At 65.7% G+C, this 56537-nt stretch carries 59 protein-coding genes and 1 pseudogene (1 of these 60 running past the window's edge); 32 read left to right on the top strand and 28 right to left on the bottom strand.

The window, feature by feature from the left end:
* The 4 genes in view from P3H15_RS34230 to P3H15_RS34215 are tightly spaced (at most 29 nt apart) and all read left to right on the top strand, a layout consistent with a single transcriptional unit that may run on beyond the window.
* On the top strand, positions 1 to 1378 hold the 3' portion of the coding sequence (locus P3H15_RS34230; RefSeq protein ID WP_276141310.1) for a class I adenylate-forming enzyme family protein. It extends 134 nt beyond the left edge of the window; only the last 1378 of its 1512 coding nucleotides appear in the window; its start codon lies off the left edge, out of view; the stop codon is at positions 1376 to 1378.
* Between the two features lie 29 nt (positions 1379 to 1407).
* Complete coding sequence (locus P3H15_RS34225) at positions 1408 to 2211, top strand: SDR family NAD(P)-dependent oxidoreductase (protein WP_276141309.1); 804 nt, start codon at positions 1408 to 1410, stop codon at positions 2209 to 2211.
* On the top strand, positions 2208 to 2675 hold the full coding sequence (locus P3H15_RS34220; protein WP_276141308.1) for a MaoC family dehydratase N-terminal domain-containing protein: 468 nt from the start codon (positions 2208 to 2210) through the stop codon (positions 2673 to 2675). The genes P3H15_RS34225 and P3H15_RS34220 overlap by 4 nt, the downstream gene beginning before the upstream one ends.
* On the top strand, positions 2672 to 3103 hold the full coding sequence (locus P3H15_RS34215; protein ID WP_276141306.1) for a MaoC family dehydratase: 432 nt from the start codon (positions 2672 to 2674) through the stop codon (positions 3101 to 3103). Before P3H15_RS34220 ends, P3H15_RS34215 begins: the two co-directional genes overlap by 4 nt.
* A gap of 447 nt (positions 3104 to 3550) precedes the next feature.
* On the opposite strand, the gene P3H15_RS34210 is transcribed toward P3H15_RS34215, so the two are convergent.
* Entirely contained in the window at positions 3551 to 4567 is a 1017-nt protein-coding gene (locus tag P3H15_RS34210) for a phosphotransferase family protein (protein WP_276141305.1), read from the bottom strand.
* 70 nt (positions 4568 to 4637) lie between these two features.
* A complete protein-coding gene (locus P3H15_RS34205) occupies positions 4638 to 5471 on the bottom strand; it encodes an NAD(P)-dependent oxidoreductase (protein WP_276141304.1) in 834 nt (277 codons plus the stop codon).
* Between the two features lie 102 nt (positions 5472 to 5573).
* On the opposite strand from P3H15_RS34205, the gene P3H15_RS34200 reads away from it, so the two are divergent.
* From P3H15_RS34200 to P3H15_RS34190, 3 genes are read left to right on the top strand one after another with little or no spacing between them, the layout of a single operon-like run.
* Positions 5574 to 6305 (top strand): enoyl-CoA hydratase/isomerase family protein, encoded by a 732-nt coding sequence (locus tag P3H15_RS34200; protein ID WP_276141303.1) that lies wholly within the window; start codon positions 5574 to 5576, stop codon positions 6303 to 6305.
* On the top strand, positions 6305 to 7576 hold the full coding sequence (locus tag P3H15_RS34195; RefSeq protein WP_276141302.1) for an acyl-CoA dehydrogenase family protein: 1272 nt from the start codon (positions 6305 to 6307) through the stop codon (positions 7574 to 7576). The genes P3H15_RS34200 and P3H15_RS34195 overlap by 1 nt, the downstream gene beginning before the upstream one ends.
* A gap of 14 nt (positions 7577 to 7590) precedes the next feature.
* On the top strand, positions 7591 to 8442 hold the full coding sequence (locus P3H15_RS34190) for an enoyl-CoA hydratase/isomerase family protein (RefSeq protein ID WP_276141301.1): 852 nt from the start codon (positions 7591 to 7593) through the stop codon (positions 8440 to 8442).
* A gap of 770 nt (positions 8443 to 9212) precedes the next feature.
* Here P3H15_RS34190 and P3H15_RS34185 read toward each other — a convergent pair.
* The 3 genes from P3H15_RS34185 to P3H15_RS34175 all read right to left on the bottom strand — a co-directional run bounded on the left by P3H15_RS34185 (position 9213) and on the right by P3H15_RS34175 (position 13943).
* A complete protein-coding gene (locus P3H15_RS34185; RefSeq protein ID WP_276141300.1) occupies positions 9213 to 10358 on the bottom strand; it encodes an acyl-CoA dehydrogenase family protein in 1146 nt (381 codons plus the stop codon).
* A gap of 22 nt (positions 10359 to 10380) precedes the next feature.
* A complete protein-coding gene (locus P3H15_RS34180) occupies positions 10381 to 11904 on the bottom strand; it encodes a class I adenylate-forming enzyme family protein (protein WP_276141299.1) in 1524 nt (507 codons plus the stop codon).
* Positions 11905 to 12473: 569 nt separating this feature from the next.
* Positions 12474 to 13943 (bottom strand): MFS transporter, encoded by a 1470-nt coding sequence (locus P3H15_RS34175; protein WP_276141298.1) that lies wholly within the window; start codon positions 13941 to 13943, stop codon positions 12474 to 12476.
* A gap of 228 nt (positions 13944 to 14171) precedes the next feature.
* On the opposite strand from P3H15_RS34175, the gene P3H15_RS34170 reads away from it, so the two are divergent.
* From P3H15_RS34170 to P3H15_RS34150, 5 genes are all read left to right on the top strand, one after another.
* Complete coding sequence (locus P3H15_RS34170) at positions 14172 to 15050, top strand: SDR family NAD(P)-dependent oxidoreductase (protein ID WP_276141297.1); 879 nt, start codon at positions 14172 to 14174, stop codon at positions 15048 to 15050.
* Positions 15051 to 15069: 19 nt separating this feature from the next.
* The gene (locus tag P3H15_RS34165; protein WP_276141296.1) at positions 15070 to 16248 is read left to right on the top strand and encodes a thiolase family protein; all 1179 of its coding nucleotides are present in this window, start codon (positions 15070 to 15072) and stop codon (positions 16246 to 16248) included.
* Between the two features lie 29 nt (positions 16249 to 16277).
* Positions 16278 to 17048, top strand: a complete 771-nt coding sequence (locus P3H15_RS34160) for an enoyl-CoA hydratase-related protein (RefSeq protein WP_276141295.1) — start codon at positions 16278 to 16280, stop codon at positions 17046 to 17048.
* A gap of 1569 nt (positions 17049 to 18617) precedes the next feature.
* Complete coding sequence (locus tag P3H15_RS34155) at positions 18618 to 19349, top strand: FadR/GntR family transcriptional regulator (RefSeq protein WP_276141294.1); 732 nt, start codon at positions 18618 to 18620, stop codon at positions 19347 to 19349.
* 257 nt (positions 19350 to 19606) lie between these two features.
* Positions 19607 to 19834 carry a hypothetical protein gene (locus P3H15_RS34150; RefSeq protein ID WP_276141293.1) on the top strand — a complete coding sequence of 76 codons (228 nt, stop codon included), beginning with the start codon at positions 19607 to 19609 and terminating at the stop codon, positions 19832 to 19834.
* Between the two features lie 39 nt (positions 19835 to 19873).
* On the opposite strand, the gene P3H15_RS34145 is transcribed toward P3H15_RS34150, so the two are convergent.
* Positions 19874 to 21268, bottom strand: coding sequence for an amidohydrolase (locus P3H15_RS34145; protein WP_276141292.1), 1395 nt, complete (start codon positions 21266 to 21268; stop codon positions 19874 to 19876).
* Positions 21265 to 22497, bottom strand: a complete 1233-nt coding sequence (locus P3H15_RS34140; protein ID WP_276141291.1) for a CoA transferase — start codon at positions 22495 to 22497, stop codon at positions 21265 to 21267. The genes P3H15_RS34145 and P3H15_RS34140 overlap by 4 nt, the downstream gene beginning before the upstream one ends.
* 45 nt (positions 22498 to 22542) lie before the next feature.
* Here P3H15_RS34140 and P3H15_RS34135 point away from each other — a divergent pair, with 45 nt between their 5' ends.
* Entirely contained in the window at positions 22543 to 23607 is a 1065-nt protein-coding gene (locus P3H15_RS34135; protein ID WP_276141290.1) for an enoyl-CoA hydratase/isomerase family protein, read from the top strand.
* A 220-nt stretch (positions 23608 to 23827) separates the two neighbouring features.
* On the opposite strand, the gene P3H15_RS34130 is transcribed toward P3H15_RS34135, so the two are convergent.
* The 3 genes from P3H15_RS34130 to P3H15_RS34120 all read right to left on the bottom strand — a co-directional run bounded on the left by P3H15_RS34130 (position 23828) and on the right by P3H15_RS34120 (position 25664).
* Entirely contained in the window at positions 23828 to 24145 is a 318-nt protein-coding gene (locus tag P3H15_RS34130; RefSeq protein ID WP_276141289.1) for a hypothetical protein, read from the bottom strand.
* A gap of 877 nt (positions 24146 to 25022) precedes the next feature.
* A complete protein-coding gene (locus tag P3H15_RS34125; protein WP_276141288.1) occupies positions 25023 to 25337 on the bottom strand; it encodes a hypothetical protein in 315 nt (104 codons plus the stop codon).
* Positions 25338 to 25463: 126 nt separating this feature from the next.
* Positions 25464 to 25664 carry a hypothetical protein gene (locus tag P3H15_RS34120; RefSeq protein ID WP_276141287.1) on the bottom strand — a complete coding sequence of 67 codons (201 nt, stop codon included), beginning with the start codon at positions 25662 to 25664 and terminating at the stop codon, positions 25464 to 25466.
* Positions 25665 to 26274: 610 nt separating this feature from the next.
* Between P3H15_RS34120 and P3H15_RS34115 the strand changes: the two genes are divergently transcribed.
* From P3H15_RS34115 to P3H15_RS34075, 9 genes are all read left to right on the top strand, one after another.
* Complete coding sequence (locus tag P3H15_RS34115; protein WP_276141286.1) at positions 26275 to 26415, top strand: hypothetical protein; 141 nt, start codon at positions 26275 to 26277, stop codon at positions 26413 to 26415.
* Positions 26416 to 26579: 164 nt separating this feature from the next.
* Positions 26580 to 26858 (top strand): hypothetical protein, encoded by a 279-nt coding sequence (locus tag P3H15_RS34110; RefSeq protein WP_276141320.1) that lies wholly within the window; start codon positions 26580 to 26582, stop codon positions 26856 to 26858.
* Positions 26859 to 27555: 697 nt separating this feature from the next.
* A complete protein-coding gene (locus tag P3H15_RS34105) occupies positions 27556 to 27732 on the top strand; it encodes a hypothetical protein (protein WP_276141285.1) in 177 nt (58 codons plus the stop codon).
* Between the two features lie 225 nt (positions 27733 to 27957).
* Positions 27958 to 28623 (top strand): ScbR family autoregulator-binding transcription factor, encoded by a 666-nt coding sequence (locus P3H15_RS34100; RefSeq protein ID WP_276141284.1) that lies wholly within the window; start codon positions 27958 to 27960, stop codon positions 28621 to 28623.
* Between the two features lie 446 nt (positions 28624 to 29069).
* Complete coding sequence (locus tag P3H15_RS34095; protein ID WP_276141321.1) at positions 29070 to 29363, top strand: hypothetical protein; 294 nt, start codon at positions 29070 to 29072, stop codon at positions 29361 to 29363.
* Positions 29364 to 29366: 3 nt separating this feature from the next.
* On the top strand, positions 29367 to 29753 hold the full coding sequence (locus P3H15_RS34090; protein ID WP_276141283.1) for a hypothetical protein: 387 nt from the start codon (positions 29367 to 29369) through the stop codon (positions 29751 to 29753).
* Between the two features lie 529 nt (positions 29754 to 30282).
* Positions 30283 to 30747: a helix-turn-helix domain-containing protein gene (locus P3H15_RS34085; RefSeq protein WP_276141282.1), complete on the top strand. Its 465-nt coding sequence runs from the start codon at positions 30283 to 30285 to the stop codon at positions 30745 to 30747.
* Positions 30744 to 30905: a hypothetical protein gene (locus tag P3H15_RS34080; RefSeq protein WP_276141281.1), complete on the top strand. Its 162-nt coding sequence runs from the start codon at positions 30744 to 30746 to the stop codon at positions 30903 to 30905. The genes P3H15_RS34085 and P3H15_RS34080 overlap by 4 nt, the downstream gene beginning before the upstream one ends.
* Positions 30906 to 31172: 267 nt before the next feature.
* Entirely contained in the window at positions 31173 to 31586 is a 414-nt protein-coding gene (locus P3H15_RS34075) for a DUF4333 domain-containing protein (protein WP_276141280.1), read from the top strand.
* 179 nt (positions 31587 to 31765) lie between these two features.
* On the opposite strand, the gene P3H15_RS34070 is transcribed toward P3H15_RS34075, so the two are convergent.
* Positions 31766 to 32731: a GIY-YIG nuclease family protein gene (locus P3H15_RS34070; RefSeq protein ID WP_276141279.1), complete on the bottom strand. Its 966-nt coding sequence runs from the start codon at positions 32729 to 32731 to the stop codon at positions 31766 to 31768.
* A gap of 352 nt (positions 32732 to 33083) precedes the next feature.
* Here P3H15_RS34070 and P3H15_RS34065 point away from each other — a divergent pair, with 352 nt between their 5' ends.
* Together P3H15_RS34065 and P3H15_RS34060 are read left to right on the top strand one after the other, a co-directional pair.
* Entirely contained in the window at positions 33084 to 33683 is a 600-nt protein-coding gene (locus P3H15_RS34065) for a hypothetical protein (RefSeq protein ID WP_276141278.1), read from the top strand.
* 40 nt (positions 33684 to 33723) lie between these two features.
* Positions 33724 to 33924 (top strand): hypothetical protein, encoded by a 201-nt coding sequence (locus P3H15_RS34060; protein ID WP_276141277.1) that lies wholly within the window; start codon positions 33724 to 33726, stop codon positions 33922 to 33924.
* A gap of 251 nt (positions 33925 to 34175) precedes the next feature.
* Here P3H15_RS34060 and P3H15_RS34055 read toward each other — a convergent pair whose 3' ends face one another.
* From P3H15_RS34055 to P3H15_RS34030, 6 genes are read right to left on the bottom strand one after another with little or no spacing between them, the layout of a single operon-like run.
* A complete protein-coding gene (locus P3H15_RS34055; RefSeq protein WP_276141276.1) occupies positions 34176 to 35639 on the bottom strand; it encodes a hypothetical protein in 1464 nt (487 codons plus the stop codon).
* A gap of 33 nt (positions 35640 to 35672) precedes the next feature.
* Positions 35673 to 36269, bottom strand: a complete 597-nt coding sequence (locus P3H15_RS34050) for a hypothetical protein (RefSeq protein WP_276141275.1) — start codon at positions 36267 to 36269, stop codon at positions 35673 to 35675.
* A gap of 17 nt (positions 36270 to 36286) precedes the next feature.
* The gene (locus P3H15_RS34045; protein ID WP_276141274.1) at positions 36287 to 37918 is read right to left on the bottom strand and encodes a DUF4407 domain-containing protein; all 1632 of its coding nucleotides are present in this window, start codon (positions 37916 to 37918) and stop codon (positions 36287 to 36289) included.
* A gap of 50 nt (positions 37919 to 37968) precedes the next feature.
* On the bottom strand, positions 37969 to 38559 hold the full coding sequence (locus tag P3H15_RS34040) for a hypothetical protein (RefSeq protein ID WP_276141273.1): 591 nt from the start codon (positions 38557 to 38559) through the stop codon (positions 37969 to 37971).
* A 34-nt stretch (positions 38560 to 38593) separates the two neighbouring features.
* Complete coding sequence (locus tag P3H15_RS34035) at positions 38594 to 39526, bottom strand: protein phosphatase 2C domain-containing protein (RefSeq protein ID WP_276141272.1); 933 nt, start codon at positions 39524 to 39526, stop codon at positions 38594 to 38596.
* Complete coding sequence (locus P3H15_RS34030; RefSeq protein WP_276141271.1) at positions 39511 to 40479, bottom strand: VWA domain-containing protein; 969 nt, start codon at positions 40477 to 40479, stop codon at positions 39511 to 39513. The genes P3H15_RS34035 and P3H15_RS34030 overlap by 16 nt, the downstream gene beginning before the upstream one ends.
* A 587-nt stretch (positions 40480 to 41066) precedes the next feature.
* On the opposite strand from P3H15_RS34030, the gene P3H15_RS34025 reads away from it, so the two are divergent.
* Positions 41067 to 41726 (top strand): HNH endonuclease, encoded by a 660-nt coding sequence (locus P3H15_RS34025; protein WP_276141270.1) that lies wholly within the window; start codon positions 41067 to 41069, stop codon positions 41724 to 41726.
* A gap of 305 nt (positions 41727 to 42031) precedes the next feature.
* Here P3H15_RS34025 and P3H15_RS34020 read toward each other — a convergent pair whose 3' ends face one another.
* From P3H15_RS34020 to P3H15_RS33995, 7 genes and pseudogenes are all read right to left on the bottom strand, one after another.
* The gene (locus P3H15_RS34020) at positions 42032 to 42421 is read right to left on the bottom strand and encodes a hypothetical protein (protein ID WP_276141269.1); all 390 of its coding nucleotides are present in this window, start codon (positions 42419 to 42421) and stop codon (positions 42032 to 42034) included.
* Positions 42422 to 42665: 244 nt separating this feature from the next.
* Complete coding sequence (locus P3H15_RS34015) at positions 42666 to 43307, bottom strand: hypothetical protein (protein ID WP_276141268.1); 642 nt, start codon at positions 43305 to 43307, stop codon at positions 42666 to 42668.
* A 119-nt stretch (positions 43308 to 43426) separates the two neighbouring features.
* Positions 43427 to 43498, bottom strand: a pseudogene (locus P3H15_RS55850) (DUF2510 domain-containing protein); the annotation flags it as partial.
* Positions 43499 to 43504: 6 nt separating this feature from the next.
* Positions 43505 to 43654, bottom strand: a complete 150-nt coding sequence (locus P3H15_RS34010; RefSeq protein WP_276141267.1) for a hypothetical protein — start codon at positions 43652 to 43654, stop codon at positions 43505 to 43507.
* A gap of 308 nt (positions 43655 to 43962) precedes the next feature.
* Positions 43963 to 44220: a hypothetical protein gene (locus P3H15_RS34005; RefSeq protein WP_276141266.1), complete on the bottom strand. Its 258-nt coding sequence runs from the start codon at positions 44218 to 44220 to the stop codon at positions 43963 to 43965.
* Positions 44221 to 44343: 123 nt separating this feature from the next.
* Positions 44344 to 44523 (bottom strand): hypothetical protein, encoded by a 180-nt coding sequence (locus P3H15_RS34000; protein WP_276141265.1) that lies wholly within the window; start codon positions 44521 to 44523, stop codon positions 44344 to 44346.
* Between the two features lie 849 nt (positions 44524 to 45372).
* The gene (locus tag P3H15_RS33995; protein WP_276141264.1) at positions 45373 to 46107 is read right to left on the bottom strand and encodes a thermonuclease family protein; all 735 of its coding nucleotides are present in this window, start codon (positions 46105 to 46107) and stop codon (positions 45373 to 45375) included.
* Positions 46108 to 47201: 1094 nt separating this feature from the next.
* Here P3H15_RS33995 and P3H15_RS33990 point away from each other — a divergent pair.
* Genes P3H15_RS33990 through P3H15_RS33975 form a run of 4 tightly spaced genes read left to right on the top strand, consistent with a single transcriptional unit; the run spans position 47202 to position 50122 of the window.
* Positions 47202 to 47447, top strand: coding sequence for a hypothetical protein (locus P3H15_RS33990; RefSeq protein WP_276141263.1), 246 nt, complete (start codon positions 47202 to 47204; stop codon positions 47445 to 47447).
* A 27-nt stretch (positions 47448 to 47474) separates the two neighbouring features.
* Positions 47475 to 48683: a PfkB family carbohydrate kinase gene (locus tag P3H15_RS33985; RefSeq protein ID WP_276141262.1), complete on the top strand. Its 1209-nt coding sequence runs from the start codon at positions 47475 to 47477 to the stop codon at positions 48681 to 48683.
* A gap of 3 nt (positions 48684 to 48686) precedes the next feature.
* Positions 48687 to 49328 carry a 7-cyano-7-deazaguanine synthase gene (locus P3H15_RS33980; protein WP_276141261.1) on the top strand — a complete coding sequence of 214 codons (642 nt, stop codon included), beginning with the start codon at positions 48687 to 48689 and terminating at the stop codon, positions 49326 to 49328.
* A 41-nt stretch (positions 49329 to 49369) separates the two neighbouring features.
* Positions 49370 to 50122 (top strand): SagB family peptide dehydrogenase, encoded by a 753-nt coding sequence (locus P3H15_RS33975; protein WP_276141260.1) that lies wholly within the window; start codon positions 49370 to 49372, stop codon positions 50120 to 50122.
* A gap of 142 nt (positions 50123 to 50264) precedes the next feature.
* On the opposite strand, the gene P3H15_RS33970 is transcribed toward P3H15_RS33975, so the two are convergent.
* Complete coding sequence (locus P3H15_RS33970) at positions 50265 to 50741, bottom strand: hypothetical protein (RefSeq protein WP_276141259.1); 477 nt, start codon at positions 50739 to 50741, stop codon at positions 50265 to 50267.
* Positions 50742 to 51210: 469 nt separating this feature from the next.
* On the opposite strand from P3H15_RS33970, the gene queD reads away from it, so the two are divergent.
* Positions 51211 to 51618, top strand: coding sequence for a 6-carboxytetrahydropterin synthase QueD (gene queD, locus P3H15_RS33965; RefSeq protein WP_276141258.1), 408 nt, complete (start codon positions 51211 to 51213; stop codon positions 51616 to 51618).
* Positions 51615 to 52376 carry a 7-carboxy-7-deazaguanine synthase QueE gene (locus P3H15_RS33960; RefSeq protein WP_276141257.1) on the top strand — a complete coding sequence of 254 codons (762 nt, stop codon included), beginning with the start codon at positions 51615 to 51617 and terminating at the stop codon, positions 52374 to 52376. Before queD ends, P3H15_RS33960 begins: the two co-directional genes overlap by 4 nt.
* A 497-nt stretch (positions 52377 to 52873) precedes the next feature.
* On the opposite strand, the gene P3H15_RS33955 is transcribed toward P3H15_RS33960, so the two are convergent.
* The 3 genes from P3H15_RS33955 to P3H15_RS33945 all read right to left on the bottom strand — a co-directional run bounded on the left by P3H15_RS33955 (position 52874) and on the right by P3H15_RS33945 (position 55863).
* Positions 52874 to 53701 (bottom strand): hypothetical protein, encoded by an 828-nt coding sequence (locus P3H15_RS33955; protein ID WP_276141256.1) that lies wholly within the window; start codon positions 53699 to 53701, stop codon positions 52874 to 52876.
* Positions 53679 to 54791 carry a helix-turn-helix domain-containing protein gene (locus tag P3H15_RS33950; protein ID WP_276141255.1) on the bottom strand — a complete coding sequence of 371 codons (1113 nt, stop codon included), beginning with the start codon at positions 54789 to 54791 and terminating at the stop codon, positions 53679 to 53681. The genes P3H15_RS33955 and P3H15_RS33950 overlap by 23 nt, the downstream gene beginning before the upstream one ends.
* Before the next feature lie 391 nt (positions 54792 to 55182).
* Positions 55183 to 55863 carry a hypothetical protein gene (locus P3H15_RS33945; protein ID WP_276141254.1) on the bottom strand — a complete coding sequence of 227 codons (681 nt, stop codon included), beginning with the start codon at positions 55861 to 55863 and terminating at the stop codon, positions 55183 to 55185.
* Between the two features lie 376 nt (positions 55864 to 56239).
* Here P3H15_RS33945 and P3H15_RS33940 point away from each other — a divergent pair, with 376 nt between their 5' ends.
* Complete coding sequence (locus tag P3H15_RS33940) at positions 56240 to 56527, top strand: hypothetical protein (RefSeq protein WP_276141253.1); 288 nt, start codon at positions 56240 to 56242, stop codon at positions 56525 to 56527.
* Positions 56528 to 56537: the final 10 nt, after the last annotated feature.

Below are 56537 nucleotides of genomic sequence, written 5' to 3'. Positions count from 1 at the left end.
GTCCGGGGCCGATGCCATCGTCTACGTAGCGGGCAACGGCCCCGAGTTCGTCACCTCGCTGTTCTCCGCGGCGTACGCCGGCGTTCCGCTCGTCCCGCTGAACTACCGTCTCGGCAGCGACCAACTCGACGGCCTGCTGAGCCGCCACCCCGACGCGTACCTCGTCGTCGACCGTGCGTCGGTGGCAGCCGACGCACGGATCCCCGAGCGAGCGGTGTCATTGACGGACTGGTGGGCCCTGCTGGACGGGCCCGCGCCGGCCGAGGCCGTAGTACCCACGGGCGACGACTCGGCTCCGGCGGTGTACATCTACACCAGCGGAACGACGTCGGCCCCGAAAGGCGTTGTGCTGCGCCACCGGAACCTGGTCAGTTACGTGCTGGGCTCCACGGAGTTCGCCTCGGCCGCCGAGCACGATGCGGCGTTGATGAGCGTCCCGCCGTACCACATTGCTGCGGTCGCGAACGTGCTCACCAACCTCTACACGGGCCGTCGACTCGTGTCGCTTGAACGTTTCGATGCTGACGGTTGGATCGAGACTGTACGCGCGGAGGCCATCACGAGCGCCTTCGTCGTGCCCACGATGCTCGCGCGCGTCGTCAGCGCACAGGGCGACAAGCACCTGCCGAGCCTGCGCAGCCTTTCCTACGGCGGCGCCCCGATGCCGGCGCCCGTCATCACCAAGGCACTGCAACTGTGGCCCGACGTCGACTTCGTCAACGCCTACGGGCTCACCGAGACCAGCTCGACTGTCTCGCTGCTGGGTCCCGAAGACCACCGTCTGGCGCTGTCCAGCGCCGACGACGTTGTGCGGGCGCGCCTGTCGTCGGTCGGCCAGCCGCTGCCGGGCATCCTGCTGGAGATCCGCGACGAGTCCGGACAGGTCGTGGGCACGGGTGAGGTCGGCCGCATCCACCTCTCGGGCGCACAGGTCTCCGGCGAGTACGCCGGTACGGGCAGCGTCACCGACGAGCGGTCCTTCTTCGACACCCGCGACCTCGGTTATCTCGACCGCGACGGCTACCTGTTCATCCTGGGCCGCGCGGACGACACGATCATCCGTGGAGCGGAGAACATCGCGCCGACCGAGATCGAGGAGGTGATGATCGCTCACCCGTCCATCCAGGACGTCGCGGTCGTCGGCTTGCCCGACGAGGAGTGGGGTCAGCGCATCGTCGCTGTCGCCATCCTCGACCCGAACGAGCCGGCCATCGTGCCCGCGGATCTTCGCACCTTCGTCGCATCGCGTCTGCGCAGCAGCAAGACGCCCGACGAGATCGAGTTCTGGAATGAGCTGCCCCGCACCGAGACCGGCAAGTTGGTCCGGCGGGTGGTCACCGCCCGGCTGCTCGATCGCTCCGGCGCCGACAGCGCCTGATCGCATCTCGCGGCGGGCGAGGTCCGATCGTGAGCCAGTATTTCGCACAACAGGAGGTAGTACACGTGGAGGGTGACCCGAGGTCGCTGTTCAGTCTCGAAGGCAAGGTCGCACTCATCACCGGAGGAAGCCGTGGTCTCGGCCGCGAGATGGCGATCGCCTTCGCGCAGGCCGGTGCCGATCTGGTGATCGCCAGCCGCAAGCAGGAGTCTTGCGACGAGGCGGCTAAGGAGATCGAGGACCTGACCGGTCGCACGGTCTTCCCGTACGCCGCGCACGTCGGGCGGTGGGAGCAAGTCGACGAGCTGGTGGAGGCCGCGTACGAGCGGTTCGGCAAGATCGACGTGGTCGTCAACAACGCCGGTGTCTCGCCTACCTACGAGAAGATCGTCGACGTCTCCGAGAAGCTCTGGGACGCGACGCAGAATGTGAACCTCAAGGGCCCGTTCCGTCTCATGGCCCTGGCCGGAACGAAGATGGCCGAGTCCGGTGGCGGCAGCATCATCAACATCAGCAGTGTCGGCTCGATCCACCCGTCGCCGACGATCATCCCCTACTCGGCCGCCAAGGCCGGCCTGAACGCCATGACCATCGCGTTCGCCCACACCTTCGGGCCGACGGTCCGGGTCAACTGCATCATGCCCGGCGGATTCCGTACCGATATCAGTGCAGCGTGGGACATGGAGACCTACAACGAGCGTACCAAGCTGTTCGCGCTCAAACGCGTCGGCGAACCGCACGAGATCGTCGGCAGCGCTCTGTACCTGGCCAGTGACGCCTCCAGCTACACCACGGGTGCGGTGTTCCCGGTCGACGGGGGGATCCCGACATGACCAGAACGTTCCGGTTCCCGATCGAGTTCGGCCACCTGCTGACCTTCCGTCGCGCCATCGGACACGACGACGGCGGCGCGCTCGACGGTCGCCACGATGCGATCACCGCGCCCCCCACGTTCGTGACCGCGGGGGCACAGTTCGATCCAGAGTCGCGGCTCCGCCCACAGCGGGGTGTGCGATGGGTGACCGCGACCGGATCGAACGAAACCGATGCCGGTGACGGTCAGGCGTCGAACGGGCGACTGTTGCACGCCGAGCAGCACTACGAGTACCACCGCGACGTCCGCCCGGGACAGGTGCTGACCGTCACGACCCGCGACGGCGCGACATGGACCAAGGAAGGACGCAGCGGCACGATGATCTTCAACGAGATCCTCACCGAGTACCGCGACCAGGACGGTGAGTTGATCGTCAGTGGACGCGCTGTGCGCGTCAAACTCCCCGCCAAGGTCGACGGATGAGCGCCGTGCTGTCGCGCGCAACCGCGACGCAAGGAGATACCTACGAGATCGTGGTCGTCGATGGACTCACCCGCACGCAGATCGTGCAATACGCGGGCGCGTCGGGAGACTTCAACCCGCTGCACACCGACGAGGCCTACGCCACCAGTGTGGCCGGGTACGACCTGCCGGTAGCCCACGGCATGCTCACGATGGGGCTGACGAGCCGTGCGGTCACAGAGTGGGTGGGCGACGGATGCCTGACATCCTTCGGCGTCCGATTCATGGCACCGGTGTTTCCCGGCGACACCCTGACCACGCGTATGGTCATCGACGCCGTCGAGCAGCAGGCCGACGACACGGTGGCTGTAAAGCTGTCGGTCGAAACGAAGAACGCGACGGGGATCGTGGTCGTCCGCGGCCACGCCTCGGCGACCCTGGCCGACTGACCAGCGGGCGCGACACCGAACAGACGACGATCATGGCCACACCCGGCTGTCTATGCGCAGTTGGTGGCCCCAGGCTGGACCGGCCCGCCGGCGACACTCTCGCCGGCGGGCCGGCTGGTGCCCGATCCAGATCATCTGACCGACACTGCTGGACCACGTCGCTGAACCCGATGCGGCGCTCCGCGATCAGTCTGCCTGCGGTCATGGAGCCCACTCGCACCCACGGGCGAGCGCAGCGCCGCCGAGACCGAGCCCGGCTCAAGGGCAGTGACGAATTATGGCCATTCCGGCGCGGTCGAGCACGCCAAAGCGGATCTAACTCGTTGTGCACATCAGGCTTGCGCCGCCGCGCCCAGTGGTCACGCGGTGGCGCAAGCCCGATGGTGCGTACTCGCCCAGCACCTCGAAGATGGGATATTTCGGTACGGCGAGCACCGACCGGAAGCTTCAGAGCAGTGCGCTCGCCGCCGCCAGCATCCGCGCCGCACCGGCCTCGCGGCCCGTGCGGCGCGGGTCGTCGGCGGGGAACTTCTTACCGATGTGCCGTGTCATGGCCGCCATCTTGAACAGCGCGGATGCGAGGAACCAGTCCATGTTCTCGGTGGCACCAGGACGGTCGGTGTGCACGCGATAATGCTCGACGACCTCCTCGGGGCTCGGCATGCCTTCGGGGGCGCGGTCCGCCCCGGGGTGGGTGTCGGGCATCGCGGTGAGCATCAGCCACGCGAGGTCGATCCGGGGATCACTGACCGCCCAGATCTCCCAGTCGAGCACCGCCGTGAGCGTCGCGTCGACGAACAGGCAGTTGCCGAGACGGAAATCGCCGTGCACCAGTGTCGGCGCGATGTCGGCTGGCACGGTGGCTAGCAGCCGCTCACGGATGAGGTCGCTCTCCTCGGAGCCGCCGGCGGCTTGCATCGTGCGGTCCCAGCGCACAAGCTCGTCGACGATAGTTACGACCGGCTCGCCGGCGCCGAAGCCGTGAACGGGGACGGCGTGCAGCGCCGCCAATCCGCGTGCAGCTGCGAAGGCCCGCCCACGGACGACATCGGCGCCGGGCAGAGTACCGCTGGCCGAGAAGATCGGCTCGACCGTAGCGCCGTCGACCAGGTTCATGAGGAATAGTGGGGGTGTCGCGGGCGGAGCACCGGCCTCGGTGAGCAGTACGCTCGGCACCGGAACGCGGCCGTCGCGCGCCAGCACCTCCAGTACGCGCGCCTGGCGCAGCACGTCGCGGTTCGCCACCGGCTCCAGACCCGGCGGCGCGATCTTGACCACGATCGACTCGCCCGAGCCACCGTTGCGTGTCAGCGTCGCGCGGTAGGTGAGGCTCGATCGCCCGCCCTCGAGGGGTTCGAGGTCGTCGATCGTGGCCTCAAGTCTCTCGCGGACGAGCGTGGCGAGGCGGGCCGCGAGCTCGCCCGGGTCCAGCTCGCGGCGACTCGGTCGGTGCTCAGTGGTCATCTGGTCCTCCTCGGGCGGCGAGTGACCTCGCGCGAAGAATTAGGATACTTTAATTGGGGATCGCGTCTGGTCATACGAAGAGGTCGGGTTCGAGAGTTTCCTCGGTCGCCCCGGGTGCCAGGTACACGGAGAAGTCGGCGACGCCCCGCTCGCGCAGCACGTCCTCGTCGATCAAGGTTTGCCCGGTGAGCTCGGCAGACGGCGAGCCAACAATCGCGTGGGCTGCGTCGGCCATGATCGCGGGTGTGCGAGTCGCCAGGCCGCTGCGCTCGGGGGACACGGCCAGTCCATTGCGCACAGCGGCGGTGTCGATCATCGTCTTCGGCCACAGGCAGTTCGCTGCGATACCGTCCGGGCGTCCGCTGGCGGCAAGGCCGAGGGTCAACATCGACATCGTGTACTTGCTCGCGGTGTAGGCGGCGTGCTCGGTGAGCCAGAACGGGTCGAGGTTCAGTGGCGGTGAAAGTGTCAGCACGTGAGCGTTTTCCGCGCGTGCCAGGTGCGGAGCGCTGTGCTTTGTGAGCAGGAAGGTGCCACGCACGTTGACGCCGAACATTAGATCGAAACGCTTTGTGGGCAGCTCGGGGGTGGTCAGTAACTCGATGGCCGAGGCGTTATTGATCACGATGTCGATTCCGCCGAAGTGGTCGACGGTTTGGTGCACCGCAGCCTCGACGCTCGCCTCGTCGCGCACGTCGCCTACGATGGCCAGCGCGCCGCCGCCGGCTTCGGTCACGGCTTGCGCGGCCGTGTGCACTGTGCCCTCCAGTCGCGGGTGTGGCGAGTCGGTCTTCGCGATCATCGCGATGTTTGCGCCCTCGCGCGCTAATCGGAGAGCGATCGCCAGCCCGATGCCGCGGCTTCCGCCCGACATCAGAACCGTCTTTCCTTCGAACGTGTTCATGCTTGTCCTTTTGGGTGTGGCACTCTAAGTCGAGTTAAGTATACTGAAATATCGACGGCGCTGTAACCCAGTTGCCGAGCCCGACGGCGAAGGATGGTTCGAGTGAGTCAAGCAGTTGTGGTCGAACGGCAGGGCGCCGTGGCCTGGATCCGGCTCGAGGCAGCCCACGGCAACGCCCTCACTCCCGAGCTGGTGGCCGACATCGGCAGTGCCTTCGACGCGGCGGAGGCAGATACATCGGTCGCCGCGATCGCCCTTACAAGCGGAGCCCGCAACTTCTGCACCGGCGCTGAACTGTCACTCCTTGGCCGGGTCGCGGTCGACCCGTTGGACGACGACAACTTCGCCGACCTCGGCGCGATCTACGAGCTCTTCTGCCGCATGCAGGACGCCACCTTGCCCACCGTCGCGGGTGTGAGCGGGAAGATCCTCGGTGCCGGCATCAACCTCGCGCTGGCATGCGACGTGAGAATCGTCGCCGATGACCTGCTGGTCCGGGGCTTCGGCGCCACCGGTGTCCACCCGGGCGGTGGCCACTTGCGTCTGCTCACGCGCGCGCTCGGTGCCCAGCAAGCGGCGGCGCTGGCCATGTTCGGCGTCACCTACGACGCCCCCGCCGCGGTCGAGGCCGGATTCGCCCTCCGCGCCGTGCCGCGTGCCGAACTCGACGAAGCGACCCTTGCGCTCGCCGCCGGTGTCGGCGACGATGCCGCCCTCGCGAGGCGCGTCACGGCCAGCCTGCGGGCAAGCCGCGGCGACGTAGTGACGCCCCGCGCCGCCGTCGCGATCGAACGAGCGGCTCAGATCTGGAGCCTTGGACGGAGAACCTACTGATGAACGAGACATTGACCGCAGCCAACCCCATCCTGCTCAAGACTGCCGCCACCGGCGACGTCGAAAGCATGCGCGCCGTGACCCGTGCGTGGATCGAAGAACACACACCGGCCGACTGGTTAGATGCCGCCCTCGCCGGCGACATGAGCCGCCTGCACGCCGTCCGCTCCGCGGAGGACTACCGGGCCTGGTACCCGGTACTCGGCGAATCAGGCTTGATCTCGGCCGCCTGGCCCACCGACTTCGGCGGTCTCGGTCTCGGCCGGGCAGCGGCGTCCGCAGTGCAGTCCGAACTCCGACGCGCCCGCCTAACGGCCCTGAACATCATCGGGATCGGCCTGGCCGCGCCGACGATCATGCAGTATGGCACGGACAGCCAGAAGCGCCGTTTGCTGCCGCCGATCGCTCAGAACGTTGATGCATGGTGTCAACTCTTCAGCGAGCCCGGCGCGGGCTCGGACCTGGCCGGACTCTCGACGCGCGCCCGCCGCACCGACAGCGGCACGTGGCTGATCGACGGGCAGAAGGTCTGGAGCAGCTTCGCCCACGAGGCCAACTTCGGCATCTTGCTCGCGCGCACCGATCCCGACGTGCCCAAGCATCAAGGCATTACCGCGTTCGCACTGCCGATGCACCACGAGGGCGTTGCGGTCCGTCCGCTGCGCAAGATCAGTGGTGACCACGAGTTCAACGAGGTCTTCATCGGAGGGGTCGAGATCGGCGACGACTTGCGAATCGGCCCCGAGGGCGCAGGGTGGGAGGTGGGCCGCGCTGTCCTCGCTTTTGAGCGAACCATGTTGTCCGGTGCCGGTTCGGGACTGCGTGAGCGCACAAGCGGATCGTCGATCCAGACGCTGGTCGATGCGGCCCGGGAGTCGGGCGCGGACAATGACCCCGTCGTTGTCGACGAGGTGGTGCGCCTCTATGTCGAGAACCAGGTGGTTCGACTCACCAACGAGCGTGCCCGAGCGCTCGGCCGTGACGGTGCGGCACCGGCACTGTTGAAGATTTTCTCGTCCGAGCACAACCAACGTCTTCAGGCCGCCCTGCTTGATGTCACCGGTGCGGCCGTCCACGAGGTAGAGGACAGCACCGCCGGTCGCCGGGTCTTCGGGTTCCTGCGTAGCCGCGGCGACACAATCGGTGGCGGTACCTCCGAGGTGCAGCGCAACAACGTCGCCGAGCGGGTGCTGGACCTGCCCAAGGATCCGTTCTCGGACCGTGACATCCCGTGGCGGGACATCCGCCGTGGACCGTCCGCGGACCAGTGACCCGTCCAGACAGGATGTTTGAAAACGTGAACGAACTAGATTACAACTCCGCCGCCATCGAGGGGCCCTGGAAGCAGCTCGTCGTGCATCGCGATGGCCACGTGCTCTGGATCGAGCTCGACAATCCCGGCGCCCTGAACGCGGTCAGCCCGATCATGCAGGACGAGCTGCATCGAGTTTGGCTGGCCTACGACAAGGACCCCGAGCTGCGGGTCGCCGTGCTGATCGGCGCGGGCGACCGCGCATTCTGCTCCGGCGCCGACGTCTCGGCCGTCGCAGACACCTCGCGCGGCCGCACCAGCGACTACGACCGGGAGACGAAGTTCACCCCAGCCCACGTCGGGGTCCGCAAGCCGATCATCTGCGTCGTCAATGGCGTCTGCGCCGGTGCCGGCCTGCACTTCGTGGCTGACTGCGACTTCGCAATCGCCTCCGAAACCGCGACTTTCCTGGACCCGCACGTCAACGTCGGCCAAGTGTCGGCGCTGGAACCGATCGGACTCGCGCAGCACCTTCCACTGGGGGCGGTGATGCGCATGGTGCTGCTCGGCAAGTACGAGCGGCTCGACGCCCAGCGTGCGTACGAGCTGGGCATGGTCACTGAGGTCGTGTCGGCGTCATCGCTGCGCGATCGTGCGCTCGAGCTGGCGCGCTGGGTGGCCGCAGGATCGCCGGAGGCAATCCGCTTAAGCAGGGAAGCGATCTATGGATCACTTGAGTCGTCGTCGCTCCACGAGAGCCTGCGTCGAGGCTTCGTGTTGATCCGAGCCCACGCCGACCACCACCCCGACGCGCAGGAAGGCCCCCGAGCATTCTTCGAGCGACGCGACCCTCAGTGGGCGTCGCTCGCCTATGACGACCTCTGAGGTCGTCATAGAAGGCTGCCTGTGTCGCCCAGGTGGCCGTGAGACACGATCCGCGGTGTCCGGCGGAGCCATCCTCGACAGGAGTTCCAACCTCCCGCAGGTTGTGGGCTGTCCAGCCTGCGAGGGGGCGAGCTCAGTGGCGTCGATCTGGTCGCAGTCCCGCCGTTTCGCGTACCGGAAGCGGCGGGACGACGACTTTGGTCGCTATCTCCATCCGCGGGAAGCAGGCCGTGGGGGGTGAAGACTTTCGAGATCGTCGCCCGGGATAGGACGGTCCACCTCTGCGACGAGCAGATCGCATGGCCGCCACGGCCGCGAGCCGGTGGGTTATGTTGACGGCGCTGTTATTCCTGGCCGCACCCCGGAGTCGGTGGATTTCGTTTCCGCCCAACTCCGGGGGCGAGGTGTTGACTCGATGAGGGGCGACGCCCACCAAATTTTTCATCGGCAATTCGTGACCGGTGTCGGTACGTCGTCGGTCGGGGGTGTCGTCCGCTGCGAACCACTGCGTGAACGAACCACCGAACACCGCCGGGACCTTGTCGTGAGCAACCTCGAGCACTGCATCGAGCAGCGTCTTTCGCGCATCTGAGCTGGCGATGAATTACCGTTCACAACCGGTGTTGTGTGCCCACACCCTCTGACCAGCGTGGCTCACATCTGGGGCGATATCGGTTGTTTCAGATGTCCCCAGACTGGACAGTGGGGAGGCGACCCTGGCACGGTCGGGCCACCCCGCCCCGGGACAGGGTGGTGGCCCGACCGAAATCTCAGGCGGACGCGCTGTGGAGACCGAGCAAATTACTGAGGGCGCGGCGGTGGTCACGCGGCGCTCCCAGCAGGCTCTGGGCCACCTTCGCGCGACGGAGATAGATGTGGATGTCGTGCTCCCACGACATGCCGATCCCGCCGTGTAGTTGCAAAGCCGCGCCGGCCACGTCGACGACAGCGTCGGAGCAGTACGCACCGGCGAGGGCGCTGAGCCGCAGCGCTTCGGCGACGGTTTCCGCGTCACCGGGGCTGGCGGCGTCGACGGCGTCCCGCGCCGCTGACGAGGCGGCGGTCGCGCCCTCGGTCGCGATCGCCATGTTCACGCAGCGGTGCTTGACCGCCTGGAACGAGCCGATGGCGCGACCGAACTGATAGCGGGTGCGGACGTAGTCGACAGTCAGCTCGAGCAGGTGCTGAGCTATTCCGACCTGCTCGGCCGACAGGGCGGTGACAGCGCCGGCAATCAGCAGGTGCAGTCGCTCCGGGTCGGCGGTCGCCGAGAGCACCAGTCGTGCCGGGGTCGACGCGAAGCGGTGCAGCGCCATCGGGCGGGTCAGGTCCAGCGTGTCCATGGCCTTGCGCTGGTGCCCGTCGGCGTCGGCGGTCACCGCCCAGACGCCGGTGCCAGCCTCGCAGTCGGCCACGACATACACGGTGTCGGCGATCAGGCCGTGCGGGACGCCGAATACGGCGCCGTCGAGCACCCACTCGTCTCCGGAACGGGTGGCCGCGGCGGTGTCGCGGCGGTGGGAGGAGGCGATGCGTCCGATGCCGGCGATCGTCGCGATGCGGCTCTCTTCGACAAGTTCCGCCCAGTCGCCTTCGACGTCCTGGTCGGCGAGCTTCAGCAGCTGCGGCGTGAGGACGGCAGACTCGAGCGCCGGACCGTTGTAGCAGGCGCGTCCGGTCTCCTCGAGCACGACGCCCACGTCGACGAGGCCCAACTCGAGCCCCCCGACGGACTCGGGGGCAACCAACGCTGTGACACCGAGCTCCTGACTGAGCTGGCGCCACAGGACAGGGTCGAAGCCGCCGGTGTAGTCACCTTCGGCGGTGCGGGCCGCCGCGATCGGCTGAGCGCGGGTCAACATCGAGCGGGCCGTGGAACGGATCTCGCGCTGCTCGGGAGTCTCGTGCTTGGACATAGGTGCAGGTACCTCTCGTGCGTCAGACGGCGTCGAGTGCCGTCTGGTCGGCGAACATGGTTCGGACTGCCTGGGCGTCGGGCTTCATTGCGACGGTGCGCGGCAATTCGGCCAGCACCCGGATCGCGGTCGGCACCTTGTATGCCTCGACGCGGTCGCGTAGCCACGTGCGCAGCTCTGCCTCGGTCGGGCTCGCGGCACCACGAGCAGTCTGGACGGCAGCGACGGGCACCTGCCCGAGGCGGGGATCCGGGATCCCGACGACGACGGCGTCAAGGACGGACGGATGTGCCCGGAGCTCGTCGGCGACCTCGCCGGCGTCGACTTTGAACCCGCCGCGGTTGATGGCACCGTCGGCGCGTCCGACGATCCACAGGAAGCCATCGGTGTCGTAGTAGGCGAGATCGCTGGTGCGGATCCAGCTGTCGTCGGTCGACGAGGCCTGCGCGGTGCGCACCTCGAGCAAGCCGGTGGCTCCCACCGGCAGTGCCTCCAACGACTCGGCGTCGACGACGCGCACCTCGACGCCAGGGTGGAGCCGCCCAACCGCGCCGCGCTTGACCTTGCGCAGACGCTCGTGATCCTTGAGAGTCCAACTCGCGAGACCTTGGAGCTCCGTCGCCCCGTAGGCCTGCAGCACGGCGACGTCGTAGCGCTTCTCGAACTCTTCGGCGAGGTCTGGGTCCAGTGGTGCGGACCCTGACCTCGCCGACCGCAGACCGGAAAGCCAGGCCGGATCGATGTCAGCGTCGAGAATCATGCGCAGGCCGGCGGGTGGCACGCCCGTGGTGACGACGTCGTGATCGCGCACGGCCTCGGCCCAAGCGACAGGCTCGAAGCGGTCGAGCAATACGAGCTGACGACCGGCGGCAATCGTGACGCATATCGACTGGATGGCGCTGGTGTGGGCCAGGGGGAGCATCTGAATCGTGGCTCCGCGGCGCAGTTGGACGCCGTTGGCGGCGCTGCCCTTGTTGTGGTGACGATCGACCGCGTCGATCGAGGCGGACAGTGAGCTGCGGGTGACCTCGACGCGCTTCGGCTTGCCGGTCGTGCCGCTCGTCTTGAGGCTGACCGCGCAGTCGGTCCCGCTCGGGCGGGCCCGGTCGACCGCCGCATGTTCGGTGCCGTCGGCCAGAAGGATGGCGGAGGCGTTCGGGCCCCGCTCGAGTCGCAGTGCCGTCGCACCGATCGACGTGGTGGCTTCGAGCACGCCCGGCCGGTCCCAGTCGGTGCCGGCCGCAACAACGGCCGCGGGGCGAAGTTCCGCGATCTCCTCGCTCAGTGCAGCGTCGGGCTGCATGTGGTTGAGCAGGAGGACGGGACGTCCAACCGTCAGGCCCCAAAGGAGAGCGGAGATCGTGGCGCTGTCGTTGCGGCTTATGAGGGCGACGAACGCGTCTTCGGGCAGTGCGCGGGTGCGTTCGGACAGGCTGGACCCGATGGCCGCGATGTCGGCCCACGAATCCCAGCGGCCGTCCTGCGAGATGGCCCCCGCGGTCGGGTTGACCGTGATGACCTTGGATAGGCGTTCGGAGAGGTCCACAGCGCTCCTGATGGTCGTGCGACTGACGGCGCATGGTTACGGATTTCATAAGAGTACACTGTTTTACATCTTTCGCGGACATTAAAGCGTCGCGGGCTTCGTTCGGGTCGCTCCAAACGTATGTGGCGTCGATCATGACAACAGGTGTCAGGTTGGAGGAGGCGACGATGGGGTGGCCAGTCATGAGTGACGACGAGATGACCTGTTCGCACTGGTGAGGGAGATCGGGCATGCGACGAAGTGCTGCCGGATCGCGAAATCCTTCAGGGACTTTGGGATTGTGGGCATGTGGGCGACACAGGGAAGAGCCTGCGGTCCGGTGCTCCTTGCCATGATCGGATCTTGATCGATCGTGGCGCTTTCATCAGGAACAAGCGTCCGAGTATCGAGAGCCCGTGCACACAGTGCCCTCTATTCTCGTCACGGTGAACCTGGCGCACGGTCGAGACCGAGCCTGCAGGGCGTCTCGCGTTCGGCGGGCATGAGGGCCTTGATCCGGATGATTACGGAATCGAGATCTGCTGCCTACCGCCATCGCTTCAAGAAGTTCCGCAACGGTGGGAGCGTGGTCACGCCGCCGATACCGGTCGACCGGGCGGGCTAGTGGTGCGGATCGACCTGGGGCCCGCTCGTCCCGCGCTCTCGGTGCGCGACGCTGACGGCAATAGGAGCGTGGTCGCCGCGGAGATCGCCATCAGGGCGACCACCATCATGAACCCGTGGACGTACCCGGACTCCTGGGGCAGGCCGTCAGGCCCGGCGCTCGAGGTGACGATCGTGGTCATGGCGGCGGCGCCGATGGCTCCCCCGATGCTGCGGATGTTGGTGTTCATACCGGTCGCCACGCCGCTCTGCTCCGGCGGCACCGATGCCAGCACGACGGTGACAATGCTGGCGAACACCGCGCCCATGCCGAGGCCAATGGCCACGTTGGCCGCCGCGAGCTGGAGATGGGTGCCGTGCCAGAGCACGAGAGACTGCACGCCCGAGCCGGCGAGTAAACAGCCGCAGAATACGACCGTCTTTGCCCCGAGGCGCCGGACGAGCCAGCCCGTCGACAGGCCGCATACGAACGACGCCACGGCGTGGGGGAGGATCAGGAGCCCTGATCCCGTCGTGTCGAGGCCGAACCCATAGCCAGTGGACGCCGGGGTCTGTAGAAACTGGGGTAGGAACGCGAAGACTGAGTACATCGCGCCGCCGACGGTCAGTACGACGAGGTTGCTCGTCCACACGCCGCGCTGGCGCATCATCGTCAGGTCGATGAGTGGTACCCGGCCTCGGCGTTCGGCCACGAGCCAGGCGGCGAGCAGCGCGATTCCCGCGGCGATCAGCGCAATTACCTGCCAGGAGGTCCAGCCCGAGCGTGGTCCCTGGCTGATACCGAGCAGGAGTGCTACAAGCCATCCGGCGAGCAGGGCGGCCGGAGCGAGCGGTAGTCGGGCGGGCGTGCGTACTGGCGACGGCGGAACCAGGACTGCCGCCACGATCGCCGCTGCGCCGGTGACGGCGAAGGGTATCCAGAAGAGCCAGTGGTAGCCCAGATGGTCCACGATCGGTCCGGCGACGACGATGCCCGCGCCGAATCCGACGGCCATCAGCGACGAGATGAATCCAGCGCCACCGGCGACGCGGTGCGGGGGCAGCTCGTCACGGATGATGCCGAACGCGAGCGGCACGACGCCGCCACCGACCCCCATCACCACTCGGCCGGCGACGAGGACCCCGATGGACGGGGCGAGCGCACCGATCAGCGAGCCCAGGGTTAGGAAACCGAGCGAGACGACGAGCAGGCGGTTCTTGCCGAAGGCGTCGCCGAGTCGCCCGACAATGGGTGTGAAGACCGAGGCTGACAGTAGGTATGCGGTTAGCACCCATGCCGCCGTCGCCTGGTCGGTGCCGAGTTCCTTTTCGATGTGCGGCAGCACTGGCACTGTCATCGACTGCAGAAGGGCGAAGGATCCGGCGGACACTGCCAGGATCGCGAACGTCACCTGGTGGGGGGTCCGGCGCCGGGTGTGCGGGAGGTTCAGGGGCACGGTGAGCGATTCTCCAGGTGACGGTGCGCCCGGGACGCAAGTGGTTGTTGTCTGTTACTAACGAATAAGAGTACCCGAAAATAATCGACGTGCTACTCGTTTGCACGGTCTATGACGCCGAATGCGGGCGAAGATAGACATGATCGCATATTTGAGTATACTGAATTAGATACTGAGCACGTAACAATGTCGAGGACGACCGCGACGGTCGCCGAAGGAGGCAAAGACATGGGTGGCAGGCTGGCCGGACGAGTGGCCCTCATCACTGGTGCGGGTCGGGGGATCGGTGCAGAGTACGCACGATTCCTCACTGCCGAGGGTGCCTCCGTGGTGATCAACGACGTAGGCGGCTCGCTCGATGGCGCGGATGCCGACACCTCGGTCGCCCAGCAGCTCGCAGACGAGCTGAACGCATCGGGCGGCTCGGCCGTGGCCGATCACCATGACGTAGCGGACTGGGACGGCGCCCAGGCTGCTGTTCAGACGGCACTCGACGCATTCGGTGATCTCGACGTGCTGGTCAACAACGCCGGCATCCTACGCGACCGCATGCTCGTGAACATGTCCATCGAGGAGTGGGATGCGGTGCACAGGGTTCACCTGCGCGGTCACTTCTGCATGACCCGCCACGCAGCCAACCACTGGCGGGCGAACAAGTCCGATGGTCGCGACCGCGTGCTGATCCACACGTCGTCATCGAACGGCCTACTCGGCAGCATCGGCCAAATGAACTACGCGAGCGCCAAGGCGGCGATCGCCGCCATGGCGCGGCTGACCCACCTCGAGCTGAACGAACGCTACGGAGTGCGCACATACTCAATCGCCCCCGGTGCGCGGACCCGGCTCACGCTCGCCTCGCCCGGAGTCGCCGACGTCGTTGCCCAGCAGGGCGAGGGATTTGACCAGTACGACCCCGCCAACGTTGCACCCTTCGTCGGTTGGCTCGCCGACCCAACCTGCACCGCGCCGTCGGGGTCGGTGTTCCACGTATACGGCGACACGGTGACCCGTTACGAGCCGTGGCGCGCCGCCGCCACGATCACGGCCGGGGGCCGGGCCTGGAACCTCGACGCCCTCGACGCAGCATCCGCCGAGCTGTTCGCCTAACCGGGAGGAACCGAGCAGTATGACCGAACGCATCGTCATCATGGACGGGGCACGCACCCCGATCGGAAGTTTTGGGGGCGTCCTCTCCGGAATTCCGGCCCACGAGCTTGGCGCTCACGCCGTCGTCGAGGCATTAAAGCGCTCCCGCGTCGCAGCCGGCGAGCCGTCCGAGGTGGTCATGGGCTGCATCGGCCAGGTCGGCTCCGACGCCTACAACGCGCGGCGGGTCGCGATCACGGCCGGACTCCCGGCGAGCACACCCGCCCTCACTGTCAACCGCCTCTGCGGCAGCGGGCTGCAGGCTGTGTGGTCGGCGGCCCAGCAGATGCGCTGGAACGAACTGGACATCACGATTGCCGGCGGCGACGAATCGATGTCGCGCATGCCCTTCTACGACTTTCAGGCGCGCGACGGCAAACGTCTGGGCGACCGCGCGCTCGTGGACGGCACGGTCGCGATGCTGACCGACCCGTTCGACAGAGTCCACATGGGCGTGACAGCCGAGGCAGTCGCGGCGAAGTACCAAGTGTCGCGCCAAGAGCAGGACGAATTCGCCCTGGAATCGCAACGTCGTGCCGCGACCGACGCGGCCCGTGCCATGTTCGCCGAGGAGATCGTCGCGGTCGAGACCGGAGGACGTCGATCGGCAACGGTCGACACCGACGAGCATCCCAAGCCCGACACCACGCTCGAGGTACTGGCCTCGCTGCGCCCCGCGTTCCAGGCCGGCGGGACGGTAACGGCGGGCAACGCTTCGGGCATCAACGACGGCGCCGCCGCAGTCGTGCTCGCACGCGAGTCGGTCGCGCGCGATCGAGGGTTCGACGCGCCGGTCGCACTCGAGCACGTCGCGGTCGCCGCGATGGAGCCTGGCCTGATGGGTTACGCGCCGACCTTCGCGATCCGCAAACTGCTCGCCCGCGCAGGGCTGAAGCCGTCGAATATCGACATCGTCGAGCTGAACGAGGCCTTCGCATCCCAGGCGGTCGCAGTGCGGCGCGACGTCGGACTCGACCCGGAACGCACCAACCCGTACGGCGGTGCCATCGCACTCGGCCACCCCGTCGGGGCTACCGGCGCCATCCTCACGCTTCGCGCCGTGAAGCACCTCCGTCGTACGGATGGTGAGTTCGCCGTCGTTTCGATGTGCATCGGCGGCGGGCAGGCGCTGGCGGCTCTACTGCGTCGGCTCGACTGACCCGGCTGCGACGAAAGGACCACCGTTTCATGACGTGCCCGGTGTCGTACGCCGTCGACAATGGCGTCGCTCGAATTAGCTTCGACCGCCCAGAAGACGGCAACCCGTTCAACCTGGACTCGGCGCGCGCGTTGCTCGACGCAGTCCTGCAGGCCAAGGCCGACCGAGCGCGGGTGATCGTGCTCGAGTCCGCCGGACGGTTCTTCTCCGTTGGTGGCGATCTGGGTGTCTTCGCGACCGCCGACCAGCCCGAGCCGCTGCTCCTGGAGCTTGCCGAGATCGCTCACCGCGCAACCGTCGAGCTGGTCCGTGGTGATGCCGTGGTCGTCAGTGCCGTGCAAGGCACGGCGGCCGGAATCGGCTTCTCCCTGGCCGCGGCAGCCGACGTGATCGTCGCGGCGGATACGGCGAAGTTCTCGCTGGCTTACACCGCCGTCGGTTTGAGCCCCGACGGCGGTGGCAGCCTGCTGGTGCACACGCTCGGACTCCACGGGGTACTGCGGCTCGCCCTGCTCGGGGACCTGCTGACAGCGCAAGAGGCGCATTCAGCCGGCCTGGTGGCGCGGGTCGTGCCGGCCGTCGAGCTGGGCGGTACCGTCGACAACGTCGTTGAGCACCTCCGCCGGGGCTCGGCGGCGGCGCTAGCGGCCACCAAGCGTCTCGTTCGGCAGGCGGCAGAGCCCGCGCTGGAAACGGCCCTTCGTGACGAGGCCGTGACGATCAGCCGGCTGGCAGGCGGGCCGGACGGCCGCGAAGGCGTCGCGGCTTTCATCGAGAAACGCCGACCACGCTTCACCTGAGACGAAGGCCGACCTGTGGAGGTTCGACCGCACCCGCGTTTCGGGTCGATGCGAATTCGGACTTGCGAGAATGTCTTTCGTGTCGGGACCGCATCGTAGAATCGCCTCGCTGTTTGACCCGCGTTCCCAACGGCAACCTTCGCTGCCGTTGGGAACGATCGACGGAGGAAGAACAACGTTGTGGTCACGTGGCACTTCGCATGTAAGGCCACCCGCGTGAGGAAGCCGGTGGGTCGCGTGGCGTTCTGGCCGGGGTGCTGCAGGATCGGGAACTGCGCGGAAATCTATAAAATCGACGTCGCGGTTCTCCGGCGCCACCTGGGCGACGAGTTCCGTTGATGCAACAAGCTCGTACGACGCGACGCCCGTGTCCCCGGACCCATCCCGGTCCGCGTCTGCCGGACTGCGGAATTTTCCGAAGAGCGGTTGGCCTTTTGGCGTTGCCCTGCGCTACGCCCGCCTCTAGCGGGCCGCATTCGACGGACAGCACGTCGGACCCTCTGCCAGGGGTCGATCATCGGCGTGCTCGACTGATGTGACTGTCTAAATCGGATTGTCTCCGTGGACTTTCTGGCTCCACCAGATTGTCGAAGATGCGCCACCGGTGCGCCCTTACAGACGAACATCTTGGCGATACCCAGCTGGGCTCCTTGGCGCCATCGGTGACGAGACGACCGTTCCGAACTAGCGATGCCAACTTCTGTTCCTGTGTGCGTGTCACAGGGAATTGGCAGGATGGGTGGCCGATGACTCGGTGGTCGATCTGTGGTCGTGGTGGGCTTGCATGGCGCCCTGTGAGCAGTAAGGGAGGGCGGGGCTGAGAGTCAGTCAAGCTGCCACCGATATACGCGTCTCGAATATGGCTCAAGTGGCGTTGCCTGCCGCCCACAGTCCGTGGATCGGTCATTGTTGTCGAGGACCCCGCGGATCCATGCCACACCACCCGCGATCACGGTCGTCCCCCCGAGCCTCGGCACTCGATCATGGTCACGTGCGCGCCATGCGCGCCATGCGCGGCTACGCCGACGGCTGAAGCTAGCCCCGCCTGATTACGACGCCACGACGTTCCTTCTGTAAGTCAAACTCTTCTGCTCTTTGAGGTTGCACTATCAGTGGGTTGTGTGACTCTTATCGCGACTTAGCGTAAAAAGTATCCTTAACGTGGACTGTTGTGGCGTTCATCCTGGTAGCCAGGTCTGAGTGCCGCGCAGCACTTCGCACTAGCTCGTCACTGTCTCTGGCCCCGCTGCCGAGCACGCCACGGTCGCAGTCGTGTCGGTGACGTGCCGCGCTTCAAGTGCAGGGCGGTACCGGATTCGCAAGGGAACACGCACGCCATCGGTAATGCACACGGACGTGGCTCAATCAGGTATTTCGCGGTGGACAATCCGACATTGAGCGAGATGGATAAGGCGTTCGCTGACGCTGTCAACGCTCCGCGGGAAGCGGCGACGGGTGTTCCGACCGCGTGGCATCAAAGAAGAGCGGACGTCATGGATCGCAAGCCGCAGCGCTGACCCGGATGCACAGGTCAATCGAGGTACGTCCAGAAGAGGCTATTGTTTACCCATGTCATTGTCGCAAACCTCTGCCGTCAGGATCGCTTCGCCGACCGACGGCCGGAAGATGGCCCAGCAGGTTGCTGAGCTGCTCGAGCAGGAGATTATCGATGCTGGCTGGCCAGTCGGGCAGGTGCTTGGTTCGGAATCCGAGCTTCTTGCGCGACTCGGTGTCAGCCGGGCAGTCTTTCGCGAAGCCATCCGCGTGCTTGAACACCACGATGTCGCCTATATGCGTCGTGGCCCCGGCGGGGGTCTCGTAGTAAGAGCCCCTGATTCCGCTGCGTCTGTGCGCGCGTGCGCGCTGAGCCTCAATTATCATGACGCCACCTGGGAGCAGGTTTTCGAGGCCAGGAGCGCGCTTGAGCTCCGGTGCGTCGAGGCCGCCGCACGACGAATCGACGAGACCGGAATCGCCAGGCTACGCGAGGTGTTGGGAGCTGAGGAGCAGGCGCAGCGTGCCGGTGAGGTAGGGACCCACGACTTGCACGTAGTCCTCGCCGAGATCAGCGGTAACCCAGCATTTGTACTTTTCATAGACGTGCTCACCCAGTTGAGCACTGGTGGTGCCTCGCATGAACGGACGCCCGCCACCGCTGCGGGGGTGCGTACTGCGCACGACAAGATTGCCGAAGCGGTCATCTCTGGTGATGCCGCACTCGCCCGGCATTATATGCAAGTCCATCTCGACGAGATTGCACACTGGCTTGCGGCCAACGACGGGAAACCCGGCGACCGCTAGTCGCAGGGCGCATATGTAACCCGAGGTTTCCTCGGTTGCGTATTCGGGCCGACGGCGGGAGAACCCGGGTTGGGCGTAATTCGGTCAGCCCTGTTACAGCCGCGGATTGACCGGACTTACCAACCCCAAGGATTGTCCGGGATGAGGACCTTGAACGCGCCCCCGAAGAGAAAGACGGTGGCCGCTTACAGCCGGCGATTGCGATTACGTTGGTGACACGAACATGAGCCGCGAGTACAGCGCGGTGAAGACACTGCGTGCATCTTGCGGCGCGCCGAGTCAACGACGTAACCCATCCCGCGTGGCTCGACTCGTCCAGCTCGATCTGCGACATGCTCGCGACCCGCGACGCCGACCAGTCCAATTCGGTGACCGCGCTCGAGCACTCGATGAGGTTCGGCTACACCGGCATCGACAAATCCGCCTTGTACCGACGATCAGGCCCCGTGCTATCAGGCGACGCGAAGATGGTCACCAAGAACTGAGGCGCTGTAATCAGCGCGCTGCAGACGGGGTTTGCAGGTTCAGCGGCGATACCGGATCTCACCGCGGATGAGGGTGCAGCGCACAGAATTCGAGTGGGGTGCAACAAGCGTGTCGATGAGCGGCTGGTCGAGTAGAACGAGGTCTGCGGGGGCTCCCACGCGCACCGTGCGTGGCGCAACTCCGGGGTGGTCGAGTGGAGTCAGGTAGCGGTTGAGGGCTTGAGTGGCGGTGATCGTCTCCTGCGGCCCCACAACGTGGCCGGTAGGGGCGCGGCGGGATGTCGCAGCGGCGATCACCGACCACGGATCGAGGGGGCCGTAGGGTGCGTCGCTGGACAGTGCCAAGGGCACGCCGGCGTTGAGCAGCGACCGGCAGCGGTACAGGTCCGGCAGGTCCCTCGGGTCGACGCGGGCGAGGTAGTCGTCGCCGCGGTGTGCGAGGAATCCGGGTTGGGTAACAACGCACAGTCCGCGACGGCGCAGTTCGGGGATCGACTCAACGGGTACCAGCGCGCCGTGCTCAATCCGGTCGCCGGTCAGGGTGCCGATCTCGTCGAACACTGCTAGTAGTAGCAGCAGCGCTTCCCGGCTGACGCAGTGCACGGCGACCGGGCGGCCGTGGGTGTGGGCGCGGCGGACAGTATCGGCCAGGGTGTCGAAGTCGGGCAACGCCGAGTCGGCGACGACGATCTTGTACGGGCCGGTGGTCACTGTGGCCGAAGACACCGGCTCGACCTGGAGCGGCACACCGAGCAGGTGCAGCCGTTGGGGCAGTGCGCCGGTGATGTGTGCGTCGAGCAGCGCGGCGAGGGAGTCCGTCGTCAGGTCCGGGGTGGCGTCGGTGACCCCGGTGATTCCGAAGCGGGCCAGGTCTGTGCCGACGGTGTCGAGCGGTGGTGGGCCGGTGGCGGGTAGCCGTTCCCGCAGCCACGCATCGGCTCGCCATAGCCGGCCGGTGGGGCGGCCGGAATCGTCGCGTTCGATGCCCGGATGCTCGGCGGACGCCAGCCCGGCCAATGCACAGGCCGCCGAGTTGAGCATCCACAGCGCGCCGCTGCGGTGCTGCAGTCGCACCGGTCGCCGCGCGTGCAGCCGGTCGAGGGATGCGGCATCGAGCATGCCGGCGACGGTCTCGACGTAGCCGACCCCACGGATCCACCCGCCTCCGGGGGCGGTGTCAAGCGCGCGGGCCAGGTCCTCGGGCGTGCGCACGCGTGGGGGACCACACTGCACCGAGTCGGCGTCGGCGGCCATCGCGTACAGGTGCAGGTGGTGATCGTGCAGCCCGGGCAGCAGCGCGCCGCCGCATCCGTCCATCACTTCGGCCCCGTCGGCGTCGAGGTTGACCCCGATTGCCGCGACCTGCCCGTCGCGGACTGCGACGTCGCGCAGGCCGACCGGAAGTTCGACGCCGCGCAGCAGCAGGCCGGTCACCACGCGATCCCAAGATCGGCAAGCACCGACGCGGTATCTCGACCCGGCGCGGCGACGTCGCCGCGCCGGGTGCGTCGCCGCGGCGCGGCGATCTCCGCGGGACCTTCGTTGGTCTCGACACACCATTGGGTCCCATCCCGATAAGCCTGGGGCGCAGGTGCTTCCGTCCTGTCGAGCGTTGCCGACACGGCCGCCGACATCGAGACGTCCCACAGTTTTCCGCTGCCATCGCAGGGTGCGGACATTGCCAGGGCTGCGGCGGTGAGCCCGGTCAACGGATCCGCGATGGCGTCGCCGACGAACATCGGCCCTTCGTCGTCGCGGGCGATGAGTCCGGCGCCAGCGGCGATGTCGTCGCCGAATCCGATCCGGTTCGAAGCGCGTCCGTGCGCGGTGATCGAGATCCACGTACCGCCATCGGCGACGAAGTCCTCGGCACACAGCCCGAATCCGACCAATGCGCGCGGACGCGAGGCTTCGATGACGATGTCGGCGGCGACGACGAGCGCGGCCAGGGCCTCGCGGTCGCGGGCAAGGGTGGGATCGAGCATCACCGCCTGGTGATCGCCGTGGAGCAGGCGATAGAACGCGGCGTCGCCGCGGCGAGCACCGTCGAGCCGCGACGGTATCTCGACCTTGACCACCGCCGCCCCGGCCAGGCCCAGCAGGTGCGCGCACAGTGGCCCCGCCCAGAGAGCGCTGAAGTCGACGACGCGGAGCCCGGCGACTGGACGCGGGGCGAGCGGCCGCAATGGCTCCGGGCAGGCGCTGGCCGGCAGAGTGACGGCCCCGGCCGCCACCGAGAGCAGTTCGGCGCGTTCGGTCAGCTCGGGCCCGGTGTGTTCGCGCAGCCAGTCCTCGACGGCGGGCCATGGGCTGTCGGCGATGTCGGCGCCGACCAGAGCACCGAGCAGGAGCGGGTCGTCGGGGCGAGCGCAGGAGACTGCGGCCCAGCCGTCGGCCGTAGGGAGCAACTGGCACGCGCCGCCGGCGGACGTTGCGCCGGCGCGATGATGCCCGGTGAACGCGGCGCGTTCGGCCAGCAGCCGGGCCCCGTCGAGGGCCACCGTGCCGCCGGTGACGTCGGCGATCCACGCTGTGCGCTCGCGCGCGACGGTCGCCGCTCGGCCCGGAGGAATCAGCGGCGGGCCGTCGGCGCGTCCGGTGAGGGCCGCAATCCCGCTCTCGGCCCAATCCCGCACCGGATCAGGGTACTTGGAGGGCGCCACGCTGCCGATGCTACATTGCGGCACAACCACTTCAGGACGGCGAACATGGACATAGGCGTACGGACCATCACAGCGGCGGACCTCGCAGACGGCGCCGCGGACACACCGGCTCTCGGCGAAGACGCGGTGCTGCGCGAGCCCGTGCTGATCATCGACCTCGACGACGCGGATGAAACGTTGGCCGCGGTCGCCGCAGCGCGGGTGCCAGCACTGGACCGACTCACTATCGGCCGGTCCAGCGGCCCGGTCCGGCCCGCGCTGGCGCCCCTGACGGCCGCGCTGGATCTGAGCTATGCCACCGACGCAAGCCCGGTGGATCGTGCGGTGGTCGGGACGGAGGACGTCGACGCCACGATCGTTGAGTTCGTCGCGTGCGTCAGTAGGTTCACGCAGTCGGCGCTCGTCGCGGCACAGGTCCTGCGGATCACGCAGACACTGCCAGTGCCCGAGGCAATCGACGTCGAATCGCTCGCCTATTCGACCCTGCAGGGTGGCGACGAGTTCCGCGGCTGGCTCGATGAACGCCGCCGCCTCGAGCGGCCCCTACCGCCACCGCCCCGCGCCGACCCGGTGCTGATCGACCGCGACGCCGACACGCTGCGCATCACCCTGAACCGGCCCGAGCGGCGCAACGCCTACGGCACCGCATTGCGTGACGCGCTGGTCGAGGCGCTACGCATACCACTGCTCGACGACACGATCAGGAACGTGATCTTCGACGGCGCCGGGCCGTCGTTCTGCGCAGGCGGGGACCTCGACGAATTTGGTCACACCCCCGACACCGCGACGGCCCACCTGATCCGCACCCGCGGCGGCGCTGGACGCTTGATCGCCGCGCTCGCGGACCGCACGGAGGCTCGCCTGCACGGGCACTGCGTCGGCGCCGGCATCGAGGTTCCGGCCTTCGCACACCACATCGTCGCTGACCCCATCACGGTCTTCCGACTACCGGAGGTGACGATGGGCCTAATCCCAGGGGCGGGCGGTACGGTCAGTGTGCCTCGCCGCATCGGACGGTGGCGCGCCCTGCACCTGTTCGTCACCGGTGCCGCGATCGACGCGCAGCACGCGCTCGACTGGGGACTGATCGACGAGATCAGGGACTCGTAGAGGCACTGACTGGTTGGTGATCGGCGAGACCGAAGCGGCAATTTCGGAGCCGATCCTCCATTAGGGGGGACGATCTCAACGGTCGCGAGCGATCACCGTTGGATCCGGCGTGACTGCCGGCCGAGTACCCGAGATGTGGTGATCGGCGATGCAGTCGCTGGGAACGGCTTGTCTCGGGTGGTGGGTCAGCCCTAGACGCACGACATGCGGCGTCCGCGGTTCACAGATGCGCCAGCATGGGGAACAGGGCGATCGCGGAGACGGTGATTCCTGCGGCGCCGGCGACGACGCCGAGTAGGGCCTGCAACGATGCCGCTTCGTCGTCGGCCACCGCGGACCGCGAGGCGGCGAAGGCGCCGCAGACGACCGCGGCCACTCCCAGTATGAATCCGAGCCCGACCACCCAGAACGACGCCGCGGACAGTGCCCCGAGGGCGATCGATACGGCGGGCAAGCGCGAACGATGCTGCTTCCGTACGCCGTTGCCGTCGGCGGAGGAACACACGCGGTGGTTGGCGTGGGGGATGGCGACGGTCATGATCCTCCTTCGTGCGGTTGACGAGTCGGGCCGGGGGCATTTGATTTCACATGACCAGGAGCGTCTTCGGGACGGTTCGGTCCAAGGATGCTGCGAACGGTGTGGTCGACCGTCGCGACTCGGTGGAGGTTCCGCTTGTGACGTCGGCCCATATAAAAGGTAGCACTCATTTTGGGTGAGTGCTAGCTCCTTTTGCTAAGTAATGTCTCTGCTCAGCAATCCACGCGTGCGAACCGGGACCGAGCCGTGCAGCAAGAGGATTGCGGTGTCGGAGTGATGTCCCGGTGATCGGACCCGGTGGGTGGTCGGTTTATGTTGGGTCGGCTCGGTGCTTGCGTCGCCGCTGGTGGTGGCGAGGCCGGCGGGATAGCGAGCCCGGACGGCGGAGGTGGAGGCTGCTATGACTGAGCCGGTCCGGCTGGGCAGCGGCTGCTACATGCGCACATCGGAGTCTCGCAACCGACGATTCACCGCATGCTACGCACTGTTCTGGAGAGCCAGGCGCTGCTCGATAACACCGCCGAGGTCATCGAACACTCAAACAGCTCAACGACGTGCAGGTCGAAGCGGTATTTGCCTGCCCGCGGTGAGTGAGAGTGATCGGCGCCGAGTCAGGGGCGGACACGGTGGCGCGCACCATGCCGTAGGAGGGCGCAAGCTAGCCCTGCTCGACCAGTCGACCTACTCATCTGACGGCCGTTGTCGGCCACGACACATGGCTTTTCGATTTCGGTCCGAACGTCGCGCTGATCTGGTCAAACCACAGACCATGTCCTTATGTGAATCCCGCCGCGTCCGCCTCGCTCCGGGTGATGGCGGGCCGTGCAGTTGGTTTCTGGGAAGGTCGTGGACTCGTCGGGCCGGAGTCCGGAAATCATTATGCGGTCAGTCCTCTGGCATAGTGATCGGCGATTCCCTCCACGACGGTGGGCGCGATCATTATCTTCACCTTCATCGATATCGCAGTTGTCTTGTGTGGGAGGGCTTCTTTCAGAGATCTAGGTGCCTGTGGTGCCGCCGTCGATCGCCAGCGCTGAGAGGTGGCGAACGAGCTCTGATCGGAGCGGGAGAAGGACACGGCGTAGGCGATGTCCCACGCGGTGGCCATCCGGCCCAATGGAGTTCTCGCCACCCGGTCGAGCTGGTTCGGGTTGGCCGCGATGGTCACACGCCCATTGGGGGTGTCGATCATGCCCGCATGCCCGGGCAAACGATGTTGACGCGGATTTCGCGGGCACTGGCCTCCAAGGCGCCGTGCCGCATCACCCGGTCAGGGCGGCTTTGGAAGCTTGGCACGCCACCAGTCGCCCACCGGTGGTCAGTGACGGTTGTTGTCGTCGACCCAGTAGGTGAAGGTGTACCGGCTGATCCCGGGCGAATCGGTGGTCAGGATCGTCTGCAAAGACAGATCGGACCAGGTGCGGACGCCCTGGGCCCGCAACTGTGCGACTGCCTTCTTCTCCGCGTCGTCACGGGCCGCGCCGGCAGGCAACTCCAGTGACATTCGTTCGATTCCCACCGGGAACACACTATGGCAGCGATACTCGCGCAGGTTCCGCCCCTCTCCATGGGACTGCAGATGCTGCAGCAGCATGTGGAAACATCGACCATCGGGTCCGGTTGTCGGTGTTGGATCTGCGGCGTAACGGTCCGAAGCGAACGACTTTGACTGGTGAACAATGGTGTTCGTGTACGAGTCTGAACCCGTCTGCCGAGTTCGGGGCTGCCGCGGCGAAGGTGACCACAGGGGCCGCGGTACCGTTGGATATGTTGTGGCGCAGCCAAGCGCAGCCCCCGCCAACGATGTATATCAGCTGGCAGGGGCGCTACACGGACAACCTGCACGTAGTAACGAGCAGCGCATCACTGATCTTCGTGAGCCAGGGCCCGGAAGTCCAGGGAGTGTGATCCACGCCATTGCACTATTTTCGCATCACTCAATAACCGACCAGTAAATGCGATCTTGAGGCTTCTCACGCTGAGTCTGGACCCCAACCTCCGGACTCGATTTCGGGTATGGGTGTGGGTAGTTCGGCCGATGTGCAGGTGTCGCCGTCGGTCCAAGGTAGCTGGTACGCCGCCGTCGATGTGGCAGCCGAGAATTATCTGTACGCGAGAGAAGAGTTGTCATGGCACGGATTCCCGAGAACCTGGGCGCCAGTGTACTGAATACATTGCGGATCGGTGTGATTGGCACTGTTCTGTACGCCGGGCTGATCATGGGCGCGGTTGTGGTGGCGGTGTGGAAGTTCCCGATGCCCGGCGTGTAGGCCCGCTGTGCCTGTAGGTCCTGCACCGATGCCGGTGAGTGAAACACTCGGTGGCAGTTCGGCGATAGATCTGGCAGGGGCGTGGTTGTGCCCGTGGCCCAGCGTGGCCGGCAAATCAGCGCGCGATACCCGTGACGGGCCCTGATGCTGTGGAAGGGACGATGATGTTCGGGACGGGCGTAGCTCTCATGGTTGGTCTGCTGGTGGTGGCGCTTCTGGTGGTGCCCGTCTCGTTGGGTGTGGCGGCACGAGCGGACGCGAAGGTCCGCAACCTTGCGGAGTCCCGGGCGTCCCATCCGAATCCGGTGGGCGCGGTCGCTGTTGCGGAAGTGGACGAGCGGTGTGATCGGTGGCGGCAGCTGGCAACCCGAGCGTGGCTGATCTGCGGCGGCGCCTCGCTGGTCGCAGTAGTGGTCGTGGGTGTACTGATCTGTGTCGGGTGACGGTGACGGCAGGTGCCGAGAGGTGCGCAATTTTGGCGGTTTGCACCTGTCGGTGGGGCGGGCTGAACCATGGCATCGCGCCCGCGTAGCGAGTATCCTTGGAAGCTGAAACCATGGAATCTCCAATGGAATACATGCCGAAGGCCGCCCGAACTGCGGTGGACGCCCAGGTGAGCCGAAGCGGCCCGTTCGGAGCGTCGTCAGCTCCGGCCGGACCTCGCCGGGACATGCAACACGTACCCGCCGCATGAGCCGCGACCGCGCTCGCCACGCGGTACGCGTCCGGGAGGAGATGTCCTCCGGTCGAGCGGCGGGGTTTTGAGTCGGTGTGCCTGGGTGATTGGCGTTGCTGATGGCTCCTCGGGCGTGTGTCTCGTGTGAGGTATTCGACCGAATCTACGGACTTCGGCGAAGCAGGGCACCAATATCTGCTAGCCAGTAACGGTTTGGCTGGCGCGGTATTGGTTTGTCCGCCTGCTCCTTCGTGTTCCGTTGCGAGGAGATGGTAGATCCGCTGCCCGCCCCGATCGCTTGAATGTGACTCACGACACATAACTTTCTCGGGTGGCCGATATGCGGATGAGGGTCAGCGGTGCACGCTCGCCGATTCAAATACATGCATCCGAGATCGGGCTGTTTGGTATGGACTTCGTGTCAGTGCGGTGTGGTGCGGTTGAATGGGTGGCATGGTGTCGCCGTGGGTGAGCAGCTGTGGCAGACGTTGTCCGATTCCGGGTTGGCGTTGGTGTGTGTCCGTGGGCCGCAGTGTCGGTGGGCGGATCTGCTTGTCTCCGGGGAGGAATCGGTGGGGGAGTTGACCTGGCTGGCCCGGGACGCCGCCGAGATCGCCGAGCAGTACCGCGACCGCCGATAGCGGCATACCGGAGCCGCAACGGCGCTGGAGCCCACTGGGCGGAGCGCCGAAGAAGCGGCATGGTGGGTCCGTTTCCGTGTGAGCGGGTGTCGGCGCCTGTGCTGATGGACGCGCGGGCTTTTCGGGGTGAGGCGCACCGGTGCCGGTGGTAGCGTCGCGCAGGCTGCAGAGGTGCGATCGAAAGTTGCCGGGCTGCAGCGGCGAATGGCACGGAAGGTGCGGTAGATGGTGCAACAGCAACGGGCGGCGGTGACCCGGGCACAGATCGTCCGCGGGGCGGCGGAAATGTTCGACAGGTCCGGTTTCGAGGGGGCCAGTCTCGTCGAGATCCTCGAGGCGGCGGGCATGACAAAGGGGGCGTTGTATTTTCATTTCCGCTCCAAGGAGGATTTGGCCCGGCACATCATCGCCGAGCAGCACCGGATCTCCATTTCCGCGGTGCAGGCGATCGCCGCGCAGGAGGCGTCGGCGATCGAGCAGATCGTGATGCTGTGCCACGAGATGGCCCGGCAGATCGTGCAGGATCCGATCGTGCGGGCCGGGATCCGCATCACCCTCGAGCTCAGTGCCGACGACCGTGGTCCCGCGGGCCCGTATTTGGATTGGATCGCCGCCTGCCAGGGGTTGGCGGTCCGGGCGGTCGCCGAGGGCGACATTCTCGACAGTATCGACCCGCCGACGTTCGCGCGGTTCGTCATCGGCGCGTTCACCGGGGTGCAGACCGTGTCCCAGGTCCTGACCCATCGCACCGATCTCGAGCAGCGGGTCGACGACATGTGGGGGTTCCTGCTGCCGGGGATCATGCCGACCACCCGGCACCCCTCCATGATGCGGATTCGGGCGGCCCGCACCGACGTTCCCGCCACCGGTCTGCCCGACCGTGAGAATTAGTGCGCCGAGACGAGTGCACATGCTCGCCGCAGGCCGATAGGTGCGCCGTGCGCACGCTGCCGGCGGCCGCAAGGGTCACGACGGCGGATGAGGACTGGGCGGTGACCGGGCCTGCGTGAGAGCGCAGGCGGTGTGTGCGTGAGCCTCGGTCCGGGTTCGCCCTTGATCCTGCCTTCTTCTCGGGGTGGTCCGGATGTCACTGACCGCCCGAGCCCGATGGACCACACGCCACGGGGAACACGTCGTCACCGTCCCCACCGACACACCGGCGAAGGCCGGCCAGACCGTCACCATCAGTGTCGGCGCCACTGGTTGTTCCGGGGCATGGCCGAGAACCGGGCGCGTGAGGTGGTCGCGCATATTGGGTTCCTCCGTAATCTGCGGCAACTGTACGAGGGTGGGGTCACCCAGACCCGGATGGCGCAGGTCAGCCGGCGATCAGCCGGATGCTCCAGCGGGCTCGCGTCGAGGCCCCGGATGTGCGGCCGGGCACCCACGGCGGCACCGCCTATGAGATCGCCGCCCGGTGCGCTGCGGGGGAGATCGACCATGCGACGATGCGCGCCGAGCTGATCGGCTGGGAGTACGACAAGCCCCTACCTCTGAGCGGCTACCCGGACGTTGACGATGTCCGCCCCCACGCGGAGGGTGGCTTCAACCAGCAGGTCGGCCGCGCGCTGACCCATGGGTTCCTCGCCGGTGAGGACTACGACCTGATCCTCGACGCCTTGGCCGACTGATCTGTGCCGACCCACGAACTCGAGGATCGCCGTGCCTTTCTCGCCTCGCTGTCGATCCCGGGTGGCCCGCTGACAATCGCCGCCGGGAGCGGTGCCACCGTGTGCCGGGTGCGGCGCCGAGTTGTGACATGGCCGTTTCTGATCCTCGGCATCGGCGGTGGGCTGCGGTTGAATGGGTGCATGGGGTCGCCTGCGGTGGAGCAGCTGTGGCAGACGTTGTCCGAGAACGAGTTGGCGTTGGTGTGCGTTCGGGGCCCGGAGTGTGAGTGGGCGGAGCTGATGACGGCCTGGGACCACGCGGTGGGGGAGCTGACCTGGTTGGCCCGGGAGACAAGCGAGGTCGCCGAGCAGTACCCTCGAGGCGCCGGTCACCGCAGTTCGGTGTCGTGACGGCGGGCGAACCTCACTGCGGCGGGGTAGGACGCGGTGTGGGCCGCCTGTACCGCCGTCGTCGTCGGTATCCCGGACCACGCGGAGACTGCCAACACGGGTGGCCGGGCTTGCCGTCGTAGTGTGGTCAGCGCCGCTCGCTCCCAGACTCGGGCGGTCTCGACCCCGCCGGTCGGTACGCAGTGCGATTCGCGATTGGCCGGCGGGGAAGGGATCAGCGCTGGCACGTCAGTTCGCAGCTATCCACCGGCAGCGCACAGGCGGTAGTGCGCACGCTCGCGCGTCACGTCGTCTGCCGTGGTCGGCTGCGGTTTCAGGGTGCTCACGGCTCCGTGATCTGCCCGGGAGCTCGGTCGGGCCCTTTCGGTCGGGCCCTTTCGGTAGGGCCCTTTCGGTAGGGCCGTTCAGTGTGATCGGCCTCTCGGCGGCGTGGGGTGGCTCGGTCGGGGCTGTGGTGGACGGAGTCGGGCGGGTGTGGGTACCTTGTAGTGGGATGATTCATTGTGAATCACGCGAGGAGGTGCTTGTCGTGGACACCATCGACCACAAGGCTGTCGCCGCACTCGATGCTGCGGCCGCCCGCCGCCGGGTCGCCGACCTCGACGTCCTGCGGGCGGTGGCCGAGGCGAACGCCGCCCACATCACCCAACGGGTCATCCATGAGCACATCGGAATCTCGCAACCGACGATTCACCGCATGCTGCGCACCGTGCTGGAGAACCCGGCCCTGCTCGATCGGACCCCGACCGAGGTCATCGACCGCCGCACCGCCGGCCAGATCAGCGATACCGAGATGATGCAGGTTCTGCTGGACTGGACCTTCACCTTCGGCCGGGTCCCGGTCAGCGGCGACATTTCGGCGGATGCGTACGAGCCCGGTAGCTGGGACGAGATCGAACGCGCCTACTACCGCGGACTGCTGACCGACGACGAGATCGGCCGGCTGATGGAACGCAACAAGGACGCCCTCGAGCAGGCGGCACGGTCTGCGTGAACTCCCCGGATCCGCTGCGCGGCACGGTCGCCGCGCAGCTCGCCGCCATGTCCGTCCCCGGTGGCCCGCTGCACACCAAGTCCGCGACCAGCACGATGATCCGGTTCGCGGTATCCCCGGGCCGGCTGCGGTTCCGCCGCACCGTCATCGACCGGTAGTTGGCACGGGAAACCCCACTGCGCGAGGGACGTTCGGCGATCCTGACCGCCGGTGCACCCGGGGCGGGGAAGAGTACTTTGCTGCGCGACCGTATCCCCGACCTGGACGGGTACCGGAGCCCCTGTGGCGGGGGAGTATGCGCGCGCCTGTATCGGCTGCATAAGATTCCTGCCGTGAAGAGAGTCGGCAGTGTGTTCATGATCGTCGTGGCAATGTCCGCGGTCGGATGTGCATCACGGGTGACTCCGACACCCTCACCGGTTCCCATGGAGTCGACACAGCTCGTCAACCAACTCGTTCCCGCTCGTCATGAAGGCTGCGATACGTTCGGGCGCGCGCTTCTCGGGTACCTCGCCAGCGGGAACAACAACGGAGACCCGTTCTTGGACCAGGAATATGCCGATGACGTCGGCTTGCCGGGACCGCAAGCGCGCGCACAGGTCGACGCAGAAATCGAAGCCTGCGACGAACGCTTCGACGACATCGCTCCAGGTGTGACGAAGGTACTCACGCAGTCCTACGGAGCGGCGAGCGTCAGCAAGGTGAGCTGCCCTGAGGACCGGGTCCCCCATGAAGGCGTCACACTCGTATGCGCGGTCGACATCCAAGGCACGGCGAAAACAGTCTCGGTCACATACACAGATAACGAGGGCACGTACGAAGTGAGCCGACCGAACTAGAAGCCCCGACGTCACGCGCTGTCACGATGGCTGTCCTCGAGTTGGGCACGATGTTCGGCGGGCACAGCAGCAGAATCTGTCGGATGCACGGTCGGCCCAACGCAATGTCGCTCGTTTGGCTGACACTGCGAGAAGAATTATTTGACCCGACGCTGACGGCCAGTCCCTGTGTGGTCGTGTCATCCGACCGCGTTCTCGTCCGCGTCCGCTGTGGAGAACGCGGTCGTCTCTACGCCCTGGTTCTGCCAGCTTCCGTAGTTCATATTGCTGTCGGGGATCCTCCAGTCGGTGCGGCCGTTGACAGCTCGGCCCAAGATGACCGCTCCGGCGGCGCTTGGGCTGCCGAAGACCTGCGCACGCGTGAAGTGCATCATGATTCCATCATCTGACATGGCGATCGTGCCGTCTTGCAGGAGTTTCTCGCGCAGCCGCCGGTATCCCTCATGCTGCGTGGCGGTCCATTGGGTTCGGGTCTGGGAGCCCGCCAATACCGTGAACTCCCCGTCGATCTCTCGTGCCTTCGCCAGGAGCCCTTCTTTTTTCAGGTGCAACTCGAATACCGGCGACATCTGACGCCGGGAGTCCAGGTCGAACAGGCCTGGCGATCCAGCGTCCACTGATGGCGCCGACCGAAAGATATTGATGCCCAGTACCGGCAGAACGATCTTGGCCTGAGCGATGTAATACTCCATGTCCGATACGTCGGCCTCGGGCAACGCCAGCGGTGGGGGTGTGGTGGCGTTTGTCAGCGTCGCCCGACTTGCCTGCAGGGCGAGGGCGATGAAGCGGCTCTCCAGATAGCGGGCGTGCGCTTTCGTCAGGTTCGCATCTTTGCTGGTCAGCACGATCGCACGGTCCCAGAAGTCCTTGCCGCCTTGATCGCCGGGCCGCGCATGGTGATACAGACGTCTGCTGACGTCGTCGCCCTCGCCGATGTAGGCGATCAGCCCACCGACGCTGGCCGGGTCCTCGCCGACCAGGATGTAGATCCCGGTGCGGCTGGTCTCCGGACGTTTCAGCAGTTCGGCCAGGTCGGAGCGTGGTGCGGCCACCACATGACCGGTCCAGTTCATGATCTCGGCCGTCAACAGGCCGCCGGGTGTTCCGTCGGCCAGGAACAACCGCACCGACTTTCCGGCGCTCACGCCATCTCCTCAGTCACCTGGAAAGTTTCCACGATCGATCTGAGCGAGCGTCGCCGGGTCTGCCCAGGAGTTCCACATGAATCGAGTGTCATTCATCCGAATGACACTCGCGCAGCGTGCTTGCCGGCCCTCCGCGGGTCGGTGATGGCGAGTTGCTCAGGTGGGCCGGGGGGCGTGAACTGCGATGCACAGCAAATCCAGCATCGGTGGCAAGGCCGGTGTGCCGATCAGGTCGATAGGAACCGGCATGGTCGGCGTGTCCCGATATGATCCCGGGGCAGAGGAAGCCGAGCCACCAGCTTGACGTCCGCGATGATGATTCCAGGGATTGGGCGGTGCGGTGGTAACACAGGTGAGAAGTTCGGCTTTGGGCTCGGTGAACCTTCCGGGCTACATCGTCGCCGGACTCGCGAGCGTCGCGATCATCATCGGCAGCATTGCACCCTGGGTGTCCTCGTGGTTCATCTCGGTTCCCGGAACCCAGTCGGTCGGGAAGTTCACCTTGGCGTTGGGTGGAATCGCAGCGGTGGCGTTGCTGATCAAGGCCGCCACGCCGAGGCGCTGGCCGTTGGTCGTGGCTGTGGTGATGGGCATTTTATGCCTGGTCATTGCTGTTGTCGCGCTGGTCAAAGCATCCAGTCTCATCCCCGCCGACGATCTACGGGACGGCACAGTGTCGGTCGGATGGGGACTGTGGATGACCCTCGTCGGCGCCGTTCTCTTGGTGGTAGGAAGTCTCGTCGCGGAGATGGTGGCCTCCCCCCTCGCCTTCTCCGAGACAGACTCCACCGGTTCAGGATTCGCAGCCCGTAACGCCCCTGTCCCCGATGACCCCGCAGATTGGGCCGACACGGCGAGCTCGGCGCTGCTTATCGTCGCAGTAATATTCGGCGGCCTAGTTGCTGGCGTCGTCATGCTGGATCTGCTGTTCGGGGTAACACTGCTGCCCTGAGCGGGTGGCTGATATAGGAGACAGTCGACGGGGACTGGCAATGACCCGACAGGGCGTCCTGACGGTGATCAAGGGAAAGGTCCTGATCGCGATGGGTGTCGGTGGCACCTGGGGTGCTCGGAAGTCCGCCGTCGAGGGCGTCTGTGCCCGCCGCGGCGCATGGGCCACCGCGGACGAGCCGCCGACGATTGTCGACTCCGATGGTCCGGCCTGGTACCGGCACTCGCCGTCACCAAGATGACCGGCACACAACGCCGAGTTGTCGGCACGCCACGATGTGCGCCCGCACGGTGTCGGCACGTTCTCGACCATCGCGGAGATCCGCACTGTTTCCCTCCCCTCAGAACCCGGTCAACGATCCACCGTCAGCGGGGCCAACAGCGCGCGCCTCCATCCGAGCAACGGCAGCGGCACCACGGTGCCGGGAAATTGTCGGCGCGAACGTGGAGGAGGACGATGCCGGGAACGTGTTCGGTGCGGGAGGTGGCGCCGTCAGTCGGGCGCGGTGGAACGGTGGGACGCGACAGTTGATGACCGAGGGATGAGGGCTTGTTGCTCAGCGGTGGACATGGCTGCGTCGAGTAGACGGGTGAATCGTTTCTCGTCGAGCATCAGCCCTGAGAACTGTGGAATGAGAAATGTGGAGTCGTTCAGGGTTGGTGGCAGGGGAGGGGGAGCGACATGGGAGAGCAGATCGTCAACCCAGTGCAGGTCGCGTCCTGGGTCGACGACGTGCGCCAGTTGGTCGATGTCGATGCCGATGATCGCGCGGCTGATCTGTCCGATGGCGGGCACGCCGACCCATTCCACGCGTGGGGGTTCGACGGCGTAGACGATGTCACTGATGTACTCGGATGTTCCGTGTGAGTTGGTTGCGGTCAGCACGAACTGGCCGGAACTGGGAAGGGCGACACGCAGTTCGTTCGGTGCGCTGACGCCGATGCGGCGTCGCTCGCCCGTGGGGGTGGTGAGTTCGAGTGCTTGGTGGCCTTCGACGTCCCATTCGACGGTGACGTTCTGTCCGACGAGGGCGTGGGGTGGGGTGACCGTCAGCCGGGTGATCTTCGGTGGCTGGATCAACGCGGTGTAGCGATCGAAGAAGTACCGGTACCACTGGTGGGCGGTGGGCCGGTTGGCGGCGTCTGTGCCGAGGCCGGCGGCGAACATCTGCATCCCTGCGACGTCGACCTTCCCCGGCAGTGCTTGCAGCTGCGGGTCCACTCGGAGGGCTGAACCCAGAATGTTGTACAGCAACCGCGCGAGCTTGAACCGGTCGGTGTTGAGGTTCTGGGTGAAGTGCGGTCCCGATGTTTTCGCCTCGGGGGGCCGCATGCCGGGGGAGGTGGCTTGACGGACCGCGGGTGACTGTCCTTCGATCCTGACGGGGTCCATGTCGATCAGCAGGATCGGAGTGACCCGTGATTCGCTGTAGAGGATGTTGGTCAGACTGAGGTCCCCGTAGACGATGTTGCGGTGATGGAGGAAGTGGAAGACGCGTGCCACCCACGCGCAGTACCACAGGCGCTGCACCAGGTTGTTCTCGTCGATGACGACGGAGGCTCCGTTGCGGCGGGAGTGGTCGGGGTGGGCGAGCCAGTCGATGGAACGCATCACGGTCGTTTTGGCGTTGACTTGCGCAATCGAGGTCTCGACGAACTCGGAGGGGACCAGGCGCATCAGGTAGCCGACGACGGTTCCGTTCGGCGATGTGACGGTGTCGAGGGGCCAGGTCGTCAGCTCGTCGAGCAGCCGGCGGTCGGTCGGGTCGAGTTGGCGCCGGTACCGGACGAGGACTGCGAGATTCGCGAGTTCGTCGGCGTGGGCGTTCTTGAACTCTTTGAAGGCGCAGATAGGTTCGGGCACGAGACCGTGAGGTGTGTCGACTTCGTGGACGGTCCCGAACCCACCGGAGCCGAGCTCACGGCGGATCTTCAGTGCTGCGTGATCGATCGGCATCTGTGTGTCCACCGTTCCGTTGATGTCGGCGAGCTACCGGACTGCATATCCGAGACCGCTGAGCAGAGATCCCATACCGTCCGAAACCCAGCTATGGGCGTCGCCGGTGTCGGCGAGCACGACATCCTGGAGGAAGCGCACACACACGTCTCTCAGACGGTTGGGGCTGGCACTCGGGTCCGACACGGTTCGGTTCGCGGTCCAGGCGGTGTGGGCGGCGAGGTAGTGGTTGTCGGCCCCGTCGCCGATGATCCACAGCAGCACCGGCCAGGTTCCGCCGTCTGCGGGTGGAGTGGGGATCGAATCGGCCCGGGCGACAACGATGCGGAGTCCGTCGGAGGATGCCGAATCGGCTGGTTGTCCGGTCACGGGTGCGCCGTGGGCGCCGTTGAAGTGCTGTCGGTGCAGGGTTTCCCAACTGTTGCGTGTGCTGTCGAACGACGCAGAGCGGTCCGCTGTGATCACGAGACGGAACACGTCGGCGAGGAACGGCTGGGTGCGAATGTGGTTGGACAGCGCCTGCAGGGCTGGTCCGAGTAGGTCGGTCGCACCGTCTTGGTCCGAGTGCTCGATGATCAGCTCGACCGATCTCGGTTGGTCCACTTCGATGTTGAACACGGGCATTGACATGTCGCTCTCCTCTCGGATCAGACGTCCGTGGGGTCCGGCAAGCCGTAGGTTGTCGACGTGCGGGGGCCACTGGCGTAGCCGGCACCCGGGCGAGGACCTGTCTCCGTGGCGGTCGGTCCGTTCCCCGGCGTCGTTGCGGGTCCGGGGGCTCCGGCGTGTCGACTGGTGGGTGCCGATCCGGGTGAACCGCCATGGCTGTTTCCGTATGGTGCACCAGGCCCGTGACCTGGTGCCGGGATGCCGGACACCGATGCTCCGGCGCTTCCGATCAGGACCGGTGGGGTGGCCGTGGTGGCCAAACTCGCGGCCCACGAATCGAGTTGGTCCTCCGCGGCGATCTTGGCATGTTCTCGCCACCGCGCCAATGCCGCCTCGATGACCTCGGTCTGGTGTTCGACGACCGCGTCGTTGATCTTCAAGATGGTGTGCTGTTGTTTGTCGATGCGGTCCTTTTCGGCCGCCATCTCCGCATCGTCCCTGAGTTCGTGGCGCTTCTTCATGGCGCCGATATCGGCGGTCGCCGCCGCGGCCTCGGCGCTTTCGAGTTCATCGAGAACTTCGTCGTACTTCGTGGGTGTTCCGAAACCGGCCAGGACTTTGAAGATGACCGGCAGAAGTTCCAGCGCGATGAACATCGCCCACACCGTGTATCGGGCCATCGCCACGGTCGCATCACTGCCGACGAGGTCGCTGAGTGCCTTCATCCGCGCGATGATGCCGCCGTTGGCCTGTTCTAGTTGATAGCTGGTGTCCTGGGACGAGGCGATCTGCTCACGCAGTTGGGTGACCTTCTGTTCCACGTTGGGCAGTTCCTGCTCCGCGTCGTCGATGCGGCGCTGACTCTCGTCGAGAAGGTTGCCCTGCAGGGTTTGTGCGACCCGGTCCTTCTCCTGCCTCTTGCCGTCGATCGCGGTGACCGTCTGCTGCCATCGGGCCATGGCCTCGTCGGCAAGACGCTTCTTCTCGACGCAGATGGCCGCGCAGCCGGCGATGCCGGTACCGCCGGTGCCCTCCTCTTCGGCGAGCGCGAGCGCCCGTGCCGTGTCGTACTCGGACTTCTGCTTGTCGCCGGTCTTCTGCAGCGCGTCGATCTCGGCTTGGACCGCTTGTACCTGTGGATGCGCCGCCGGATCGGCGGTCGGCCCGGCGTTGATCAGTGCCCGCAGTTCCCCGGCCTTCTGCTCCGCGGCCGAGAGGTCCGCGGCCGCGGTCGAACTATTGATCTCGGTGCGCAACTGTTCCTGGGCTGTGAGGATGTTGCGATTGAGCTGCGCTTCAATTTCCGACTCGAAGATCTTCAGCATCAGGGGTGTCGAGATCACGGCTCCGAGTATGAGAGCCAACGCCACGCGCGGAACGGCCAGGGCAACAAGTTTCTTGCCCTGCTTTTCATGCGCCATACCGATGATGAGCATGCGGTCGAGGTTGAGGATCGCCAGACCCCACACCAGGGCGGCGATGATCGTCACCGGCCAGCTGCCCGTGACACCGGTGACGTGCAGCGCGTAGCCGGCCGAGATCGCCGCGAAGGCGGCGGTGGTCAACAGGACCGCACCCATCGCGGCTTGCCGCGGTACCTGGCCGGGCAACTTCTCGAGGACATCGAGACGGGCGCCGGTGAGACGAGCGAGAAAGAGGGAGGGCGTCATCTGCTTCTACTTGTTTCGAGGAATGGAACCAGCGGACGAGCGAGGGGACATCACCCTCGGGCCGTCGGCCGAACGTGCCACATCAGGGCCAACGGGAGTGCAGCGACGAGCAGGGTCAGCCCCAACACCGTCGGAAAGGCCGCGCGCATCTGCCACAACCTGAGGTACCCCACACTGGAGTAACAGGGCCATGCAATCGCCGAGTTCGTCCAATACTGGGTTGCAGAACACCCCCAATAGGAGGGGACGGTAGGCGAATCACCATAGATCGCAGGAGGAATCGTCTGGTCGACGTCCGGTGCGCGGGCTTCGACCGCGGAGATCGTCGGTGCCGCCATGGCCCGCAGATCGTTCGCGAAGAATGCTTGCGCGATCGGGAACGACACGACGATCCCCAACGCCACAACCGCTCCATACAGTTGCAGTCGGAACGATCTGGCGCTGCGTTCGGACCGTGCAACGGCCTCACGGCCACCGACCACGATGCGGTGCCACCGCGGATACCGGTAGATCCCCCATGCTACCGCGAGGACCGCAAGTGGCTTCCACACGACGCTGCCGAGGGCACCGAGAGCCACCACCGGGATCGACGCGACCACCGCCGTGCATGCAGCGACCGGATCGACGAGGGTCGACCTCAACCGACCGCAGGCACGCTGTACCTGTCGACGGTGGTCAGGGGCGCGGAGACCAGATCGCGATTCCGGTCCGGTCATCGAACAGCCCTCGCTTTCCGAACGAAGCCTGGGCCGCGAAGTTCAACGCGGTCGGCGGCGAAGCCCACTGGTCTCCGAGAGTGCGCGCGACCTGGTTGGTTCCATCGCCCAGCGCATCACCGATGCCGTCCGAGCACAGCAGCAGAACGGCGGCGGATTCGAGCGTGACCTGCAACGGCTCGACGGCGGTGTGCGTGGAGATGGGCAGCGCGGAGGTGGTGGTGCTCGTGACGTCGGTGGAGGGGGTTTTGCCGCCCAGCAACGCACTCCACGACGCAGGCGCACCCGGACTGCGATCTGTTCGGCCCAGCCAGAGTGACGAGTCTCCGACGCCGGCACAGGTCACTGTCCAGTTGTCCGCAGCAGCGGTGTCGATGACCGCGACCAGTGCCGTTGTCGCCATCAGGTTCCGAACGTCGGCGAGGGTGCCATCCTTCACGCCGTGTCTCCGGGCCATGGCATTCACGTGTTCGGAGGCATCACGGAACAAGCCAGTCCAGAACGGCTCGGACACCTCCAGATCGACGCCGACAACTTCGTCAACCAGAAAGTCCGCCGCTGCCGCCGCGGCGACGTGAGAGTGCGGTGCGCTGCCCACTCCATCGCAGACCGCGACCACCAGCCGGCCCGTGCCGGCGCAGTACCGCACCGCATACGCGTCCTGCCGGACGGACCCGTCGTACCGGTGCGACAGACCGCGAACGGAGGCAGCGCGAACGGCCCACCCCCCGAAATCGAATGCATCGCAGACCGTGTCCGGCGGCGCGGGTTCGGCTGAGGGCTCGTTTCCGCCGATCTCCCCATAGGATCGACCTGGATCGCCGATCGTGTAGGGCTCGGGCAACGCGGGCAGGTCGTCGGCCAGCGCGTCCTGGCTCACACGGTGTCCCATGCGGGAGCTTGCTGCAGGACGTCTTCCGTTCCGGCCTTCTCCAGGGTGATCTTGGGGGAGCCGTCGGCAGCGGATTGGGTGGAGCTGACGACCGACTGCACGACGATCTTCGCGATCGCCGCGATCGAATCGGCGCGTGTCATCCCCTGCTTCGCAATGAAGTAGAAGCTCTCATTGCGGCGCTTCGGGTGCGTGGTGTATGCGAGATTCGCCGCGTTCGCATCACCGAAGCCGAACGGAATGATATTCGGATACGGCGTGGCGGACACCAGGTCGTTGAATGCGCGCTGCCACTCCGCGTCGTCTTCGGTGGGATACCCGTCGGTGACGAAGAAGACCATCGGTCGATACACCGTCGAGTGCTTGGCCTTCAGCGCCGGAACATCCGCTGCAATCTGCCGGCGGAGCGCATCGAACGCGGCAGCGAAGGAGGTCGCGCCCCGCGTCTCGAGGATGGTGCCGCTGCCGATGAGCGTGTCACGCGCCAGATCCATCATCGGAATATCCACTCGCGCCGAGTCGCTGAAGCTCATCACCGACACGCGCGCGATGTCCGCAAGAATCGGACTGCGCAGGATCTGATCCTTCAGATCACGCAATGCCTGATTGAGCGCTCCCATCTCGTCCTCCATGGAGTACGAGACATCGAAGAGCAGGTAGAACGGTGCGACGGGTGCTTCGTCGACCTCCACCTGGGCCGGCGCGAATCCCGTCGCGTGCGCGGAAAACGGCTGCGTGGCCGAATCCGGCGCGCCATACGGCTGCGGCGGAGACGGGTATGAAAATCCCCCCGGGTCAGTCATTTCCGTCTGTCCTTCTGTTCGGTGGAAGCACTTCTCTATAGCTGCTGGCGACGGCGCCGTTACAACCCCGCGCAACGGGCACGATTTGCCCTGCTCCGCAGAGTCTAAGCAGCCCAGCCGAAGCCGAATAACCGTGACCGGCAGATTCATTCACCTGAATGACAGGCCGCGCAGGCCTCGCGAGATGCCACCGACAGGGACCTGCCGTCGGTCAGGTGACCGACGGGGCGACGTCGCCATCGACTCGGCCACGTACGTCAGGGCCGTGGGGAAGGCCAGGTCGCCGACCTCGGATATGCTCCCCGCGCCGGAGGAGTGTGACTCACTCGGGCTGAACACACTGATGGCCCGCCCCGCGGCCGCTGAGGATGAGGACAGTGACGAACAGCGCAAATTACCAGTGGTCCGGTGGCGCACACAGCATGCCGCCCGGAGGCGAGTCCCCCCGTAGGGGCGGCTGCCGTCGGTGTGGCGAGCGAACCAAGTTGTTCCGCACATACTGTCCGAACTGCCAACCCTTCGTCCGGCGCATCCTCGCCGAGTACGCCGATGCCGCGAAGCAGGTTCTTGACCGGTCAGGACCACTGAGTCCCGAGTGGGACAACCTGCAGCGGTGGTTGAGCGGATCAGGGGTTCCCCCTGAGGAAGCGACAACGTCGATCGCTCGCGAAGCGTCGGCGTGGCTGAACCGACTTGTCGTTGACATATGCGCCGACGGAATCGTCACTGATCGTGAGATGCACACCTTCGCCAGGGCGACGGCAATACTGAACCTTCCCGACCGACAGGTCGCTCCCCTCAGGCAACAGCTGGCACGTGAACAGACGCTCGGCGCCATCCGGCAGGGCGCACTTCCGAACATTGCAGTGTCGGGTCTGCACCTCCATTCTGGGGAGATCTGCCACATGATCGTTGGTGCGACACGGTGGCGTGACCTCAAATCCGGGCCGCAAGCAACCCCGGGGCAATTCGGTGTCACCAACCGACGGGTCCTGTTCATCGCTCCGCAACACGGCGGCGAGGTACCGCTGTCGAAGCTTCAGCGAGTGTCGTACTTCGATCCCCGGACGATCCTCTTGGAGGCGACCAGCAGGTCATTGAGCGGCCGATTCACCGTCGAAGACGCTGAGTACGCCGCGCTCATCGTCGACATCGCGCTGCGGATCGACCGCCGCCAATTGTTCCCCGGCCAGGCCGGCCAGCGATCGCGACACGTCCCGCCACACGTCCGCAACGCGGTGTTCCAGCGGGACGGGGGACGGTGTCAACAGTGCAGCGCAACCGAGTACCTCGAGTTCGACCACATCATTCCCCACTCGATGGGAGGGTCGAACGACGCCAACAATATTCAACTCCTCTGCCGCCGCTGCAATCTCGCGAAGGGCGCTCGTATATGAGCCCGCCTACAGCGCACCGGCGTTTCGTCGAGCCCGCTGTCTCTCCAACCCGAGTAACAGCGGGTTAGGCCAAGAGTAGACGCGCCAGTGTCATTCGTACGGTATACGCGAGCGCGTGGTTCCGCGCTGATCCGCGGAGGACCGTGCCGGTGGACGGTCATCAGAACCCCGAACCGCGGCTGTGATGACACGGTGCAAAGTCATCGACGGAGGTCCGAGAAACACTCGACCTCCGCATCATGCGATGGGTGCATGATGCGGAGGTCAGGTCTAACCGTGGGTGTGACCGGATTTGCGCTCCGGAACTACGCGGGTGCGTGCTGGGTGGCGCGGCTGGAGTAGATATCGACGAGAATGTTGATGCGGCGCTGCAGGTACCGGGTGTGCGAGCCGAACCAGAACGGCGCCCACAGCCAGGTGACGACCGGGGACACCCGAGTCGAGGACCCGGCCTGGGTGTGGGCCTGGTTGAGGCGCTTGGCAGTCCGGGACAGGCCGATGAGCCCATAGATGGGGATCAGCTGGGACCACCACCGGGTCCAGCCTTCGCGGCTGACGCCGGCGGTGGCGGCCAGTTCCCCGCCGATGCGGTCGTACCAGACCAGGTAGTAGATGCCGAAGGTGATGACGGTGAGCCACCACAGCCCCCAGGCTCCTTGCTTGCGAATCGTCGACGGCGGTTGAACAGTGGTCACGGGTTCCCCCTTGATGTGAAGTTCTTCGAGACTGCCCGACACGGCCACGCTGTGGTGCGGCGGTGTCGGCGATCGAGAGTCGTCACCCCGGATCAGACCACGTAGTCCGGAGCGGCGGTATAGATCAAATGACTGTATTTGCAGGTACCGCAATCGGGTTGAAGGGGGTTGTTGTTTCGAGCTTTCGGCTTGGCAGCCTTCCTCGGACCGGGCGACGCACAGATCTCATCCGGTGCGCAGGCTTTCAGTATCCGACGCCGGCGCAGAGTTTTGGGTCGGTGATGTAGCCGGCTTCGCAGCCGTTGCGGGTTTGTATCTCCCCTGAGGTGGGTTCTTCGCCGCATCGGGTGCCGCATCGGTCGGCGCCGATGACTGGGGTTCCGTCGGGCCAGTAGCAGCCGCTGTCGTAGCAGGAGTATCCGCGATCGGAGGTGGTGCCCACGGGTGCGCGGGTGACGGCGTCGGGGTCGGGGTAGCTGCCGCCCGTGTAGGGGTTGCGGCAGGTCACGCCGTCGCAGTCGAAGGTGTTGGCTTCGCGTTCTTGGCGGAGGTACTCGTCGCCGCCGAGCTGGTCGAAGCACCATTGTGAGAAGGCGAGGGTGCCGTCGCTGAATCGTGCCGGTCCGGGTGTGCCTTCGAGGCATTCGACGATGTACGGCTCCTCGTTCACCGGTTCGATGGGTGCGTCGGTGGTGACGGGCACGGCGGTGGTGGTCTCCTGCGGCGGGGGCGGTGCGTCGAGTGTGGTGGACGCCGGGACCGCGGTGGTCGTTGCCGGCGGCGTCGTGGCGGAGGCCGGCGCCGGCTGGCTTGTCTTGTCGCCGCTGCCACATCCGGTCAACATCAGGGCGCCAGCGAACACCCAGACCGCCAGATGTCGTGTCATGAGGGTTCCTTCCGGTAACGACGGCATCTCGTGCGTCGTCCAGACGCGATTGTCGCTCGGTTTCAGGCGGTTGCATCGTCCGTACTGGGCCTGTCCGCGGCGGGACGCTCTGTTGCGGGTTATCGGCTCTGCACGTGGTCGGTCCAGTGGTGGCCGTCGTGCCAGCGGATCAACCGTGCATCTGCGGTGTCGGGATATCAGCCCGGCGGCACCGGGTGAGCGGTCGTCGCCTTGCTGCCGGACTTGACCGCCCGCACGATCAGCAGGATGACGCCGATGATGATCGCGAGTATCACGGCCAACGCGGCGCATACGATCAGCCAGTGCCACGGACTCATTGCTCCCATGTCGTGAGTATGGGCCCCGGAGCCGGTGGCGGAGCTAGACACGACAGGGGCGGACCGAAGTTCCTTCACGCGAACGACAGCTGCGCCCGGAGCGCGGTAATATCACCCGTCACACGCGACGTCGGCGGCTGTGGCCTCACTTGAGCGCTCGACAGGCCATGGGGACGGCCTCCGCGATTCGGTGAGAACGGAAGCGGCGGCTGGGATCGCGCGGTTCACCATTCGCGGACCGATGGCCGTGACGGTATGCGGTTGCCTCGGTGGGTGGGTGTCGGTTGCCGACGACCGCCGGGCGTGGGCTGCCCGGTTCAACGCATGGAAACGAGAACGATGACGGCAGTCAGCACGACGGCGACCAGTTCGATGGCTCCGAGGATCAGTGCGGAAACGGCCAGGCCGGAGCCGGTTTCGTGGTCGCGCCCGGCGGTCTCGACGTAACCGATTGCTCCGAATACCATTGCCGGGAGGAACAATCCGGTCAGGGCGCAGAACAGTGCCACGATCGCGCAGATGTTGGTGCGCTCGGGCGCCTCGATGCTGAGGTCGGTCTCGTCGAATGTCACCACGGGCAAATTCCTCGCATTCATTGGTGGAAAAAACGTGGACGGGTCGGGCCACTGAGCCCTCGACGCAACCGGTCACGCTGTCCTGCGTGAACTGGGTGCCGGAGTCGCAGCGGAGGAAGCTGTTCACGGTGAGGTGGTTGGTGGGTGTCTCAGGTACTCGTGGCGGACGATGGCGGTGGCACTGACCGCCCACGCACCGAGCCCGATGACGGACATGGTGGGTGACCATGTGGTTGCTGTCAGGGAGAGGCAGTACACCCCGGTCGCCGTGACGAGGCCGGTGGCGGTGATCGGTGGTGTCATCGTTCCCGTTTCGCTTGTGGCTCTGCGCGATGTGCTTTCGATTGTGTCAGAGCATCGGTGTCGTCATGCGGCGGGATCGTGTGTTTGCTGGGGTTTGCTGCTATGACTTCTGGATGCGAGTTCTGGCGGTGGCGGCGTTGGTCGCCGGAATTGTGTGCGTTCTGGTGGGGTCGTGGCGGTGGGCGGCCGGGTGGATAGTGGCCGGTCTGATCCTGGGTCGTGTTGCGCGTACACAGGCCGCGAAGCGGCGTGCGGCGGGTGTCGAGCCGTCGCGCCCATTCCTCGAGTTGTTCGGTGGTTGGGGAGAGTAGCCGCCATCGCGCCGGGGATTGGGGTTGACGTTACGTCCGCGCCGCGGAGTGGTGCCCCGATGCGCTTGCCCTGTGTCGTTCATGTGAATGACACAGGGGCGCGGGGGGAGTTCACGAATCGCGCACCACCGATTCGGAGGAGTTGGTGTTTGGGGTGGTGGGGTGGGTGTCCGAGTGGACTTCGTTGAGTTTGCATCTACCGGAGCGGCGGGATTTCCGTTCCGCGTCCTGGGCCACCCGGTCTCAACTGTTGAAGGATATGGATGGCGGGTGGGCCGGTGCGTGGCTGAGCGCCACGCCGGACGGCAGTTGTCGGTGGCCGGCGCCGTGGACATGCTGTCACCCCGCTCGTGAAGGTCGGCCGAGTCCGGAGCGGGTATCGACGGGCGGATCGGCGTGTTCGTAAACGAGCACGAACGCGAAGTGGGGCGCACCTTTATGGTAGGTGCGCCCCACTGCCGGTGTTCGGGTCGAGCGAGCCGGTCATGCGGTACGGCGTGACTGCTCGACCGTCACCACCTGGCGGCCGGGGAGCTGGTTAGCTTGCGGCTTTCCATCGGTTGCGTCCGTCGGAGCCGGGTGCGCAGACCATGGGTGTTCCGGTGCTGGTGACGCCGGTGCCGCCGCTGCAGAAGGCGCCGGGTTTGACGACGTTCCCCGAGGGTGCTGGGTTCGGTGCCGGGGTGGGCGGTGTTGGTGCGGGGCGAGATTGCGGTGCCGGCGCGGGACTCGGTGCCGGGGTTCCGCCGTCGCAGGTCCACAGTCCGCGGTCGGCGGCGCGGGCGGCGGCTTCGGCTTCGATCAACCGGTCCGAGGTGCGCAGGTAGTCGACGGTGTAGGCGCGGGCGGCTCCTTCGCGGGCGGCCTTGATGGCGTAGTCGCCGTCCATGTCGTTGTCGAGCGCGACGTAACGGTTGACCTGGCCCGCGCTATCGGTGTCGGGTTGCGTCGGCTCCGGGTTGAGTTGGATTGCCCGGCCGAGGAGGTGATCCTTCGCGAACTGGGTCGATTGTGCTGCCCAGCAGTCCGGGCCTTCGGGGGCGTCGATGCCGAGGACGGACACGGTGAGCGTCTCACCGCTGGTGGGGTGTCGGGTGACGATGGTGTCTCCATCGACGACCTCGACGACCTGGGTGACGCCCTCGATCGTGTAGGGGTTGGCCGGTCCGGCCGCCGCCGGCGATGCCGCTGCGCCCAGGGCGACGAGGGCGGCGGCACCGACGAGGACCGCTCGCGCGGCCCGGGCGGGCATCGTTGTCGATCTGCTGTGCACGTGAATTCTCCTGATGTGAATGGACGACTCTCGGACCGTGGCTCGATCGCGGTCCGGGCGTCGGTGTGGCCTTTGGGCAGTGCTGAGACCTACGCGGCATCAACGGTGGACGCGAACATCGGTGTGGTGATCAAAGGTTCGGGGTAGTCGAACGCCCGCAGTGCTGGCCTCGATCATTGTTGCCCGTTGCGCCACCAAGCCGCGGCCGCCTCGGCCGGAGGTGTTGGCTGCTGATACGTGTCCGGGGGTTGTTGGCCGTCAAGAGTGGTGTGGTCGCCCATCGATATGTCCTTCGGATCCAAATGATGCGGTATGGCGGACATAGGCAGCTGATTGTTTGCTCAGGAACCCCCCCGGAAAATAGATACCAGACGAACCGGACGTAACAGATACTGTGGGTCGGTTCTCCGGAGGTATGGGCCGCCGAGGGTTTCCCTTGAGCTTTCACAGCAGCCCTTCCTCGGGCTATCCGATCCGCCCGGACCGACCCTCTGGGGGGAGTCGACACCGCGAGGCCCAGAATTTCGTCTGTCTGTCGGGCCAGGCGTCGGGTGAGTGTACTGAGAGTCAGAGAATCCCGGCACGCCGCTGCACCCGTACTGCGGTTGTTGACGGCGCCGGTGGCCGGTCACACGATTTCCTGAATGGTCGAAATATGCGACGGCGCGCGACGTCGCATGACCGTAGCGAGTGTCATTCACACAGCTGACAGTTCGCTGTGTTGTTGCTAGCGGGCTGCGCGGGCAGGTCGCTCTTCCAGCTATCGGGAGTGTCCGTGGGGAAACGAACCGGTTAGTATCCGCATCTAGTGTGACCGCCGCCGAAAGTCGCGATTGAGGATTGACGCGGCGCGTTGCTGAACTTGAGGCCGGCTCTGTCCGGGTCGAAATTTCAGTCATTCAGCACGTGTGGTCGTGTGGATTGCTTTTGAGTGGAGGAGGTTTGTGATGAGTGGTGGCGGTGGCTCAGGGGAGTTCGTAGCCAGTCCGTGGGCGAGTGCTCCAGGATCTAGTGCGATTGGCGGTGGAGGTGACGATGGTGCGTCGGGTCGGAGGTCCTGTGAAACCCTGACTTTTAGAGCACGATTGAGGAACGTGGACGCAGATGAACTGACGCACGTCTCGGTTGGTGACGTGCTGAAGGTGGAGTACCGAACGGACCCGTCGCCGACGGTCGGGGTCTTTCGGGTCCTGTCGGGCGGCGTGTTGTCGTCGACGCAGCTGGGCGCGCTGTCGGAGCGCCTGAGTGAGCTGCTGCCATGTCTGCAGCAGCTCGACTTCGTGGCGGTCGTCGAAAAGGTCGCCGGCGGCGACACACGGGTAACGGTGCGGCCGGAATGAGTCGGCCGGGAGGGAGGGTGTAAGCGGATGAGGATTATCGGCGGTACATATCGGGAACAGTGCGCGTTTCCGAGTCATCATGAGCTAACGGGTTCGGGGATGCGCGCGGCGGCGGCGCTCGCTGGCTCGGGCGTCGAGGTTCTGTTGACGTCGGCAATTCATCAGTCCGAGCAGATCGAGGCGGACGTGGTCGCGGCAACCTACGGTGTGACCGCGAACTGGCTGATGCGGACGCGTAGTGTCTCGTTCTCATACTTCACACCATTGAACGCGCCCGTCATCAGTGGCATCGGATCGCGTCTACAGCAGGACATAGATGAGTCAGACGATGTGGTCTTGGCGTTCGGGATGATTGAGTCTGGACACGTGAAGGTGGCGGGACGGCGGGTGGTGGTCGACCCGCAGCGCCCGCGGAACCTGACGGAGGAGGACCTCCCGGCCGTGTCCGCGGACGAGCAGGCGTGGACCTTGAACGAGCGAGAGGTACGGCAGCTTACGGGCATTGACGATGTTCGTGAGGGTGCGAAGCGGCTGATCGCGGACAGGGACTTGTCGGTGGTGGTGACCAAGCGCGGGCCACGGGGCGCCTTGGTGACGACCGCGGGGTATCAGCAGACTGTTGGTGCATGTGTCACCGAGTCAGTGTTCCCTATTGGCTCGGGTGACGTTTATGCGTCTGCGTTCGCCTGGGCGTGGGGTAATGCAGGCGCAGATCCCGTCGAGGCAGCAACCATCGCGTCGAACGCGGCGGCGCAGTGGTGCGAGACGCGGAACTACCCGATCCCAATGGATGTGCTCGACGGCAGCGTGACGCGGGATGTCGTGCCACCAGCAGGTTCTGGGCTCGTATATCTGGCAGGGCCGTTCTTCAACCTGCAACAGCGCTGGTTGGTTGACGTGGTCAAGGATGCCTTGTCACCTGGGGTGTGGTCACCCTCGCACGAGGTGGGTCCTGGCGGTCTGGAAGTTGCAAAGAAGGACCTGGAAGGCCTCGAGCATTGCGATTCGATTTTGGCACTGTTGGACGATAACGATCCCGGCACGTTGTTTGAGGCGGGATATGCCACGAAGATGGGTATCCCCGTGGTGACTTACGCCGAGAACTTGGACGCGGAGGGTGCAAAGATGCTCATCGGCTCAGGAGCTCAACATTTCACCGACTTGTCGACCGCGGTCTACAAAGCGCAATGGGCGGCAGCAACCCGGGCCGCTGAACGCGCCCCGGCCGAGGAGTGACTGGTGGGAATCCCGACGATTTCGGACCATGCGCTGCTTCTCTTGTCCGGCGGACATGACTCGATCGCACTCGCGGCTTGGCTGCGTCCCGCCGCTTGCTTGACGATTGATTACGGCCAACGGCCGGTCGAGGGCGAAATGCGCTCCGCCCAAGCGGTCGCGCAGGCACTAGATCTCGCATGGCATTCATTCCGAGTCGACCTGACACCGGTTGGATCCGGACTACTGCACGACGGAACAGCTTTGAATCCAGACACTGGTCATTCGGTGGAGGGTGCGCCAAGCCCGGAGTGGTGGCCATATCGGAACCAGCTGTTGGTGTCGCTGGCGGCCGCATGGGCCTTGGGCCGAGGTTTCGACGAGATTCTGGTTGGATCGGTTGGCCCAGACGGCGTTCGGCACAAGGATGGAACCGCCGCCTTTTACACGAAGCTCGATGAGGTGGTCGCGTACCAGGAAGGCGGCCTCCGAGTAGTCGCGCCAGCGATCGAGATGTCGACGGTCGAGCTCATCGAGGCCAGCGGCGTAGGTGACAACATCCTCGGTTTCGCGCACTCGTGTCACGTGGGAGCGTACCCGTGTGGAACGTGCCCCGGGTGTCGCAAGCACGACGATGTCATCGCGAGGACCGGGCGCTTCAAATGATTGGGACTTCGGATGGCGGGCAGAATTTTGGCGGGGTTCCGGTGTCCGACATCGCGGCCGCAAGCTACGCGGAAGCTTCTCAGATGCGCCCGGCACCGAACCCGGTGTTCGGTGCACGCTCGACAGATCTTCCGATTCCGGATGCATTGCAGGTCGTCGACATCGCAGATCTGCTCCCCGCCTCGCCCAAGACCGCGATTTTCTCCGAGGTGTTAGCGCGCCGTCGCAGCGTCCGCTCCTATGACTCCCTCGATGCTGCGGACCTTGCAGCGCTCCTCGATATGGTGTTCGCGTTGCAGGGGTTCGCGACAGCCGATGACGGCGCGGTACGCCGGTTCCGTCCCGTGCCGTCTGCGGGCGCCCGGCATCCGCTCGTGCCTGTAGTGCTTATCGAGAACGTTGCAGGGATCGATAGGGGGCTGTGGCGTTTCGACGCGGATGGTCGGCGTCTGTTCCAAATCCGGACCGCTGGTAGTCATCTCGATGACTACTGGACGAGCAACTGCGCGGCGGGTGCGTTTGCTCAGCGTCCGCCGGCCATAGCGGTCCTTACGGCGAGGTTTGACTCGACCTTGGCCAGATATCCGATGGGATCGGCGTTGGTGTGGCGTGACGCTGGAGTGGCATTGGGCTCGCTACATCTCGCGGCAGCGAGTCTCGGTCTCGGGTCGTGCATTCTCGGGACTGCCGGCGTCTTCGACGCTGACGTGCTCGCCGCGTGTGGGCTATGTGGGAACCTCGTCGGCGATGTCGGAGCGCTGGCGGTGGGGTCCATCGGCGGGGACAACCGGTAGTCCCCTTCTTGTGCCGTCCGCGAAGGCGACGAAGCTTTTGGAGTCTACGTCCGAATCATCCATGGATGGGATGGCAGACGCTCTCCGTCGAAAAGTGAATGATCCGAGACGTCAAGTCCTACAATTCAAACAAGTATTCCACTTACCTGTCAGACGACCCGGAAACAATGGCGCTGCCGGAGACTATCGCCCGCCCTTGACCACCGAGACTAGAGAGCAATCTCCATATCGCTGCATCCAGATCGGCCGCTGACACCGCCCCGTACGAAGCCCAGGTGAGGAAGGCGTCCTCAAATTTCTGGTAGTCGCGTGGCAAGATCCAACTGGGACAAAAAAGGCCCGCGGCAACGCCCGCTCGACGAATATGAACATCGATGATCGCGACGGCATCGCTGTCGCGATAGTTGCGAACCACCCACGACGCTGTTTTTGGGCCTACACCTGGCAACCTCAGGAGGTTGTCACGAAGCTCAGTGTCACTCAACCCTCCAACCTCGTCCTCCCATGTGCCGAAATGCGCAAGTGCGGCGGCCAAACGGCGCGGGCGCTGCTGGTGGAACCGGTAGCGAGCCCAGCGGCCTGCCCCGAGCTTGAGCGGTGCGGCCAGGACCGCGGTCATGGCGGCTACCGCCAAGTCTTCATCTAAGTATGAGTCGATCAGACCGGCGTCTCGGAGCGCCTCGAATGCAGCGTTCCCGACGGGTCCTGGAACGCCATACCCGCCAAGCATGCAGGCCGCGATTTCTTGGCGGAGGTTCCGGCCGAGGCGATGACAGCCAACTTCGGTGGGGAACTCGATTGCTTGCTGGACCCAGAACGAGGCCGTGCCGAGCTGCCACTCCTCACCCCAAGGGGCTGGTCTGCAGCAGTCGCAGACGGTTGGCACACGATTAGCGAAGCTGCCGGGAATGGCAACTTCTGGCGGGCGGGCGGGGGCGGTCAAGGTCGAGAGAGCCACCTCACTATCCTTTCATGGGTGCTCGGCCGTTCGCAGGCGACCTGCGCACCTTCCACGCCGCTGGCCCAGAGGAGTTCCCGATGCGAACGTGATTCGGGTTGCGCCTCACCGGCGAGGCAGAATGAGCGGCATGGACGAGGATCTGTTCGACTCGAATGCCCTGACCGACCGACGGTTTCTCACCTCAGTGACCCGGCGATTCTCGTTCGAGGCGGCGCATCAGCTTCCGTGGCACACCGGCAAGTGCGCAAAGCTACACGGACACAGTTACCTACTCGACGTGACCGTATCCGGACCTCTGACATCGGACGGAATCGTCACCGATTTTAGTGATCTCAAGGCGGCAGTCACGAAGCATGTTCTCGACGAATACGACCACGCGCACTTGAACGATTTCCTCTCGAATCCGACCGCCGAGCTTATCGCTGCCGACATCGCCAATCGTCTGCTTGAGGCAGGCCTCACGGTCACCAAGGTCACCGTGCACGAAACGGCCTCGTGTTCGGCAACGGTCCGAGTTGTTGGGCCTGACCAATGACCGATCCGATCGACCAGGACTTCCGACCTGCTCAGTCGGCCTTGCGTATTGTGGAAATTTTCGGACCAACTCTCCAGGGTGAGGGGGCGAGTGTCGGACTGGCCGCGCACTTTCTTCGCCTCGCTGGATGCAACCTCTCTTGCGTGTGGTGCGATACCGCGTTCAGCTGGGATCCGGCTCAGGAGGACCCTGAACGCCCACCCACAACTATGACGACGGGAGAGATCCTGGAACGACTCGAACCACGCGTCTTCAATCCAGAGGGTCCGGTTCCGGCGGTCCGGCGCTTGGTCATCACAGGCGGTGAACCGCTCCTTCAGGCAAGCGCGCTCACTGACTTGTGCGAGGAACTCCGGGAGTTCGGCTGGTTCATCGAGATAGAAACATCCGGTAGCGTTTTACCTGGTCCATTGACGGAGCTGATCGACCAGTACAACGTGTCGCCAAAGCTCCAACACAGCGGCGTCGCGGAGCGAGCCCGCCTTCGGCACTCCGTCCTCAACGAGTTCGCAGCGATGGCGTCCGTGGTATTCAAGTTCGTCGTCCAAAAGCCTGAGGATCTGGACGAGATCGACGAACTGCTCAAGACGCTGTCGCGGCCGGTCCATCCAGCGCGCGTGTTCGTGATGCCGGAAGGCATGACGGCGGACATCATCTTGGAGGGGAGCAGGTTGCTCGTGGACAAGGTCGTTGCCCGCGGCTGGGGCCTGACTCCGCGCTGGCATACGCTGCTGTGGAATGACGAACGAGGCCGCTGACCGCGGCGTCTAGCTTCCGTGACACCTATGCGGCGGCGAAGATCGTGCCCACATGCCGCCGGAGATCGTATCCATCAACGAGTTGAAGGCAACACCCTCAACTGGCCGTCCCGACCTCTCCGATGACATTCTGACGTGGCTGTCGGAAGCCGTGCTGTGGGGTGACTGAGGGTGCGGCGCGGTCGGCGGGGGTGGTTGATGGTGGCTGATCACGGACCGTGCCGAGGTGACCCCGTTGTCTCCGGGCATGCGGGAGCGGGAGGGTGTCGGTGGCGTGGGTGAAGCGGACGTGTGGTGAGCAGTTCGGTGAATTGCTTGGGTCAATTTGTGGCGCTGCTGAACGCTTTCACCTGCTCGCTGGGCTGATCGTCCAGACCTTCGTGAGGGGGTCGTGGTGATCGCTACTGCACGCGATCAAGCCACGGCTACCCACCGTCGCAGCTCCGCGCGAGGTCGCCGTCCGGGAATCAATGACAACGACCGGTGTCGGGCCCGCGCTAATCGGCGAGGGTGTCCAATAGTTCGGTGGCCAGTAGTGCGGCGTTGATCGAGACCTGGGCGGGATTACCGACGCCCTCTTCGGCTTTGCCGGCCATGTCGGCTCCGGTCGCGGACGCGTTGCCGAACATTTCGGGTAGCCAGTCGAGGGCGTGTTCGGTGGTGGTGGCGCTGATCGGGTCGGCGAGGAGTCGGCGGAAGGCGTCGGCGAGGTGGTCGGGTTCGGAGGCGACGAGCATGCGGTAGATGTCGTGGGCGTCCTTGTTCTGCAGGCGCCCGGGGTCGCCGAGGCGTTCGTGGATCTTGTGGATCTTGGCGACCAGGAGCGCGGCGGTACCGGCGACCCGAACGTCGTAGGCCCGGTGATCACTACTGTCGAGGGCGGTGATGGTCATGACGGTGTTGTCGACGACGCAGCCTTCGAGGCCGGTGGCGATCCGCATCGCGTTCTTGGCGTGCGGTGGCAGCCGTGGTGAGCGCCCGGTGGGGCTGGTCCGGTTGGACAGGGCGGACGGGACCATCAGGTCGACGGGGATGCCGTGCCGGTTGACCCACGCGCCGGGTTGCCCGTTGGTGTTCAGGTAGAACCCGGCACCGGTCATGGCGTCCTCGAGGTGCGGGTCATCCCGGAGGTTGCGCGGGTTGACTGCGAGGTCGCTGTCCTTCGTCGACTCGGCCAACGCGACGACGGCGGCCCCGCTGCGCAGGTACACCGCCTGCGCGCCGATCACGATCAGCGCGTCACGGTGCTCGTCGAGGGCGTGCAGGGCGTCGAGGAGTGCGCTGCGTGCTTGGACGAGGAGGTTATCGCCGCCAGGCTGATTCATGTGCCTGCATCCATCCTATGAGTTCTTCGCCTTCAGCCGGGTTGCGGCCGGGCCCGGACAGCAGGTCGACGGCTACCTGCTCGATCGCGGCGATCGTGTACCCGTCCTCGGCGCGGGAGGTGTTCTCGAAAACGACCGAGTATTCCGGTTCACCGAGAATCACGTTCGCCGCTTCCGCGGTGTCGGGGTCGACCGGGTGCAGGCGCCACTTCCGTGCCGCCTCGTCCAGGTTGTCGGTGTAGATGAACGCGGCCCGCGCCGGCGCGTACGGCGCCCATTCGGCCGCGGCGACGGATCCGGTGACCGCATACCGGAACCCTGGGACTTTGTCTTTCGCAAGCCGTTTCAGCAGTGCCGGGACACCGCGGGGGTCGATTAACTGATATGTCTGGGTGTTGTCGACGAAACTGTAGTCCCGGCTCCACCGCCGGAGCAGCTGCGGCCAGTCGGTGACCTCGAACCGCTTGTCGGCGGTCCGGGAGACCAACTCTTCTTCCTGCAGGAGTTCCAGAACCCGGTAGGTGGCACCGGTGGAGACCCCCGACCGTGCGACGAGTTCCCGCGCCGACCAGGGTCCTTGCTCCCGGGTCAGGGTGCGGATGAGTCTGGCGGCGGGCTCACCCTTGAGCGTCGCCCGGGGCCGGCCCGGGCCCCGGAACGGGTCCTGGCTCGCGCCCCGGTCGCGCAGGACCATCGCCGGCCGGCGCGCGGTGACCATCACATTGCCGGTGGCATCGATGTACGACAGGCTGCGCTCCCGCAGCAGCTCTTGCAGGGGAGGGGAGATGTACCGCGCCATCACCAAACCCTGGCCAGGGGTGTCGTCGGCGGCATTGCCGAGCCGCCCCACCACCACGCCTATGTCCCGCCGGTTCAGTACGCGTTTGACCTCGACAAGGAAATCGGCGGCGTCACCGTCCGGAGGCGTGATGCGAAGGCGGCCATCCGCGCGCGCCGGGGCCGACCGTGACCCCCGTGCCGATGGGTTGGTGAACGCCTCGGACCGTACGTCCCAGTCCTCCGGCAACAGGCCCCGCAGCAGCTCGGTGCATTGCCGCAAGATGGCACGCTCGCTCGTGGTCGCAGTCATCACATCACCTCCTCTGTTCGGAATAATACAGTATTCCGCTGCATATCGGACGGATGTAATTTCACGAACAGGATCACGGTTCCATGGCCTGGCACAAATGTTCGGGATATCAGCTTGTTCCGATGCACACCGGAATGGATGCATTCTCTGCACTTCAGGGGATGCGAGGCAGAAGGGGAGCGATTGCCCTCGACCGGAATCAACCACCTGGCAAGTACGGCCGATTCGGTCGATGGTCAGCTTCCCGAGAAGGTGGTTCCTTCGTCTTCTCGGATGGGCGACGCCGTGGACACGAGACGGACCGGCCCTAATGGTGCTTCCATCACTCCGTCGCGGTCGGTTGAGATTCATGTGTCGAGTGGGCGTGCTGTCACCGTTCAGGGAAGCAGGGCTAGAAGGTGTAGCACTTGGGGTACTGGCGTTGGGCGAACTCGAGTTGTTCCTCGATGAGGCTGCCGTTGGGGTTGAAGTTGATGTTTCCGAGGTAGCAGCGGGTGTGGGTGGTGTCGTTCCCGGGGGCGTCCGGTGTGGCGGATCTGCAGGTGTCACCGCCGGCTCGTTGTGTGAGTACGCCGCCGATCTGCCCGCACGCTGCGGCTTCTTTTTCTGCTAGGGCAGCTTGGCGGGCGGCGCTGGTTGTCGCGGCGGCGCTTTGTGATGCTGCGCGGGAGGTTTGCGCTTCTTGTTCGTCGAGGGTGTTGTCGCAGCGTTCTATGGCTGCATCCGCGATGGCACGTGCTTGTGGGAGTGGAAGGCCGACGTCGGCGGCGTAGTGCTGGTCATACCAGGGGTTGCCGTCGTTGTCGCCGGTCTCGAGGTAGTGAAGTAGCTCGGGTCCGAAGTCGCAGGAGTCGTGCCGGGCGTTGACGAGTCCCTCGGGCGATGTGTACGGGGCAGTAGTAGGGGTGAATGACACAATCGGGTCACCGGGGCACGAGAAGATCGGTGTCCCAGGGCCGCAAGTCTTCGTCGGGGCAGAAATCTGTGTCGCATCGTCAGGGTGCGAGCAGGATGTCGCGAGCGCGGCGGCGACGCCTATGGCCACGGTGAGAAGGGTGGTCTTCCAGTTCATCTCGTCATCCTTGCAGGCCTGCGCGGTTCACCCCGGCCAGGACAGAGAGGGCATCCGTGAAGACACAACGAATCCAAAGGTCCTAACGCGGCAACCGCGAGCGGTAAAACTAACCGCACAGCAGTTGGACTGCTCGTTCAGCTGTTTCCGCGTTCAGGCCAGGCGGGCGGCCGCACCGCGGACGTTCTGTCGGAGGTGGCGCTGGTTTGAGGCAGTCACCGCTGACTCTCATGCACTGAGAGGTCTGGTGTCATTCGCATGAATGGCACTGAGGTGCAGGATGACTGACTCATCACCGTGGTCCGGGGTGTCTTGGCCGCGGTGTCGGACCGGTCGGTGATACTGGGCATTCTGTGTGAGTGCGAGAGGGGTGGGCGTGTCTCCGAGTGATGGTGAGCCGGTCGGGGTGTTGGAGTGGTCGGAATCGGTGGCGTTGGCGGCGATGCAGGTGTCGTTGATGCTGTCGGATATGGGCGCGACGAACTCCGACAAGTCCGTGGCCGTCAAGGCAGGGGTGCTCGATAATGCGGTGGCGGGCTTCAGCGAGGTGGCGGCGGAGGATCGGCCGGACCGCCCGGAGTGGCTGACACCACTGGTGGTGGACATGGACACCCTGGAGGGGGGTTCCCCCTCGAGTGTGGACATCGTGAACACTGGGTCGTGAGGTCCCAGAG

Origin of the sequence: Rhodococcus sp. T2V, assembly GCF_029269925.1 — a bacterium.
Classification (GTDB): domain Bacteria; phylum Actinomycetota; class Actinomycetes; order Mycobacteriales; family Mycobacteriaceae; genus Rhodococcus_F; species Rhodococcus_F koreensis.
Note: the sequence above shows the minus strand (reverse complement) of the source record. Positions and strands in the feature narration are given on the sequence as shown.

Bases quoted from the DNA above. Each gene is read 5' to 3' on its own strand.
- P3H15_RS33960 (WP_276141257.1), top strand. From the start codon at position 51,615: ATGACCGATCCGATCGACCAGGACTTCCGACCTGCTCAGTCGGCCTTG.
- P3H15_RS34045 (WP_276141274.1), bottom strand. From the start codon at position 37,918: ATGACGCCCTCCCTCTTTCTCGCTCGTCTCACCGGCGCCCGTCTCGAT.
- P3H15_RS34010 (WP_276141267.1), bottom strand. From the start codon at position 43,654: ATGGGAGCAATGAGTCCGTGGCACTGGCTGATCGTATGCGCCGCGTTG.
- P3H15_RS34095 (WP_276141321.1), top strand. From the start codon at position 29,070: ATGCTCCAGCGGGCTCGCGTCGAGGCCCCGGATGTGCGGCCGGGCACC.
- P3H15_RS34130 (WP_276141289.1), bottom strand. From the start codon at position 24,145: ATGACCGTCGCCATCCCCCACGCCAACCACCGCGTGTGTTCCTCCGCC.
- P3H15_RS34060 (WP_276141277.1), top strand. From the start codon at position 33,724: ATGACCCGACAGGGCGTCCTGACGGTGATCAAGGGAAAGGTCCTGATC.
- P3H15_RS34185 (WP_276141300.1), bottom strand. From the start codon at position 10,358: ATGTCCAAGCACGAGACTCCCGAGCAGCGCGAGATCCGTTCCACGGCC.
- P3H15_RS33945 (WP_276141254.1), bottom strand. From the start codon at position 55,863: ATGAACTGGAAGACCACCCTTCTCACCGTGGCCATAGGCGTCGCCGCC.
- P3H15_RS34055 (WP_276141276.1), bottom strand. From the start codon at position 35,639: ATGCCGATCGATCACGCAGCACTGAAGATCCGCCGTGAGCTCGGCTCC.
- P3H15_RS34215 (WP_276141306.1), top strand. From the start codon at position 2,672: ATGAGCGCCGTGCTGTCGCGCGCAACCGCGACGCAAGGAGATACCTAC.
- P3H15_RS34155 (WP_276141294.1), top strand. From the start codon at position 18,618: ATGTCATTGTCGCAAACCTCTGCCGTCAGGATCGCTTCGCCGACCGAC.
- P3H15_RS34000 (WP_276141265.1), bottom strand. From the start codon at position 44,523: ATGACACCACCGATCACCGCCACCGGCCTCGTCACGGCGACCGGGGTG.
- P3H15_RS34110 (WP_276141320.1), top strand. From the start codon at position 26,580: ATGTTCGGGACGGGCGTAGCTCTCATGGTTGGTCTGCTGGTGGTGGCG.
- P3H15_RS34030 (WP_276141271.1), bottom strand. From the start codon at position 40,479: ATGAATCTGCCGGTCACGGTTATTCGGCTTCGGCTGGGCTGCTTAGAC.
- P3H15_RS34170 (WP_276141297.1), top strand. From the start codon at position 14,172: ATGGGTGGCAGGCTGGCCGGACGAGTGGCCCTCATCACTGGTGCGGGT.
- P3H15_RS34165 (WP_276141296.1), top strand. From the start codon at position 15,070: ATGACCGAACGCATCGTCATCATGGACGGGGCACGCACCCCGATCGGA.
- queD (WP_276141258.1), top strand. From the start codon at position 51,211: ATGGACGAGGATCTGTTCGACTCGAATGCCCTGACCGACCGACGGTTT.
- P3H15_RS34115 (WP_276141286.1), top strand. From the start codon at position 26,275: ATGGCACGGATTCCCGAGAACCTGGGCGCCAGTGTACTGAATACATTG.
- P3H15_RS34190 (WP_276141301.1), top strand. From the start codon at position 7,591: ATGTTTGAAAACGTGAACGAACTAGATTACAACTCCGCCGCCATCGAG.
- P3H15_RS34025 (WP_276141270.1), top strand. From the start codon at position 41,067: ATGCACACCTTCGCCAGGGCGACGGCAATACTGAACCTTCCCGACCGA.
- P3H15_RS34125 (WP_276141288.1), bottom strand. From the start codon at position 25,337: ATGATCGACACCCCCAATGGGCGTGTGACCATCGCGGCCAACCCGAAC.
- P3H15_RS33970 (WP_276141259.1), bottom strand. From the start codon at position 50,741: ATGACCGCGGTCCTGGCCGCACCGCTCAAGCTCGGGGCAGGCCGCTGG.
- P3H15_RS34035 (WP_276141272.1), bottom strand. From the start codon at position 39,526: ATGGGACACCGTGTGAGCCAGGACGCGCTGGCCGACGACCTGCCCGCG.
- P3H15_RS34220 (WP_276141308.1), top strand. From the start codon at position 2,208: ATGACCAGAACGTTCCGGTTCCCGATCGAGTTCGGCCACCTGCTGACC.
- P3H15_RS34205 (WP_276141304.1), bottom strand. From the start codon at position 5,471: ATGAACACGTTCGAAGGAAAGACGGTTCTGATGTCGGGCGGAAGCCGC.
- P3H15_RS34210 (WP_276141305.1), bottom strand. From the start codon at position 4,567: ATGACCACTGAGCACCGACCGAGTCGCCGCGAGCTGGACCCGGGCGAG.
- P3H15_RS34100 (WP_276141284.1), top strand. From the start codon at position 27,958: ATGGTGCAACAGCAACGGGCGGCGGTGACCCGGGCACAGATCGTCCGC.
- P3H15_RS34135 (WP_276141290.1), top strand. From the start codon at position 22,543: ATGGACATAGGCGTACGGACCATCACAGCGGCGGACCTCGCAGACGGC.
- P3H15_RS34195 (WP_276141302.1), top strand. From the start codon at position 6,305: ATGAACGAGACATTGACCGCAGCCAACCCCATCCTGCTCAAGACTGCC.
- P3H15_RS33985 (WP_276141262.1), top strand. From the start codon at position 47,475: ATGAGGATTATCGGCGGTACATATCGGGAACAGTGCGCGTTTCCGAGT.
- P3H15_RS34160 (WP_276141295.1), top strand. From the start codon at position 16,278: ATGACGTGCCCGGTGTCGTACGCCGTCGACAATGGCGTCGCTCGAATT.
- P3H15_RS34050 (WP_276141275.1), bottom strand. From the start codon at position 36,269: ATGTCAATGCCCGTGTTCAACATCGAAGTGGACCAACCGAGATCGGTC.
- P3H15_RS34075 (WP_276141280.1), top strand. From the start codon at position 31,173: ATGGAGTCGACACAGCTCGTCAACCAACTCGTTCCCGCTCGTCATGAA.
- P3H15_RS34015 (WP_276141268.1), bottom strand. From the start codon at position 43,307: ATGACACGACATCTGGCGGTCTGGGTGTTCGCTGGCGCCCTGATGTTG.
- P3H15_RS33950 (WP_276141255.1), bottom strand. From the start codon at position 54,791: ATGACTGCGACCACGAGCGAGCGTGCCATCTTGCGGCAATGCACCGAG.
- P3H15_RS33955 (WP_276141256.1), bottom strand. From the start codon at position 53,701: ATGAATCAGCCTGGCGGCGATAACCTCCTCGTCCAAGCACGCAGCGCA.